The organism is Franzmannia qiaohouensis (genome assembly GCF_031451695.1).
Classification (GTDB): domain Bacteria; phylum Pseudomonadota; class Gammaproteobacteria; order Pseudomonadales; family Halomonadaceae; genus Franzmannia; species Franzmannia qiaohouensis.
Genome location: NZ_JARWAM010000001.1, coordinates 1 through 56,126, shown reverse-complemented (window position 1 = coordinate 56,126; position 56,126 = coordinate 1). Strand labels below are relative to the sequence as shown.

The 56,126-nt window shown below is 66.4% G+C and carries 51 protein-coding genes and 2 tRNA genes (1 of these 53 running past the window's edge); 33 read left to right on the top strand and 20 right to left on the bottom strand.

Features of this window, described 5'->3' with window-relative positions; genetic code table 11:
• Positions 1-212 carry the beginning of an SsrA-binding protein SmpB gene (smpB, locus tag QC821_RS00265; RefSeq protein ID WP_095620742.1) on the bottom strand. It extends 271 nt beyond the left edge of the window, so only the first 212 of its 483 coding nucleotides appear in the window; the start codon lies at positions 210-212; its stop codon lies beyond the left edge, outside the window.
• A gap of 128 nt (positions 213-340) precedes the next feature.
• On the opposite strand from smpB, the gene QC821_RS00260 reads away from it, so the two are divergent.
• Positions 341-775: a type II toxin-antitoxin system RatA family toxin gene (locus QC821_RS00260; RefSeq protein ID WP_309715368.1), complete on the top strand. Its 435-nt coding sequence runs from the start codon at positions 341-343 to the stop codon at positions 773-775.
• A 30-nt stretch (positions 776-805) separates the two neighbouring features.
• Positions 806-1,108 (top strand): RnfH family protein, encoded by a 303-nt coding sequence (locus tag QC821_RS00255; RefSeq protein ID WP_309715365.1) that lies wholly within the window; start codon positions 806-808, stop codon positions 1,106-1,108.
• Between the two features lie 18 nt (positions 1,109-1,126).
• Here the strand turns inward: QC821_RS00255 and bamE are convergent, their stop codons facing one another.
• A complete protein-coding gene (gene bamE / locus QC821_RS00250; protein WP_309715362.1) occupies positions 1,127-1,669 on the bottom strand; it encodes an outer membrane protein assembly factor BamE domain-containing protein in 543 nt (180 codons plus the stop codon).
• Positions 1,670-1,741: 72 nt separating this feature from the next.
• On the opposite strand from bamE, the gene fur reads away from it, so the two are divergent.
• Positions 1,742-2,188: a ferric iron uptake transcriptional regulator gene (gene fur / locus QC821_RS00245; protein ID WP_163501630.1), complete on the top strand. Its 447-nt coding sequence runs from the start codon at positions 1,742-1,744 to the stop codon at positions 2,186-2,188.
• Positions 2,189-2,266: 78 nt separating this feature from the next.
• Here fur and recN read toward each other — a convergent pair whose 3' ends face one another.
• Complete coding sequence (gene recN, locus QC821_RS00240; RefSeq protein WP_309715353.1) at positions 2,267-3,940, bottom strand: DNA repair protein RecN; 1,674 nt, start codon at positions 3,938-3,940, stop codon at positions 2,267-2,269.
• Positions 3,941-4,161: 221 nt separating this feature from the next.
• On the opposite strand from recN, the gene grpE reads away from it, so the two are divergent.
• The 10 genes from grpE (at position 4,162) to greA (ending at position 17,190) form a co-directional block, all read left to right on the top strand.
• Positions 4,162-4,797: a nucleotide exchange factor GrpE gene (gene grpE / locus QC821_RS00235; protein ID WP_309715350.1), complete on the top strand. Its 636-nt coding sequence runs from the start codon at positions 4,162-4,164 to the stop codon at positions 4,795-4,797.
• Positions 4,798-4,918: 121 nt separating this feature from the next.
• Positions 4,919-6,850 carry a molecular chaperone DnaK gene (gene dnaK / locus QC821_RS00230; RefSeq protein ID WP_309715348.1) on the top strand — a complete coding sequence of 644 codons (1,932 nt, stop codon included), beginning with the start codon at positions 4,919-4,921 and terminating at the stop codon, positions 6,848-6,850.
• Positions 6,851-6,941: 91 nt separating this feature from the next.
• A complete protein-coding gene (dnaJ, locus tag QC821_RS00225) occupies positions 6,942-8,093 on the top strand; it encodes a molecular chaperone DnaJ (protein WP_309715345.1) in 1,152 nt (383 codons plus the stop codon).
• A 207-nt stretch (positions 8,094-8,300) separates the two neighbouring features.
• The gene (locus QC821_RS00220) at positions 8,301-9,548 is read left to right on the top strand and encodes an NAD(P)/FAD-dependent oxidoreductase (RefSeq protein ID WP_309715342.1); all 1,248 of its coding nucleotides are present in this window, start codon (positions 8,301-8,303) and stop codon (positions 9,546-9,548) included.
• 51 nt (positions 9,549-9,599) lie between these two features.
• The gene (locus QC821_RS00215) at positions 9,600-9,878 is read left to right on the top strand and encodes a DUF2218 domain-containing protein (protein WP_309715340.1); all 279 of its coding nucleotides are present in this window, start codon (positions 9,600-9,602) and stop codon (positions 9,876-9,878) included.
• 11 nt (positions 9,879-9,889) lie between these two features.
• Positions 9,890-10,780 (top strand): DMT family transporter, encoded by an 891-nt coding sequence (locus QC821_RS00210; protein WP_309715337.1) that lies wholly within the window; start codon positions 9,890-9,892, stop codon positions 10,778-10,780.
• A gap of 50 nt (positions 10,781-10,830) precedes the next feature.
• Complete coding sequence (dapB, locus tag QC821_RS00205; RefSeq protein WP_309715335.1) at positions 10,831-11,634, top strand: 4-hydroxy-tetrahydrodipicolinate reductase; 804 nt, start codon at positions 10,831-10,833, stop codon at positions 11,632-11,634.
• A 517-nt stretch (positions 11,635-12,151) separates the two neighbouring features.
• Entirely contained in the window at positions 12,152-13,297 is a 1,146-nt protein-coding gene (gene carA / locus QC821_RS00200; protein WP_309715332.1) for a glutamine-hydrolyzing carbamoyl-phosphate synthase small subunit, read from the top strand.
• A gap of 189 nt (positions 13,298-13,486) precedes the next feature.
• The gene (gene carB / locus QC821_RS00195; protein ID WP_309715329.1) at positions 13,487-16,717 is read left to right on the top strand and encodes a carbamoyl-phosphate synthase large subunit; all 3,231 of its coding nucleotides are present in this window, start codon (positions 13,487-13,489) and stop codon (positions 16,715-16,717) included.
• Positions 16,714-17,190 (top strand): transcription elongation factor GreA, encoded by a 477-nt coding sequence (greA, locus tag QC821_RS00190; RefSeq protein WP_095620757.1) that lies wholly within the window; start codon positions 16,714-16,716, stop codon positions 17,188-17,190. Before carB ends, greA begins: the two co-directional genes overlap by 4 nt.
• 114 nt (positions 17,191-17,304) lie before the next feature.
• Here the strand turns inward: greA and yhbY are convergent, their stop codons facing one another.
• Positions 17,305-17,631 carry a ribosome assembly RNA-binding protein YhbY gene (gene yhbY, locus QC821_RS00185; RefSeq protein ID WP_309715324.1) on the bottom strand — a complete coding sequence of 109 codons (327 nt, stop codon included), beginning with the start codon at positions 17,629-17,631 and terminating at the stop codon, positions 17,305-17,307.
• A gap of 112 nt (positions 17,632-17,743) precedes the next feature.
• Between yhbY and rlmE the strand changes: the two genes are divergently transcribed.
• The 15 genes from rlmE (at position 17,744) to pnp (ending at position 33,290) form a co-directional block, all read left to right on the top strand.
• On the top strand, positions 17,744-18,418 hold the full coding sequence (gene rlmE, locus QC821_RS00180; RefSeq protein ID WP_309715321.1) for a 23S rRNA (uridine(2552)-2'-O)-methyltransferase RlmE: 675 nt from the start codon (positions 17,744-17,746) through the stop codon (positions 18,416-18,418).
• Positions 18,419-18,577: 159 nt separating this feature from the next.
• Positions 18,578-20,569, top strand: a complete 1,992-nt coding sequence (ftsH, locus tag QC821_RS00175) for an ATP-dependent zinc metalloprotease FtsH (protein ID WP_309715318.1) — start codon at positions 18,578-18,580, stop codon at positions 20,567-20,569.
• A 152-nt stretch (positions 20,570-20,721) separates the two neighbouring features.
• Entirely contained in the window at positions 20,722-21,579 is an 858-nt protein-coding gene (gene folP / locus QC821_RS00170; RefSeq protein WP_309715315.1) for a dihydropteroate synthase, read from the top strand.
• Positions 21,576-22,922, top strand: coding sequence for a phosphoglucosamine mutase (glmM, locus tag QC821_RS00165; protein WP_309715313.1), 1,347 nt, complete (start codon positions 21,576-21,578; stop codon positions 22,920-22,922). Before folP ends, glmM begins: the two co-directional genes overlap by 4 nt.
• An 84-nt stretch (positions 22,923-23,006) precedes the next feature.
• Positions 23,007-23,756 (top strand): triose-phosphate isomerase, encoded by a 750-nt coding sequence (gene tpiA / locus QC821_RS00160; RefSeq protein WP_309715310.1) that lies wholly within the window; start codon positions 23,007-23,009, stop codon positions 23,754-23,756.
• Between the two features lie 4 nt (positions 23,757-23,760).
• The gene (gene secG / locus QC821_RS00155) at positions 23,761-24,120 is read left to right on the top strand and encodes a preprotein translocase subunit SecG (RefSeq protein WP_095620764.1); all 360 of its coding nucleotides are present in this window, start codon (positions 23,761-23,763) and stop codon (positions 24,118-24,120) included.
• A 30-nt stretch (positions 24,121-24,150) separates the two neighbouring features.
• Positions 24,151-24,237 (top strand) — tRNA-Leu (locus tag QC821_RS00150).
• 134 nt (positions 24,238-24,371) lie between these two features.
• A tRNA-Met gene (locus QC821_RS00145) sits at positions 24,372-24,448 on the top strand.
• 208 nt (positions 24,449-24,656) lie between these two features.
• Positions 24,657-25,118, top strand: a complete 462-nt coding sequence (gene rimP / locus QC821_RS00140; RefSeq protein WP_095620765.1) for a ribosome maturation factor RimP — start codon at positions 24,657-24,659, stop codon at positions 25,116-25,118.
• Positions 25,119-25,164: 46 nt separating this feature from the next.
• Positions 25,165-26,658 (top strand): transcription termination factor NusA, encoded by a 1,494-nt coding sequence (nusA, locus tag QC821_RS00135; RefSeq protein ID WP_309715301.1) that lies wholly within the window; start codon positions 25,165-25,167, stop codon positions 26,656-26,658.
• A gap of 27 nt (positions 26,659-26,685) precedes the next feature.
• Positions 26,686-29,223, top strand: a complete 2,538-nt coding sequence (gene infB / locus QC821_RS00130; protein ID WP_309715298.1) for a translation initiation factor IF-2 — start codon at positions 26,686-26,688, stop codon at positions 29,221-29,223.
• Positions 29,224-29,240: 17 nt separating this feature from the next.
• The gene (rbfA, locus tag QC821_RS00125; protein WP_095620768.1) at positions 29,241-29,633 is read left to right on the top strand and encodes a 30S ribosome-binding factor RbfA; all 393 of its coding nucleotides are present in this window, start codon (positions 29,241-29,243) and stop codon (positions 29,631-29,633) included.
• Positions 29,633-30,571, top strand: a complete 939-nt coding sequence (truB, locus tag QC821_RS00120) for a tRNA pseudouridine(55) synthase TruB (protein WP_309715293.1) — start codon at positions 29,633-29,635, stop codon at positions 30,569-30,571. The genes rbfA and truB overlap by 1 nt, the downstream gene beginning before the upstream one ends.
• A gap of 108 nt (positions 30,572-30,679) precedes the next feature.
• Positions 30,680-30,949 (top strand): 30S ribosomal protein S15, encoded by a 270-nt coding sequence (gene rpsO / locus QC821_RS00115; RefSeq protein ID WP_095620770.1) that lies wholly within the window; start codon positions 30,680-30,682, stop codon positions 30,947-30,949.
• A 208-nt stretch (positions 30,950-31,157) separates the two neighbouring features.
• Positions 31,158-33,290, top strand: coding sequence for a polyribonucleotide nucleotidyltransferase (gene pnp / locus QC821_RS00110; RefSeq protein WP_309715287.1), 2,133 nt, complete (start codon positions 31,158-31,160; stop codon positions 33,288-33,290).
• A gap of 227 nt (positions 33,291-33,517) precedes the next feature.
• Here the strand turns inward: pnp and QC821_RS00105 are convergent, their stop codons facing one another.
• The 10 genes from QC821_RS00105 to dksA all read right to left on the bottom strand — a co-directional run bounded on the left by QC821_RS00105 (position 33,518) and on the right by dksA (position 45,265).
• The gene (locus QC821_RS00105; protein WP_309715284.1) at positions 33,518-34,696 is read right to left on the bottom strand and encodes an acetyl-CoA C-acetyltransferase; all 1,179 of its coding nucleotides are present in this window, start codon (positions 34,694-34,696) and stop codon (positions 33,518-33,520) included.
• A 151-nt stretch (positions 34,697-34,847) separates the two neighbouring features.
• On the bottom strand, positions 34,848-35,696 hold the full coding sequence (gene panC, locus QC821_RS00100) for a pantoate--beta-alanine ligase (protein ID WP_309715281.1): 849 nt from the start codon (positions 35,694-35,696) through the stop codon (positions 34,848-34,850).
• On the bottom strand, positions 35,696-36,487 hold the full coding sequence (panB, locus tag QC821_RS00095) for a 3-methyl-2-oxobutanoate hydroxymethyltransferase (protein ID WP_309715278.1): 792 nt from the start codon (positions 36,485-36,487) through the stop codon (positions 35,696-35,698). Before panB ends, panC begins: the two co-directional genes overlap by 1 nt.
• A 120-nt stretch (positions 36,488-36,607) precedes the next feature.
• On the bottom strand, positions 36,608-37,105 hold the full coding sequence (folK, locus tag QC821_RS00090; protein WP_309715275.1) for a 2-amino-4-hydroxy-6-hydroxymethyldihydropteridine diphosphokinase: 498 nt from the start codon (positions 37,103-37,105) through the stop codon (positions 36,608-36,610).
• Positions 37,098-38,504: a polynucleotide adenylyltransferase PcnB gene (gene pcnB, locus QC821_RS00085; protein WP_309715272.1), complete on the bottom strand. Its 1,407-nt coding sequence runs from the start codon at positions 38,502-38,504 to the stop codon at positions 37,098-37,100. Before pcnB ends, folK begins: the two co-directional genes overlap by 8 nt.
• An 835-nt stretch (positions 38,505-39,339) precedes the next feature.
• Positions 39,340-40,728 (bottom strand): sigma-54-dependent transcriptional regulator, encoded by a 1,389-nt coding sequence (locus QC821_RS00080; RefSeq protein ID WP_309715269.1) that lies wholly within the window; start codon positions 40,726-40,728, stop codon positions 39,340-39,342.
• Positions 40,706-43,663: an ATP-binding protein gene (locus QC821_RS00075; protein ID WP_309715266.1), complete on the bottom strand. Its 2,958-nt coding sequence runs from the start codon at positions 43,661-43,663 to the stop codon at positions 40,706-40,708. The genes QC821_RS00080 and QC821_RS00075 overlap by 23 nt, the downstream gene beginning before the upstream one ends.
• The gene (locus tag QC821_RS00070; RefSeq protein WP_163501664.1) at positions 43,653-43,829 is read right to left on the bottom strand and encodes a hypothetical protein; all 177 of its coding nucleotides are present in this window, start codon (positions 43,827-43,829) and stop codon (positions 43,653-43,655) included. Before QC821_RS00070 ends, QC821_RS00075 begins: the two co-directional genes overlap by 11 nt.
• A gap of 35 nt (positions 43,830-43,864) precedes the next feature.
• On the bottom strand, positions 43,865-44,752 hold the full coding sequence (gene gluQRS, locus QC821_RS00065; RefSeq protein WP_309715261.1) for a tRNA glutamyl-Q(34) synthetase GluQRS: 888 nt from the start codon (positions 44,750-44,752) through the stop codon (positions 43,865-43,867).
• A gap of 75 nt (positions 44,753-44,827) precedes the next feature.
• Positions 44,828-45,265 (bottom strand): RNA polymerase-binding protein DksA, encoded by a 438-nt coding sequence (gene dksA / locus QC821_RS00060; RefSeq protein ID WP_076746118.1) that lies wholly within the window; start codon positions 45,263-45,265, stop codon positions 44,828-44,830.
• A 246-nt stretch (positions 45,266-45,511) separates the two neighbouring features.
• Between dksA and QC821_RS00055 the strand changes: the two genes are divergently transcribed.
• Both QC821_RS00055 and sfsA read left to right on the top strand, forming a co-directional pair.
• Entirely contained in the window at positions 45,512-46,678 is a 1,167-nt protein-coding gene (locus QC821_RS00055; protein ID WP_309715253.1) for an aminotransferase class I/II-fold pyridoxal phosphate-dependent enzyme, read from the top strand.
• Positions 46,678-47,439 carry a DNA/RNA nuclease SfsA gene (sfsA, locus tag QC821_RS00050; protein ID WP_309715250.1) on the top strand — a complete coding sequence of 254 codons (762 nt, stop codon included), beginning with the start codon at positions 46,678-46,680 and terminating at the stop codon, positions 47,437-47,439. Before QC821_RS00055 ends, sfsA begins: the two co-directional genes overlap by 1 nt.
• On the opposite strand, the gene QC821_RS00045 is transcribed toward sfsA, so the two are convergent.
• From QC821_RS00045 to QC821_RS00025, 5 genes are read right to left on the bottom strand one after another with little or no spacing between them, the layout of a single operon-like run.
• Positions 47,424-47,873, bottom strand: coding sequence for a DUF4426 domain-containing protein (locus QC821_RS00045; protein WP_309715247.1), 450 nt, complete (start codon positions 47,871-47,873; stop codon positions 47,424-47,426). The genes sfsA and QC821_RS00045 overlap by 16 nt on opposite strands.
• Before the next feature lie 16 nt (positions 47,874-47,889).
• A complete protein-coding gene (gene metW, locus QC821_RS00040; RefSeq protein WP_095620785.1) occupies positions 47,890-48,489 on the bottom strand; it encodes a methionine biosynthesis protein MetW in 600 nt (199 codons plus the stop codon).
• On the bottom strand, positions 48,489-49,643 hold the full coding sequence (gene metX / locus QC821_RS00035; RefSeq protein ID WP_309715241.1) for a homoserine O-succinyltransferase MetX: 1,155 nt from the start codon (positions 49,641-49,643) through the stop codon (positions 48,489-48,491). The genes metW and metX overlap by 1 nt, the downstream gene beginning before the upstream one ends.
• A 23-nt stretch (positions 49,644-49,666) precedes the next feature.
• Positions 49,667-50,257, bottom strand: coding sequence for a YggT family protein (locus tag QC821_RS00030; protein ID WP_309715238.1), 591 nt, complete (start codon positions 50,255-50,257; stop codon positions 49,667-49,669).
• A gap of 48 nt (positions 50,258-50,305) precedes the next feature.
• Positions 50,306-51,013, bottom strand: coding sequence for a YggS family pyridoxal phosphate-dependent enzyme (locus QC821_RS00025; RefSeq protein WP_309715235.1), 708 nt, complete (start codon positions 51,011-51,013; stop codon positions 50,306-50,308).
• 35 nt (positions 51,014-51,048) lie between these two features.
• On the opposite strand from QC821_RS00025, the gene QC821_RS00020 reads away from it, so the two are divergent.
• Together QC821_RS00020 and QC821_RS00015 are read left to right on the top strand one after the other, a co-directional pair.
• A complete protein-coding gene (locus tag QC821_RS00020) occupies positions 51,049-52,083 on the top strand; it encodes a type IV pilus twitching motility protein PilT (RefSeq protein WP_309715232.1) in 1,035 nt (344 codons plus the stop codon).
• Positions 52,084-52,119: 36 nt separating this feature from the next.
• Positions 52,120-53,256 carry a PilT/PilU family type 4a pilus ATPase gene (locus QC821_RS00015; RefSeq protein WP_309715229.1) on the top strand — a complete coding sequence of 379 codons (1,137 nt, stop codon included), beginning with the start codon at positions 52,120-52,122 and terminating at the stop codon, positions 53,254-53,256.
• Here the strand turns inward: QC821_RS00015 and QC821_RS00010 are convergent.
• Entirely contained in the window at positions 53,253-54,383 is a 1,131-nt protein-coding gene (locus QC821_RS00010) for an anhydro-N-acetylmuramic acid kinase (protein WP_309715226.1), read from the bottom strand. The two genes, QC821_RS00015 and QC821_RS00010, sit on opposite strands and share 4 nt — an antisense overlap.
• 121 nt (positions 54,384-54,504) lie before the next feature.
• On the opposite strand from QC821_RS00010, the gene tyrS reads away from it, so the two are divergent.
• Positions 54,505-55,704, top strand: coding sequence for a tyrosine--tRNA ligase (gene tyrS, locus QC821_RS00005; RefSeq protein WP_309715223.1), 1,200 nt, complete (start codon positions 54,505-54,507; stop codon positions 55,702-55,704).
• Positions 55,705-56,126: the final 422 nt, after the last annotated feature.

Below are 56,126 nucleotides of genomic sequence, written 5' to 3'. Positions count from 1 at the left end.
TGACTCCCCAGCAGCCAGGCCTCGCTGTTCTTGATCAGGATATAGGTGTCGGTGAGCTGGGCCTTGCCGGCACGCAGGCTCTTGACCTCCCACCCGGCCAGCGCGAGGCCCGCTTCGAAGGTCTCGTCGATGTGGTACTCGAAGCGCGCCTTCTTGTTCTGGGCGATGACGGAACTGGACGGGCCTTTGCCCTTGCCTTTCTTGTTGGCCATGGAACCTCGTGTGTCGATATGCCTTGGCAGCCCCGTTCGAGATGGGGGGAAGCGTGATAAGATTCAAGGCTTGACGAAATAGCCGACCATGATACGCGTACGGCCCAGCAAAGTCAGCGGAGAGGTAAATGCCTACGGTCAATCGGTCCGCCCTGGTGCGGCACACCCCCCAGGCGATGTTCGACCTGGTCAATGATTTCGAGCGCTATCCGGAGTTTCTGCCGGGCTGCCGGCGGGCACGCCTGGTCGAGCGCGACGACGAGCACCTGATCGGCGAGATGACCCTGGGCAGGGCGGGTATCGAGCACAGCATCATGACCCGCAACGACCTGGTCGAGCCGGAGCGCATCGAGCTGTCACTGGTGAAGGGGCCTTTCAAGCGCCTGCGCGGGCGCTGGCTGTTCACGCCGATGGGCGAGGATTCCTGCAAGGTGAGCCTGGAGATGGAGTTCGAATTCGCCAACCGGTTGCTGGGCATGGCCTTCGGCAAGCTGTTTCAACAGGTTGCCGGGCAGCTGGTGGAGTCGTTTACCCGACGCGCAGACGACCTCTATGGTCGCTGAGCGCGGTAAACGCGCGCCGGGAGCCGGGTGATGAGCGATACGATCGAAGTCGAAGTGGCCTTCGCGCTACCCGAGCGCCAGCGGCTGGTGGCGCTGGCGGTGCCGCCGGGCACCACCGCCCGCCAAGCGGTGCTGCAGGCTGGGCTGGCAGCGGCGTTTCCCGAGCAGGGCGAGGCATTCTTCCGCGAAGCGCCGCTGGGGATCTTCGGCACGCCGCTCAAGCGCGACGACCAGCCGCTCAGCGAGAGCGACCGGGTCGAGGTCTACCGCCCGCTGCAGATCGATCCCAAGCAGGCGCGCAAGCGGCGCGCCGAGCAGGGCAAGGCGCGCTGATCGATAGCCAGGTCGCGGTTAGAGGGACGGATCCTGCTGGATCGGTTCCTGTTCGCTTGGCTCCGGCTGGCTGGGCTCCGGCGCGCGCTCGGCGGGTGCGCCGCCGGCCGGGGCGGTGCCGCCGCCCTGCTGAGGCTCGGGTTGCGCCTCGGGCTGCGGGCTCATGCCGTCGTCCGGACCGACGCCCTCCGGGGCCGGGCCGGGGCCATCCTCGGGCATCAGGTCGATGTCGCGGGACAGGTCGCCGTCGCGGCTGATGTCGACCAGGCGGTCGCCGTCGAAGGTCAGGGTGACGCGGCGCTGGTCAACGCCGCCGTAGGCTTCGTCGAGGCGGAACAGGTAGTCCCACTGGCTGGCGTCGAACGGGCCCTCGAGCAGCGGGGTGCCCATTACACCGCGTACCTGGTCGCGGCTCATACCCGGCTGCAGCTGGCCGACCATGTCCTGGGTCACCAGGTTGCCCTGGGCCAGGTCGCGCTTGTAGACGCCTAAGTAGCTGCAGCCGCTGACCAGCGTGGTGAGGGCAACGGAAAGGGTGACGGTTTTGATCAGCTTTTGCATTTGAGCCTGTTCTTCACTATCGTTGAGTCGGTCGATCATACCCGACCCTACACGTTACTGCGAAGAGCGACCATGGCCGATCAGAACCATGAATTACGCAAGGCGGGTCTGAAGGTGACCCTGCCCCGCGTCAAGATCCTGCAGATCCTGGAGAATGCCCCGGGTCAGCACCACTTGAGTGCCGAAGATGTCTACAAGGCACTGCTGGATGCCGGCGAAGACGTGGGCCTGGCCACCGTCTATCGCGTGCTTACTCAATTCGAGTCTGCCGGCCTGGTGATACGTCACAACTTCGACGGCGGGCACGCGCTGTTCGAGCTGTCTCAGGACGAACACCACGACCATATGGTGTGCCTCGAGAGCGGTGAGATCATCGAGTTCTTCGATGAGACCATTGAGCGTCGTCAACAGGAGATCGCCGAGGAGCATGGCTTCGAACTGGTGGATCACGCCCTGGTGCTGTACGTGCGCCCCAAGGGCTCCAAGGCGACCCGCCAGGAAGGCATTCAGAAGAAGTAAGCACGACTGGCTGCGTCACATCTCTCGGCCCCGATCCATGATCGGGGCCGAGTGCGTGTGGGGCCGCGGCGCCAGGCGCTAGTGATGGGCGTGCTGGCTGGCGTCGAGCATCTCGCGAGCGTGCGCCAGGGTGCGCTCGGAGAGCTTGACCCCACCGAGCATGCGCGCCAGCTCGCGTACCCGCCCGGCGCCGTCGAGCAGCATCATCTGGGTCAGGGTGGTGTCGGCCTCGGCCTGCTTCTCGATGTGCAGGTGCTGGTGGGCCTGGGCGGCGACCTGGGGCAGGTGGGTCACGGTCATCACCTGACCGTTGGCCCCCAGGCGCTTGAGCAGCTGGCCGACGATCTCCGCGGTGGCCCCGGAGATACCCACGTCGACCTCGTCGAACACCAGGCTCGGGATCGTCGAGTGGCTGGCCGCCACTACCTGGATCGCCAGGCTGATGCGCGACAGTTCGCCGCCCGAGGCGACCTTGGTCAGCGGCCGTGGCGGCTGGCCGGGGTTGGCGCTGATCAGGAAGCGTACCGTGTCCATGCCGTCAGCGGCGGCGGTCTCGCGGGGCTCGACCTGCACCGCGAAGCTCGCCTTGCCCATGGCCAGGAAACCCAGCTGCGCCTGTACCTCGTCGGCGAAGCGCGTCGCCGCTGTTTGGCGCGCCGCGCTGATCGCCTTGGCCTGCTGGCGCCAGGCGTCGCGCAGTTGCTCGACCTCCTGGCTGAGCGCTTCGAGGTCGTTCTCACCGCCGTCGAGCTCGGCCAGCTCATGCTGCAGGCGCTGATGCAGCGCGACCAGTTCGTCCGGCAGCACATGATGCTTGCGGGCAATGCGATGCACCGCGCCGAGCCGCTCTTCGACTTCGGCCAGGCGCGCCGGGTCGAGCTCGGTGGTGTCGACGAAGCGCTGCAGCTCGCGGCCGGCTTCCTCGACCTGAATGCGCGCCTCCTCAAGCATGCCGAGGGTCTCGGCGAGGCTGCCGCGGTTGCTGCCGGGCAGCGCGCCCAGGCGGCTGATCGCCTGGGCCAGCAGCGATTGGGCGCCGCCGTCGTCGTGGTCGCAGCAGTCGGCGGCAAACTGCGCCTCGCGCAGGGTCTCCTCGGCGTGGGCGAGGCGTGTCTGCTCCTCCTCCAGGGCGTCCAGCTCGCCCTCGGCCAGCGCCAGCTGGTCGAGCTCCTCGACCTGATAGCGCAGCAGCTGGCGGCGCGCCGCCAGTTCGTCGCCATCTTCGCTCAGCCGCTTGAGATTGCGCCGCGCCTGCTGCCAGCGGCGATGGGTCTCGCCCAGGGCGGCGACCGCCTCGCGCTGGCCGGCGTAGTCGTCGAGCAGGCGCAGGTGGGTGTCTTCGCGGAGTAGCGCCTGATGGGCGTGCTGGCCGTGAATCTCGATCAGGTGCTCGCCCAGCGCCTTGAGGTCGGCGATGGTCGCCGGCTGGCCGTTGATCCACGCCTTGGAGCGCCCGGCCGCGGTGATCACCCGGCGCAGCAGGCAGTCGTCGACGGGCAGTTCACGCTGCTCCAGCCAGGCCCGCGCCTCGGGCAGGGCGGCAATATCGAAGCGTGCCGAGAGGTCGGCGCGCTCGCGGCCGTGGCGTACGCTGCCGGCGTCGGCGCGCTCGCCCAGGCACAACCCCAGGGCGCCGAGCAGGATCGACTTGCCGGCCCCGGTTTCGCCGGTGATGGCGGTCATGCCGCCGTGAAGCTCCAGATCGAGGCTGTCGACGATGGCGTAATCACGAATTGCGAGCTGTACCAGCATGGCCGCCTATCTCCTTGCAGTGTGGATCACTCCTCTGTGCGTTTATACAGTAGCTGATGTGGGCCGACAATGCTCGTGCTCTCGCCGTATGCCGGTATGCCTTGAGATTGACGCCAGCATCCCCATATAGGCAGCAATTCGATGTAATCAGCCTTGCAGATACTGCATGTCGTGAAATGTTCAGGCGGCCGCGTGCCGTCTTTCGATGTCAGGAGACACTCATGGCCAAACAGCCGCAGACGCCGCTAGACGAAGAGCTGGAGCGTGCCGAGCAGGACGCCGAGCCGCAGAAGACGCCGCTGGATGGCGACCTAGAAGAGGCCATCGAGGCCGCCGCCGACCAGGGTGAGAGCGAGCCGGTTGACGAACCGGTCGCCAGCGACGCCGATGTCGATGCACTCAACGCGCGCATCGAGGAGCTCGAGCAGAGCGCCGCCGATGCCAAGGACCAGGCGCTGCGCGCCGCCGCCGAAGCGCAGAACGTGCGTCGTCGCGCCGAACAGGAAGCCGACAAGGCCCGCAAGTTCGCGCTCGAGAAGTTCGTCAAGGAGCTGCTGCCGGTGGTCGACAGCCTGGAGAAGGCGCTGGAGGCCATGGAAGACGGCGCCAGCGACGCGCACCGCGAGGGCGTATCGATGACCCTCAAGCTGCAGCTCGACGTGTTCGCCAAGTTCGGCGTCGAGGCGGTGGAGCCCCACGGCGAGCCGTTCGACCCTCAGTACCACGAGGCCATGGCGATGGTGCCCAACCCCGAGCTCGAGCCCAACACCGTGATGGATGTGATGCAGAAGGGCTACCTGCTCAACGGGCGCCTGGTACGCCCGGCCATGGTGGTGGTCAGCCAGGCCGCGAACTGAGCAATGTCAAGGCGATTGGGGGCGCGGGTCTTGAAAAGCGCCAGGCGGCCCCCAGATAGACGACAACCCCGCGGCGAAGGCCGCGATGTACGAATCAAGTGACAACTTTCGAGGATTTCCTATGGGACGCATCATCGGTATTGACCTGGGGACGACCAACTCCTGTGTCGCCGTTCTCGACGGCGACAGCGCCAAAGTCATCGAGAACGCCGAAGGTGGCCGCACCACGCCGTCCATCATCGCTTATACCGATGATGGCGAGACGCTGGTCGGCCAGGCCGCCAAGCGCCAGGCGGTCACCAACCCGCACAACACCTTGTACGCCATCAAGCGCCTGATCGGTCGTCGCTTCAAGGACGACGTGGTGCAGAAGGACATCAAGATGGTGCCCTACGCCATCACCGAGGCCGACAACGGTGACGCCTGGGTCGAAGTGAAGGGCAAGAAGCTGGCCCCGCCGCAGGTCAGCGCCGAAGTGCTCAAGAAGATGAAGAAGACCGCCGAGGACTACCTGGGCGAAGAAGTGACCGAGGCGGTGATCACCGTGCCGGCCTACTTCAACGACAGCCAGCGCCAGGCCACCAAGGACGCCGGGCGTATCGCCGGCCTCGAGGTCAAGCGCATCATCAACGAGCCCACAGCGGCAGCGCTTGCCTACGGCATGGATAAGGCGCGCGGCGACAAGACCATCGCGGTCTACGACCTGGGCGGCGGCACCTTCGATATCTCGATCATCGAAGTGGCCGACGTCGACGGCGAGACCCAGTTCGAGGTGCTGGCCACCAACGGCGACACCTTCCTGGGTGGCGAAGACTTCGACATGCACCTGATCAACTACCTGGTCGATCAGTTCAAGTCCGACTCCGGCATCGATCTGTCCGGCGACAACCTGGCCATGCAGCGCCTCAAGGAAGCCGCCGAGAAGGCTAAGATCGAGCTCTCCGCGGCACAGCAGACCGATGTCAATCTGCCCTACATCACCGCCGACAACACCGGGCCCAAGCACCTCAACGTCAAGGTCACCCGTGCCAAGCTCGAGTCGCTGGTGGAAGACCTGGTGCAGCGCTCGCTGGCGCCGTGCAAGACCGCCCTGGCCGATGCCGGCCTGTCGGCCTCGGAGATCGACGACGTGATCCTGGTCGGCGGCCAGACGCGCATGCCGATGGTGCAGAAGAAGGTCGCCGAGTTCTTCGGCAAGGACGCCCGCAAGGACGTCAACCCGGACGAAGCCGTGGCCGTGGGTGCGGCGATCCAGGGCGGCGTGCTGGGCGGTGACGTCAAGGACGTGCTGCTGCTCGACGTCACCCCGCTGACCCTGGGCATCGAGACCCTGGGTGGCGTGATGACGCCGCTGATCGAGAAGAACACCACCATCCCGACCAAGAAGACCCAGACCTTCTCGACTGCGGATGACAACCAGACTGCCGTGACCATCCACGTGCTGCAGGGCGAGCGCAAGCAGTCCAGCGGTAACAAGTCGCTGGGCCGCTTCGACCTGGCCGACATCCCGCCGGCACCGCGCGGCGTGCCGCAGATCGAGGTCGCCTTCGATCTCGACGCCAACGGCATCCTGCACGTGTCGGCCAAGGACAAGGCCACCAACAAGGAGCAGTCGATCGTCATCAAGGCCTCCAGCGGCCTGTCCGACGACGAGATCGATCAGATGGTGCGCGACGCCGAGGCGCATGCCGACGAGGATAAGAAGTTCGAGGAGCTGGTAGCGCTGCGCAACCAGGCCGACGGCATGATCCACGCCACCCGCAAGACCCTCGAAGAGGCCGGCGACAAGGCCAGCGACGAGGAGAAGCAGGCCATCGAGAGCGCCATCAGCGAGCTCGAGGAAGCGGTCAAGGGCGACGACAAGGACGACATCGAGCAGAAACTCAGCGCCCTCACCGAGGCCTCCGGCAACCTGGCCCAGAAGATGTACGCCGAGCAGGCCGAGGCCGCTCAGGGTGAAGCCGGCGGCGAGCAGGACGGTGGCGCCAAGCCGGAAGATGACGTGGTCGACGCCGAGTACGAAGAAGTCAACGACGACCAGAAAAAGCAGTAACCACGACATCTGAGCTTCGGATGACGCCAGCGCGGGGGCCTGACTCCCGCGTTGGTGTTTCCGCAGTGTCGCTACGGAGGCGGACAGACCCATGTCCAAACGTGACTATTACGAGGTGCTCGGCGTCGAGCGCGGGGCCGATCAGAAAGAGATCAAGAAGGCCTACCGGCGCCTGGCCCAGAAATTCCATCCGGACCGCAATCCGGACGACGACAGCGCGGCGGAGAAATTCCGCGAGGTCTCCGAGGCCTATGAGGTCCTGACCGACGGCGAGAAGCGCGCCGCCTACGACCAGTTCGGCCATGCCGGCGTCGACGGCCAGGGCGGTGGCTTCGGTGGCGGTGGTGGCTTCGGCGGCGGCGCGGGGGCCGGCGGCTTCAGCGATATCTTCGGCGACGTGTTCGGCGATATCTTCGGCGGTGGCGGTGGCCGCCGTCATCCCAACGCCCCGCAGCGCGGCAGCGACCTGCGCTACAACCTCGAGCTCGACCTCGAGGATGCGGTGGCCGGCACCAGCGTCGATATCCGCGTGCCGCGCCACGTCGACTGCGAGCGCTGCGACGGCGAGGGCGCCGAGCCCGGCTCCACCAAGGAGACCTGCCCGACCTGTAACGGCATGGGGCAGGTGCGCATGCAGCAGGGCTTCTTTGCCGTGCAGCAGACCTGCCCCACCTGCCACGGCAGCGGTCAGCACATCAAGGTGCCGTGCCACAAGTGCAACGGCGAGGGCCGCGTGCGCGAGACCCGCACCCTGTCGGTGAAGATCCCCGCGGGGGTCGATACCGGCGACCGCATTCGCCTCAACGGCGAGGGCGAGACCGGCATCAACGGCGGCCCGCCGGGGGACCTCTACGTACAGGTGGCGATCAAGCCGCACCATATCTTCCAGCGCGATGGCCGCCACCTGCAGTGCGAGGTACCGATCAACTTCGTCGATGCTGCCCTCGGCGGCGAGCTCGAAGTGCCGACCCTGGACGGCCGGGTCAAGCTCAAGATCCCCGCCGAAACCCAGACCGGCAAGCTGTTCCGGCTCAAGGGCAAGGGCGTCAAGCCGGTGCGCGGCGGCCCCCCCGGCGACCTGCTGTGCAAGGTCGTGCTCGAGACCCCGATCAAGCTCAGCGAGCACCAGAAGGAGCTGCTGCGCGAGTTCCAGAACAGCCTCGGTGAGAGCAACAGCCACTCGCCCAAGAAGAGCGGCTTCTTCGACGGCGTGAAGAAGTTCTTCGAGGACATGAAGCCGTAAGGCTTCCGCGACGCGTGGCAACGACAAGGCCCTGGCATCCCGGATGCCGGGGCCTTGTGCGTCTGGGCAGGGCTCAGCATGCGCCAACCGAGGCCTGGGGTGGCGGAGGGTTAAAAACCACCTCGCCACGTGCGAAACGTCTCGCACTCTTGATAAGCTGCCGAGAGGGCAGAATGTGCTGCCTGGCCGTGAGCAAGGACGACCCACATGACCCGCGAGACCCTGGTGCTAGGTGCCGGCATGGTTGGCACTTCGATTGCGTACCACCTGGCGCGGCGCGGGCGCGCGGTGACGCTGCTCGACCGCCGCGGGCCGGGGGAGGAGACCTCCTTCGGCAATGCCGGGATCATCCAGCGCGAGGCGGTCAAGCCGTACCCCTTTCCCCGCGACCTGGCGACCCTGCTGCGGGTGCTGCCCAACCGCCAGATCGATATCCGTTACCGCCCCCGCGGGCTGTTCGCCGCGGCCGGGCCGCTGCTGCAGTACTGGCGGCACTCCACGCCGGCGCGCCACGCTGCGGCGGTGCCTGCCTACGCCTCGTTGACGGTGCGCTGCACCGAGGAGCACCAGGCGCTGATCGCCGCCGCCGGCGCCGAGGCGCTGGTCCACAAGCAGGGCTGGCTGGACGGCTTTCGTGAGCAGGCCTCTCTGGAGGCCCAGGTCGCCAACGCTGAGGCCATCGCCGCGGCGTACGGCGTCACCCATGAGGTGCTCGACGCCGCCGCGCTCAAGGCCCGCGAGCCCCACCTGCGCGGCGGCTTGCTGGGCGCGGTGCACTGGACCAACGGCTGGACGGTGCGCGACCCCGGGGCGCTGGTCAAGGCCTATGCCGCGGCCTTCGAGGCCGCCGGCGGGCGCGTCGAGCAGGCCGAGGCCCGGCGCCTGGAGCAGACCGCCAGCGGCTGGCGGCTGCATACCGCGGCCGGCATGCACGAGGCCGAGGAGCTGGTGCTGGCCACCGGGCCCTGGTCGTCGCGCTGGCTGGCCGAGCTTGGCTATCGCGTGCCGCTGTTTCCCAAGCGCGGCTACCATATGCACTATGCGATGCAGGACGATACCCGGCTCAACCACTGGCTGCGCGACGCCGATGCCGGCTACCTGCTGGCGCCGATGCGCGCCGGGGTGCGGCTGACCACCGGCGCCGAGTTGACCACCCTGGACGCCGCGCCGCGCTACGGCCAGCTCGACGCCGCCGAGCGCGCTGCCCGTGAGTTGCTGCCGCTAGCTGAGCGGCGCGATGTGACGCCGTGGATGGGTAGCCGCCCCTGCGTGGCCGACATGCTGCCGGTGATCGGTGCCGCGCCGCGACACGATGGGCTGTGGCTGGCCTTCGGCCACGGCCATCAGGGTTTTACGCTGGGCCCTGTCACCGGCCGCGTGCTCGCCGAGCAGATGTGTGGCGAGACGCCGGCGGTGGATCTCGCCCCCTTCCGCCTGGCGCGTTTCGCGTCGTAACGTTTTCTCGCCCTGCGTTGGGCGCTATGCCCGACGCCCAACGGAGGTTCCATGCCTATTTCGCGTACTGAGATCGCTACCGCCGACGGCAGCAAGCTGATCAACCGCCTGTGCAAGCACTGGGCCCACAAGCTCGAGGTCGAGCACGACGCCGAGCAGGGCCGGGTGGCGTTTGCCGATGGCACCTGCCTGATGCATGCCACGGCGGATCGCCTGACGGTGGCCATCGAGGCGCTGGATGAGCCGACCCTCGATCACCTCGAGGGCGTGGTGAGCAGCCACCTGGATCGCATGGCCGGCGAACCGCTCGATATCGTCTGGGAAAATTGAGCTTTGCCAGTGTGCGCCGTGCCCACCTGGGCATGCTGCTATGGGCGCTGCTGGTAGGGCTGTCGTTCCCCGCCGTGGGGGTGATGAGCGAGGGCCTGCCGCCACTGCAGCTGACCGCGCTGCGCTTTGCCATCGCCTCGCTGGCGCTGTGGCCGCTGGCGCGCCGCGCCGCCGACTGGTGGCCTGCGCGGCGCGGACTGCTGCTGTATGCGCTGATGGGGCTGTGCCTGGCGGGCTTCTTCGGCGCCATGTTCTGGGCCGCGCATCGCGCCACGGCGCTGTCGATGGCCACCCTCTACGTGGTGGTGCCGCTGCTGGCGTTCAGCTTCGGCGTAGTGGCAAGCGTCGAGCGGCTGGCCTGGCGGCTGCCGCTGATCTTGGCGCTGGGCGCCTGCGGCGCCCTGGGGTTGGCGTTTGCCGAGGCGCGCAACGGCGGTGGCGGGCTGCAGTTCGGCAGCGGCGAGCTGGTGTTCTTCGGCGGCTGTTTATCCACCGCGCTGTATCCGGTGCTCAGCAAGTGGGGGCTCAATCGCGGCTGGCTGTCGGGGTCGGCGGCGGCGCGCACCTTCTGGAGCCTGGCGCTGGGCGGCGCGCTGATCGGCCTGGCCGGCAGCCTGGTCGAGCCGCTTGCCGGCCTGGCGCGGATGACGGCATTCGACCTGCTGCTGGTGGTCTACCTGGGGCTGTGCTCCAGCGCCATGACCTTCTGGCTGATGCAGCGCGCCACCGCGGCACTGACCCCGGGAGCGGTCACCGCTTACAGCTACCTGGTGCCGTTCGTCTCGATGCTGCTGCTGTTCGCCAGCGACCTGGCGCAGATCGGCTGGGCCTGGCTGCCCGGCAGCGCGCTGATCGTGGTCGCCATGGTGTTGCTGCTGCGCGGCGATCGGGCCAGCGCCTAGGCGTCTTTGCTATACTTCGCCGCCACCTTCATTGAATTGCAGGAGTCCGCATGACCCGTATCGCTATCGTCGGTGTCGCCGGCCGCATGGGCCGCACCCTGGTCGCAGCCGTGGAGCAGGATGCCGAGGCTACCCTGGCGGGTGGCGTAGTCGAGCCGGGCAGCTCGCTTGCCGGTGCGGATATCGGCGAGCTGGCCGGGCTTGGCAAGTGTGGCGTCGCGGCGGCGGCGACGCTCGACGATATCGTCGACGACTTCGATGTGCTGATCGACTTCACCGCGCCGGAGGTGACGCTGGCCAACCTGGCGTTCTGCGCCGCGCACGGCAAGCGTATCGTGATCGGCACCACCGGCCTGGATGACGCCCAACTGGCGGAGCTCGACGGCTACCGCGACAAGCTGGCGATGGTCTTCGCGCCGAACATGAGCGTGGGGGTGAACCTCACGCTGAAGCTGCTCGAGACTGCCGCCAGGGCGCTGGGCGACGAGGGCTACGACATCGAGGTGATCGAGGCTCACCATCGGCATAAGGTCGACTCGCCTTCCGGCACGGCGCTGAAGATGGGCGAGGTGGTGGCCGATTCCCTGGGGCGCACGCTCAAGGAGCACGGCGTCTTCGAGCGGGTTGGCCAGTGCGGGCCGCGGGATGCCAAGGAGATCGGCTTTGCCACCGTGCGCGCCGGCGATATCGTCGGCGAGCACACCGTGATGTTCGCCACCGAGGGCGAGCGCATCGAGATCACCCACAAGGCCTCGAGCCGCATGACCTTCGCCAAGGGTGCGGTGCGTGCCGCGCGCTGGGTGGCCGAGCAGGGCAAGGGGCGGTATAGCATGCAGGATGTGCTGGGGCTATAGGCGCTCAAATGTCCCGGGTGGCGGGGCTGATCCGGGGGCAAACCTACGAGGTGGCGCTGTGAACCCATCCCTGGGCGCTATCTTGCGCCCTGCTACGCTCCCGCATCCTGCTCCGCTTGCAGGACCGGAGCTGGCCATCCATGGCCAGCTCGTTCGGAGCGGTGCTCCTCACCCATGGCGCAAACCACCTCTTCGGCTTGCCCCCGGCGCCCCTCGGTCGCGGCGTTAGCTGGTCTCTGCATGCGATCAGGGAGGGCTAGCCGTTGGGCGGAGATTCCTGTAACATTCCAAAAATTTTGGCCGGGCGCCGGATGCTGCATCCACCATAGCGCTTGTTGAGTCGGCCACGGGCACACCGAGCAATGACAACAAGCGGGATGAAACCGGTCTTTCAGGTTTCGTCCCGCTTTTTTACGGCTCGCCTGCCGCGTGACCCAGCCTGGCGCCCGCCCTTGAAACATCTGTCGGATGAGCGTGACTCGTCGGCGGTCTCTTAAGAGCATGGGAGGAAGTTGCGTTGAACAGACCCGCGATATTGGCCTTGGAAGATGGCAGCGTATTCCACGGCACCGCGATCGGCGCCGATGGGCAAACCAGCGGTGAGGTGGTGTTCAATACGGCCATGACCGGCTATCAGGAGATTCTCACCGACCCCTCCTATACACGACAGATCGTCACCCTCACCTATCCGCATATCGGCAACACCGGCGTCAACGCCGAGGACGTCGAGTCCGACGCTATCGCCGCCGCCGGCCTGGTGATCCGCGACCTGCCGCTGCTGGCCAGCAGTTTCCGCTCCGAGCAGTCGCTCTCCGACTACCTCAAGAGCCAGAACGTGCTGGGTATCGCCGACATCGACACCCGCCGGCTGACCCGCATCCTGCGCGACAAGGGCTCGCAGAACGGCGCGATCCTGGCCGGCGTTGATGCCGAAGGTGACGACGCCGTCGAGCGTGCCCTGGCCGCCGCCCGCGCCTTCCCCGGGCTCAAGGGCATGGACCTGGCCAAGGTGGTCTCCTGCCAGACGCCCTACGAGTGGAGCGAGGGCGAGTGGAGCCTCGGCGAAGGCTATGCCGATACCACGCAGGGCGAGCGCCCTTTCCACGTGGTCGCCTACGACTACGGCGTCAAGCGCAACATCCTGCGCATGCTCGCCTCGCGCGGCTGCCGCCTGACCGTGGTGCCGGCCCAGACCCCGGCCAGCGAGGTGCTGGCGATGAAGCCGGACGGCGTGTTCCTGGCCAACGGTCCCGGTGACCCCGAGCCCTGCGACTATGCGATCAAGGCCATCGGCGAGATCCTCGAGACCGAGCTGCCGGTGTTCGGCATCTGCCTCGGCCACCAGCTGCTGGCGCTGGCCAGCGGCGCCAAGACGCTGAAGATGAGCCACGGTCACCACGGCGCCAACCATCCGGTGCAGGACCTCGACAGCGGCCAGGTGATGATCACCAGCCAGAACCACGGCTTCGCCGCCGACGAGGCGAGCCTGCCGGCCAATCTGCGTGCCACGCACCGTTCGCTGTTCGACGGCACCCTGCAGGGGATCGAGCGTACCGACCGGCCGGCGTTCAGCTTCCAGGGCCACCCCGAGGCGAGCCCCGGGCCGCGCGATGTGTCGCCGCTGTTCGACCGCTTCGTCGAGATGATGAAGGCGCGCCGCTAAGGACTCCTTTGCAAACTTCCGGCGAGATGAGCGCCGGGGACAAGCCGAAGCGAGGGTCTTTTGCCATGGATGGCAAAAGTAGCGCCCAGGGAAGGGTTTACAGCGCCCTCGCGAAGGCTTGGCGCCGGAAAGCTCTCTCCCAGTCATCATCGAGTCTGTCTTTACACTGAATTAGCCGCGGGAACCGTCATGCCAAAACGTACCGACATCAACAGCATCCTGATCATTGGCGCAGGCCCCATCGTCATCGGCCAGGCCTGCGAATTCGACTACTCCGGCGCCCAGGCCTGCAAGGCGCTGCGCGAGGAGGGTTATCGGGTCATTCTGGTTAACTCCAACCCCGCCACCATCATGACCGATCCGGCCATGGCCGATGCCACCTACATCGAGCCGATCACCTGGCAGGCGGTGGAGAAGATCATCGAGGCCGAGCGCCCCGACGCCATCCTGCCCACCATGGGCGGCCAGACCGCGCTCAACTGTGCGCTGGAACTCGACAAGCACGGCGTGCTGGAGAAGTACGGCGTGGAGATGATCGGTGCCAACGCCGATGCCATCAACAAGGCCGAAGACCGCGACCTGTTCGACCAGGCCATGCGCCGCATCGGCCTCGAGTGCCCCAAGGCCGAGGTCGCCCACAGCATGGACGAGGCTTGGCGCATCCAGGCGTCGCTGGGTTTCCCGGTGATCATTCGTCCCTCCTACACCATGGGCGGCTCCGGCGGCGGCGTGGCCTACAACAAGGAGGAGTTCGAGGAGATCTGTACCCGCGGCTTCGAGCTCTCCAACAACCATGAGCTGCTGATCGACGAGTCGCTGCTGGGCTGGAAGGAGTACGAGATGGAGGTCGTGCGCGACAAGCACGACAACTGCATCATCGTCTGCGCCATCGAGAACTTCGACCCCATGGGCGTGCACACCGGCGACTCCATCACCGTGGCCCCGGCCCAGACGCTGACCGACAAGGAGTACCAGATCATGCGCGACGCATCGCTTGCGGTGCTGCGCGAGATCGGCGTCGAGACCGGCGGCTCCAACGTGCAGTTCGGCGTCGACCCCACCACCGGGCGCATGGTGGTGATCGAGATGAACCCGCGGGTGTCGCGCTCCTCGGCGCTGGCCTCCAAGGCCACCGGCTTCCCGATCGCCAAGATCGCCGCCAAGCTGGCGATCGGCTACAGCCTGGACGAGCTGCAGAACGACATCACCGGCGGGCGCACCCCGGCCTCGTTCGAGCCGTCCATCGACTACGTGGTCACCAAGATTCCGCGCTTCACCTTCGAGAAGTTTCCCCAGGCCAACGACCGCCTGACCACCCAGATGAAGTCGGTGGGCGAGGTGATGGCCATCGGGCGCACCTTCCAGGAGTCGCTGCAGAAAGCGCTGCGCGGCATGGAAACCGGCAACGACGGCCTCGACCCCATCGTCACCGACTTCACTCCCGAGGCCATGGCGCATATCAAGGGCGAGCTGCAGGCCGCCGGCGCCGAGCGCATCTTCTTCATCGCCGATGCCATGCGCGCCGGCATGAGCGTCGACGAGATCTTCACGCTGACCAACATCGACCGCTGGTTCCTGGTCCAGCTCGAGGACCTGATCAAGAGCGAGGCCGCGGTCGCCAAGCGCTCGCTCTCCGAGTTCTCGCCCCGCGAGCTGTTTGGCCTCAAGCGCAAGGGCTTCTCCGACGCGCGCCTGGCCAAGCTGCTGGGTGTCTCCGAGAAGGAGTTCCGCAAGACCCGCCAGAAGGCCGGCATTCGCCCGGTCTACAAGCGCGTCGACACCTGTGCCGCGGAGTTCGCCTCGGATACCGCCTACATGTACTCCACCTACGAGGAGGAGTGCGAGGCCGAGGTTTCCGAGCGCCAGAAGATCATGGTGCTGGGCGGCGGACCCAACCGCATCGGCCAGGGCATCGAGTTCGACTACTGCTGCGTCCACGCCGCCTTCGCCATGCGCGACGACGGCTATGAGACCATCATGGTCAACTGCAACCCGGAGACCGTCTCCACCGACTACGACACCAGCGACCGCCTCTACTTCGAGCCGGTGACCCTGGAGGACGTGCTGGAGATCGCCGACAAGGAGAAGCCGGTCGGGGTGATCGTGCAGTTCGGCGGCCAGACGCCGCTCAAGCTGGCCCGCGAGCTCGAGGCCGCCGGGGTGCCGATCATCGGCACCACCCCGGACGCCATCGACCGCGCCGAGGACCGCGAGCGCTTCCAGCAGATGATCGACAAGCTGGGCCTCAAGCAGCCGCCCAACGCCACCGCGCGCAGCTTCGAGGAGGCCTTCGCCAAGGCCGAGGCGATCGGCTACCCGCTGGTGGTGCGCCCCAGCTACGTGCTCGGCGGCCGCGCCATGGAGATCGTCTACGACGCCTCGGAGCTGGAGAACTACATGACCCATGCGGTCAAGGTCTCCAACGACTCGCCGGTGCTGCTCGACCACTTCCTCAACGCCGCCATCGAGATCGATATCGACGCGGTCAGCGACGGCCACGAGGTGGTGATCGGCGGCATCATGCAGCACATCGAGCAGGCCGGGGTGCACTCCGGCGACTCGGCCTGTGCGCTGCCGCCTTACTCGCTGCCCGCCGAGGTGCAGGACGAGATGCGCGAGCAGGTCAAGCGCATGGCGGTGGAGCTCGGCGTCAAGGGGCTGATGAACGTGCAGCTGGCCTGGCAGGATGGCGAGATCTACGTCATCGAGGTCAACCCGCGCGCCTCGCGCACCGTGCCCTTCGTCTCCAAGTGCATCGGCACCTCGCTGGCGCAGGTGGCGGCGCGCTGCATGGCCGGAACCACGCTGGCGGCCCAGGGCTTCACCCGCGAGATCGTGCCGCACTTCTACAGCGTCAAGGAGGCGGTATTCCCGTTCAACAAGTTCCCCGGCGTCGATCCGATCCTGTCGCCGGAGATGAAGTCCACCGGCGAAGTGATGGGCTCAGGCGATACCTTCGCCGAGGCCTTCTACAAGGCGCAGCTCGGCGCCGGCGAGGCGATCCCGGCGCTGAGCGGCGAGCGCAAGGCGTTTCTCTCGGTGCGCGAGCCTGACAAGGCCGACGTTATCGAGGTGGCCGAAACTCTGCTAGGATTGGGCTTTACTCTTTGCGCGACTCGCGGCACCGCTGCTGCCCTCGAGGCCGCCGGGCTCCCCGTCGAGGCCGTCAACAAGGTCTTCGAAGGTCGTCCGCATATCGTCGATATGCTCAAGAACGACGAAGTGGCCTATATCGTCAACACCACCGAAGGCCGTCAGGCCATCAACGACTCTTCGGTGATCCGCCGCACCGCTCTCGCCCGTAAGGTGCCCTACGCAACGACCCTGGCAGGTGCCAGGGCCGTGTGCATGGCATTGGAGTACGGCAACCAGATTACCGTGCGGCGGCTTCAGGAACTGCATGCAGGAGCACCACAATGAACAAGGTCCCGATGACCGTCGCAGGCGAGCAGCGCCTGCGTGAAGAGCTCGATCAGCTCAAGGGCGTCGAACGGCCCAAGGTGATCAATGCCATCGCCGAGGCGCGTGAGCACGGCGATCTCAAGGAGAACGCCGAGTACCATGCCGCTCGTGAGCAGCAGGGCTTTATCGAAGGGCGCATTCAGGAGATCGAAGGCAAGCTCGGGAGCGCCCAGGTGATTGACGTCACCAAGCTGCCCAAGACCGGCAAGGTGATCTTCGGCGTGACCGTGGCGCTGCTCAATCTGGATACCGACGACGAGGTGGTCTACCGCATCGTTGGTGAAGATGAGGCCGACATCAAGGCCGGCCGCATCTCGGTCACCTCACCCATCGCCCGCGCGCTGATCGGCAAGGAGGAGGGTGACGCAGTGGTGGTCAACACTCCTGGCGGCGAGGTCGAATACGAGATCCTCAGCGTCGAGCATCTGTAAGTCGGAAGCTAGAAGAGCGAAGATGTAACAGAGGCCGCCTGCTCCGGCGGCCTTGTTCGTTGGGCAAAGGGGGGCTTCCCTCTTATCCCTTCCTTCTTTCCTCTCTGCTCTGCGTCAGTGCCGCCCGTGGTGGCCCTCGAAGCGCTTGACGTTGGAGAGCTTGGGGTTGGCCTTGGGGTTGTGGCGGTAGAGCAGGGCGACCTTGCCGATGGTCTGGATGCGCTCGGCAGCGCTCTGGGCCACCAGCTCCTCGAGCATGGCGGCGCGGTCGTCGCGCTCCGGCAGGGCCAGCTTGATCTTGACCAGCTCGTGGTCGTTGAGCGCCCGCTCGAGCTCGGCGAGCACGCCCTCGGAGATGCCGTTCTCGGACACCGTGACCACCGGGTTGAGATGGTGGCCGATGCTGCGAAATGCTTTCTTTTGTGCCTGTGACAAGCTCATGGTATCTTGAGGGTCCAAAGTTGCGCTGAACCCGCCATGTTACGGCGAAAGCGGCGCGTGCGAAAGCCTCCCTCCGCTACTCTTCGAACCGACATCAGAATCAGGTGATGCCGTGGGCCGCTCTACCCGCTCCAGCAAGTCCTCTTCGCCCGCTGCGGCTGCTGCGCGCGGCGCCAGCAAGACCAGCAAAGGCTGGTTGAAAGAGCACTTCGACGATCAGTATGTGCAGCGCAGCTGGCAGGATGGCTACCGCAGCCGGGCCAGCTACAAGCTGCTCGAGCTGGACGCCAAGGACGCCTTGCTGCGTCCGGGCATGGCGGTGATCGACCTGGGCGCGGCGCCCGGCGGCTGGAGCCAGATCGCCGCGGAAAAGGTCGGCCCCGAGGGCGTGGTGATCGCGTCGGACATTCTCGAGATGGACGCCCTGGCCGGTGTCGACTTCATTCACGGCGATTTTACCGAGGACGCGGTGCTCGAGGCGATCCTTGCGGCACTCGATGGACGCCCGGTAGACCTTGTGATGTCCGACATGGCCCCCAATATGAGTGGTATGGCCGCCATCGATCAGCCCCAGGCGATGTATCTCGTCGAACTGGCGCTGGATCTGGCGCAGCAGACCCTGAGACCCGGCGGCCGATTCGTGGCCAAGGTCTTTCAGGGCGAAGGATTCGACGACTACCTCAAGGCGCTGCGCAGCAGCTTCGGCAAGGTGGTCACTCGCAAGCCGGACGCTTCCCGGGCGCGCTCCCGTGAGGTTTACCTGCTGGCGGAGCAATTTCGTGGTTGAGCGGATAGCGTCAGGCTACCGCCACGATAGACAGACACCCGCAGACAAGTGTGGCAATGTCGATCGACGAGCATGGATGTGGTTGAACGCCCGCATCTGCTGTAGTGTCGAAGACCTATGCCCGCTTGGCAGTCCGTTTTCAGCAATGAGGGTACTCCCTTGAATGATATGGCGAAAAACCTGATTCTGTGGTTGGTCATCGCGGCAGTGCTGCTGACGGTGTTCAACAACTTCAGCGTCGACAGCTCACCCCAGGCGATGAACTACTCGCAGTTCGTCCAGCAGGTGCAGAACCAGCAGATCCGTAGCGTCACCATCGATGGCTATACCATCAGCGGTGAGCGCACCGACGGTTCGCAGTTCCAGACCATCCGCCCGGCGGCAGAAGACCCGCAGCTGATCAACGATCTGCTCTCCAACGACGTTACCGTGGTGGGTCGTGAGCCCCAGGAGCAGAGCCTGTGGACGCGGCTGCTGATTGCCAGCTTCCCGATCCTGATTATCCTCGCCATCTTCCTGTTCTTCATGCGCCAGATGCAGGGCGGTGCCGGCGGCAAGGGTGGGCCGATGAGCTTCGGCAAGTCCAAGGCCAAGCTGCTCTCCCAGGACCAGATCAAGACCACCTTTGCCGATGTGGCGGGTTGCGACGAGGCCAAGGAAGAGGTCGAGGAGCTGGTCGACTTCCTGCGCGACCCCTCCAAGTTCCAGCGCCTGGGCGGCACCATCCCGCGCGGCGTGCTGATGGTGGGCCCGCCGGGTACCGGTAAGACGCTGCTCGCCAAGTCCATCGCCGGTGAGGCCAAGGTGCCGTTCTTCTCGATCTCCGGTTCCGACTTCGTCGAGATGTTCGTCGGCGTGGGCGCCTCGCGGGTGCGCGACATGTTCGAGCAGGCCAAGAAGCAGGCGCCGTGCATCATCTTCATCGATGAGATCGATGCCGTGGGCCGCTCGCGCGGCGCCGGCATGGGCGGCGGCAACGACGAGCGCGAGCAGACCCTCAACCAGCTGCTGGTCGAGATGGATGGCTTCGAGGCCAACGAGGGCATCATCGTGATTGCTGCCACCAACCGCCCCGATGTGCTCGATCCGGCGCTGATGCGTCCCGGCCGCTTCGACCGCCAGGTGGTGGTCGGCCTGCCCGATATCCGCGGTCGCGAGCATATCCTCGGTGTGCACCTGCGCAAGGTGCCGCTGGCAGACGACGTCAAGCCGGTGTTGATTGCCCGCGGTACCCCGGGCTTCTCCGGTGCCGACCTGGCCAACCTGGTCAATGAGGCGGCGCTGTTCGCCGCGCGGCGCAACAAGCGCCTGGTCAGCATGGAGGAGTTGGAGCTGGCCAAGGACAAGATCATGATGGGCGCCGAGCGCAAGTCGATGGTCATGACCGACAAGGAGAAGCTCAACACCGCCTATCACGAGTCGGGCCACGCCATCATCGGCCTGGTGATGCCGGAGCACGACCCTGTCTACAAGGTCACCATCATTCCCCGTGGGCGTGCTTTGGGCGTGACCATGTTCCTGCCCGAGCAGGACCGCTATAGCCTGTCGCGCCAGCAGATCATCAGTCAGATCTGTTCGCTGTTCGGCGGTCGTATTGCCGAAGAGATGACGCTTGGCCCCAACGGCGTTACCACGGGTGCCTCGAACGACATCAAGCGCGCCACCGAACTGGCCCACAACATGGTCGCCAAGTGGGGGCTCTCCGACGAGATGGGCCCGATCATGTACGACGAGGACGAGTCGCACCAGTTCCTCGGCGGCCCGGGCCAGGGCGGCAAGCTCAAGTCCGGCGAGACCACTTCGCGGCTCGACAAGGAAGTGCGCAAGATCATCGATGGCTGCTACGCCGAGGCCAAGCGTATTCTCGAGGAGAATCGCGACAAGCTCGATGCCATGGCCGAGGCGCTGATGCAGTATGAGACCATCGATGCCACCCAGCTCAAGGACATCATGGAAGGGCGCCCGCCGAAGCCGCCGGAAGGTTGGGAAGATCCCAGCAATCCCAGCGGCGGTGCGCCCGGCGCAGAAGCGCCGGCGGCCGAGGCCAGTCCCGAAGCGCCGGTCGATGATCTCGACGACGGCGACGAAGAGGACGACGACGAGCCGCGGCGTCGCCCCTCCGACCCGCTGGGCGGTCCGGCCGGCCACTGAGGATCCGCCAGCCATGTAGCGAGGCGCCGCAAGGCGCCTCGTTGCGTTGTGAGGCGACCCGCCACAGCGCGGCTTGCGCCTTGCCGAGGGGCTGATTAGAGTGAACGCCTTTGCCTGGCCGCGCGAGCCACGAACAGCATCAGGACCACTTCATGAGCGATAGCAGCGCTGTACTGCACTGCGGGCGGCACCGTCTCGACCTCTCCTATCCCCGTGTGATGGGGATTCTCAACGTCACCCCGGACTCGTTTTCCGACGGCGGCCGCCATATCGTCGTCGACGATGCGCTGCGCCACGCCGAGCGCATGCTCGCCGAGGGCGCAGCGATCATCGATGTCGGCGGCGAGTCGACGCGCCCCGGTTCACGCTCGATCCCCGCCCAGCAGGAGCTGGATCGCGTGGCGCCGGTGGTCGAACGGCTGGTGCGCGAACTCGATGCGCTGATCTCGGTAGACACCAGCAGTCCCGTGGTGATGCGCGAGACCGCAGCGCTCGGCGCCGGCATGCTCAACGACGTGCGCGCGCTGCGCCAGGAGGGCGCGCTGCAGGCGGCGGCACGCAGCGGTTTACCGGTCTGCGTCATGCACCTGCTGGGCGAGCCCAGCGACATGCAGCGCGCCCCGCACTATGCTGAGCCAATAGAAGAGGCGGTGGCGCAGTTTCTCGCCGAGCGCATCGACGCCTGCGAGGCGGCCGGGCTCAAGCGCGAGCGGCTGATCCTCGACCCGGGCTTCGGGTTCGGCAAGACCGTCGAACATAACCTGCGCCTGCTGCGGCGTATGCAGCACCTCGAGACGCTGGGGCTGCCGCTGCTGGTGGGCATGTCGCGCAAGAGCATGATCGGCAAGGTGCTCGAACGGCCGGTGGAGGAGCGCCTGCCCGGCGGGCTGGCGCTGGCCGCACTGGCCGTCGAGCGCGGCGCGCGCATACTGCGCGTTCACGATGTGGGGCCCAGCGTGGACGCCGTCAACATGACATGGGCTGTGCTACAGGAAGGCTTGGAACCATGAGCAAACGCTATTTCGGAACCGACGGGATTCGCGGCACGGTGGGGGAGTACCCCATCACCGCCGACTTCATGCTCAAGCTTGGCTGGGCGATGGGGCGGGTGCTGACCGAGCAGGGCAACGCCAAGGTGTTGATCGGCAAGGACACCCGCATCTCGGGCTATATGTTCGAGTCGGCCCTGGAGGCCGGGCTCTCGGCGGCGGGGGTGGACGTCTCGCTGCTGGGGCCGATGCCGACGCCGGGCATCGCCTACCTGACCCGTACCTTCCGCGCCGACGCCGGGATCGTCATTTCGGCCTCGCACAATGCCTTCGCCGATAACGGCATCAAGTTCTTCTCCGCCGAGGGCACCAAGCTGCCGGACGCGGTGGAGTCGCGCATCGAGGCGATGCTCGAGGAGCCGCTGACCACGGTGGATGCCGCCGAGCTTGGCAAGGCGGTGCGCATCAACGATGCGCCGGGGCGCTACATCGAGTTCTGCAAGTCGACCATTCCCGACCGGCTCAGCCTGCATGGCCTGAAGATCGTCCTCGACTGCGCCCACGGTGCCACCTATCACATCGCACCCAGCGTGTTCCGCGAGCTGGGTGCCGAGGTCAGCCTGATCGGTGCCAACCCCGACGGCCTGAATATCAACCAGGAGGTTGGCTCGACCTATCCGGCGGCGCTGCGTGCGGCGGTGATCCAGCAGGGCGCCGATCTGGGCATCGCCTTCGATGGCGACGGTGACCGGGTACTGCTGGTCGATGCCGACGGCCGCGAGATCGACGGCGACGACATCCTCTATCTGATCGCCCGCGATCGCCACAGCCGCGGCGAGCTGGGCGGCGGCGTGGTCGGCACGCTGATGTCCAATTTCGGGTTGGCCGCGGCGCTGGAGACGATGGGGGTGCCCTTCGAGCGCGCCAAGGTCGGCGACCGCTACGTGATCGAGAAGCTCAACGCCAACGGCTGGCAGCTGGGCGGCGAGTCCTCCGGGCATATCGTCTGCGGCCACGTGCAGACCACCGGCGACGGCATCGTCTCGGCGCTGCAGGTGGTGGCGATCATGATCCGCGAGGGCGTGCCGTTGGCGCGCCTGCTCACCGGGCTGGAAAAGGCGCCCCAGGCGCTGATCAACGTGCGCCTGACCCAGGGCACCAATGCCAAGGCAGTGATGGAGAAGCCGGCGCTGCAGGCGGCAGTAGTTGCGGTCGAGGAGGAGCTGGGCGACCAGGGCCGGGTGCTGCTGCGGCCGTCTGGCACCGAGCCGCTGATTCGGGTGATGGTCGAGGGGCGCCCGCATCTCGACGTAGAGGGACTGGCGCGCCGGCTGGCCGGCGACGTCGAGGGTCTGCTGGCCTGAATCACGGCTCGGGTTGTCAAGCCGCGGTTGTCATGCTAGGGCCGCTCCTATACCATTTCGCTCCATCTTGAGGGAGGACAGCTGATGCGTGCGCCGCTGATTGCCGGCAACTGGAAGATGAACGGCTCCACCGAGCTGGTCGAGGCCTTCGGCCGTGCCTTTTCCGAGGCGCGCTTGCCGAGTGGCGTCGAGGTGGTGATTCATCCGCCGTTCCCCTACCTCGAGGCGGCACGGCGGGCCTTCGCCTCAACGCCGCTGGGGCTCGGCGCGCAGACCCTCAATCCGCTGCATAGCGGTGCGCGCACCGGTGAGGTCAGCGGTGCCATGCTCAAGGAGTTCGGCGTCGGCTATGCGCTGGTCGGCCACTCCGAGCGTCGCCAGCTCTACCGCGAGAGTGACGACGACGTCTACGACCGTCTGATCGCCGCGCTGAGCGCCGATATCCGGCCCATTCTGTGCGTCGGCGAAACCCTCGAAGAGCGCGATGCCGGGCGCACCGAGGAAGTGGTGCTGCGCCAGGTCGGGCATGCCATGGCGCGGTTAGAGCCGGCCCAGCGGACGCGGCTGGTGATCGCCTATGAGCCGGTCTGGGCGATCGGTACCGGGCGCACCGCAACGCCGCAGCAGGCGCAGGACGTGATGGCCGCGATCCGCGCCTATCAGGCAGGCTATGACCGCGACCTCGCCGCGCGCCTGCCGCTGCTCTACGGCGGCAGCATGAATGCCAGTAACGCGGCTGAGCTATTGGCTCAGCCGGACATCGACGGCGGCCTGGTGGGCGGTGCTTCGCTCAAGGTCGACGATTTTCTAGCCATTTGTCAGTCAGCAGGTTGAACCCATGCAAGTAGCCATTCTCATGATTCACGTGGTGATCGCCATCACCCTGGTTGCGCTTATCCTGCTGCAGCAGGGCAAGGGCGCCGAAGCCGGCGCCGCCTTCGGCGGCGGTGCCTCTCAGACGGTGTTCGGTTCGCGCGGCTCTGGAAGCTTTCTCGCCAAGTTCACCGCGCTGCTTGCCGCTTCGTTTTTCGTGACCTCGATGGCGCTGGCCTACTTTGCCACCCAGGCCAGCCAGGCGCCGGAAGCGGGGATTCCCGATTCGCGGCTAATTGAGCAGCAGCAGGGCGTACCAACCCTTGACGATGAGGCCGCGGATATGGATAATACCGCGCCAGTGCTCGAGGAAAGCAGCGACTAACTGGCGCTGTCGATTCAGTACTCCCCTGTTGCCGAAGTGGTGGAATTGGTAGACACGCTATCTTGAGGGGGTAGTGACCTTACGGTCGTGCGGGTTCAAGTCCCGCCTTCGGCACCAAAACCTGAAGTACGCGCCAGGCGCGGGTTTCAGTAGCAAGAGTGGCATCGGCGATAGCGGCCGGCCCAGGGTGGTTTGCTCAATGAGCTTCCTTGACGCTGGATAGCCCGCTAGCTATACTCGCCGACCTGTGATGCGGGGTGGAGCAGTCTGGTAGCTCGTCGGGCTCATAACCCGAAGGTCATCGGTTCAAATCCGGTCCCCGCTACCATCTTGGATCTGATGCAATCAGGGGCCGAGTTGGTAAGAAAGGTTTCTTGTAAAAGGCCCCTTCCAGTGAAGGGGCTTTTTGTTAGCAGCTCATCTGTTGACCGTTCATTCGTTAACAGCCCGTGCTGATAGCACGCCAATCAGCCACCTAGCTGTCTCTTCATCTCCTGGCCAGGTGCCTGACGCAACGGCTGTAGGAGTCTTCGTCTGTGGCAATCAAGGACGCCGCGCTACACGCGCTAATCGAGCCGGTGGTGACCTCCATGGGTTTCGAGCTGTGGGGGATAGACTATCTTTCTCAGGGCAAGCACTCCCGGCTGGTGATCTATATCGATGGCCCCGAGGGGGTGACGGTCGAGAACTGTGCAGACATCAGCCGGCAGGTTAGCGCCGTGTTCGACGTCGAGGATCCGATCGCCGGGGAATATCGTCTCGAAGTGTCTTCTCCCGGCATGGATCGGCCGCTGTTCTCCCTCGATCATTTCGAGCGCTACGCCGGACACGTCGTGGCACTCAAGCTACGCGCCCCCTACGAGGGACGTCGCAAGTATCAGGGCTTGCTGGCCGGCATCGAAGGCGATGACGTGCTGCTACAGCTCGACGGTGAAGAGTACTGCTTTCCCATCGACGGCATCGATCAGGCACGCGTCGTGCCGCAGTTCGAGGAGTGAGGCCGGTGGCGATGAATAAGGACAGGTTTTCTGGCGAGGCAAAGGCATGAGCAAAGAGATTCTGACGGTCGTAGATGCGATCTCGAACGAAAAGGGCGTGCCCCGTGATGTGATTTTCGAGGCCGTGGAAGCGGCCCTGGCCAGCGCGTCGCGCAAGCGCTTCGAGCAGGAGGAGGCCACGGTGCGGGTCAAGATCGACCGCGCCACCGGTGACTACGATACTTACCGCTTCTGGACCGTGGTCGAGGACGACGAGTTCGAGACCCCGGATCATGAGATCAAGCAGAGCATCGCCGAGCAGCGCGATCCGCCGCTGGCGCTTGGCGACGTGGTCGAGGAGAAGATCGACAACGCCGTCTTCGGGCGCATCGCGGCACAGACCGCCAAGCAGGTCATCGTGCAGAAGGTGCGCGAGGCCGAGCGCGCCGAGGTGGTTCGCCAGTACACGGACCGTGAGGGCGAGCTGGTTGCCGGCATCGTCAAGAAGACCACCCGCGACGGTCTGATCATCGACCTGGGCGACAACGCCGAGGCGTTTCTGCCGCGCGGCGAGATGATTCCCGGCGAGCGCTACCGCATGAACGAGCGGGTGCGCGCCCTGCTGGTCAAGGTCGACGCCGAAGCGCGCGGTTCGCAGCTGATCCTGTCGCGTACCTGCCCTGAGCTGATCATCGAACTGTTCAAGATCGAGGTGCCGGAAATCGCCGAGCAGCTCATCGAGATCAAGGGTGCGGCGCGCGATCCGGGCTCGCGGGCCAAGATCGCGGTCAAGACCAACGACCGCCGCATCGATCCGGTCGGCGCCTGTGTCGGCATGCGCGGCTCGCGGGTGCAGGCCGTGTCTACCGAACTGCAGAACGAGCGGGTCGATATCATCTTGTGGGATGACAACCCCGCGCAACTGGTGATCAACGCCATGGCCCCGGCCGACGTTGGCTCGATTCTGGTCGACGAGGACAGCCACGCGATGGATGTCGCGGTGGCCGAAGACAACCTCGCTCAGGCCATCGGTCGCAGCGGTCAGAACGTGCGCCTGGCGTCCGAGCTGACCGGCTGGCGGCTCAATGTGATGACCGAAGAAGAAGCCGAGGGCAAGCGCGAACAGGAGATCGACAGCCTGGTCGAGCACTTTATCAACCACCTCGAAATCGACGACGAGCTGGCACGCATCCTGGTCGAGGAGGGCTTCACCTCGCTGGAGGAGATCGCCTATGTGCCGCTCGAGGAAATGCTCGAGATCGAGGAGTTCGACGAGGATCTCGTCGAAGAGCTGCGCGCACGCGCCAAGGACGAGCTGTTGAACCTGGCCATTGCCTCCGAAGAGGAGCTCGACGGCGCCCAGCCGGCCGAGGACCTTCTCGAGATGGACGGCATGGAGCGTCATCTGGCCTTTATTCTGGCCAGCCGGGGGATCGTCACGATGGAGGACCTTGCCGAGCAGTCCGTCGATGATCTCAAGGACATCGAGGGTGTGGACGAGGAGCGCGCCGCGGCACTGATAATGACTGCCCGTGCGCCTTGGTTCGAGAGCGAACAGTAATCAGGTCACGGGCTCAGGAGGGTCGTAATGTCAGAAATGACCGTTAAAGATTTCGCAGTCAAGGTGGGGCGCGACGTGCCTCGCCTGCTGGAACAGATGAAAGAAGCCGGGCTGCCGCACAAGTCCGAGGGCGACGCCGTGTCCGAAGAGGATAAGCAGCGCCTGCTCGACTACCTGACCAAGAGCCACGGCGGCAGCAGCGCCGGGGCGCGCAATCGCATCACCCTGACGCGGCAGACCAAGAGCCGTATCAGAAGCGGCGAGCGCGGCAAGACCATCGAGGTGCAGGTGCGCAAGAAGCGCACCTACGTCAAGCGCGAGGAGCCGGCGGCGGAAGAGCCCAAGGCCGAGGAAAGCGGTCCGCGCCAGCTGGTCGGCGACATGGCCGACTCGCGTCAGCAGGCCGAAGAGCAGGCCAAGGCCGCCGAGGCCGAGCAGGCGCGTCAGGCCGTTGCCGACGCCGAGCAAGCCACTGCAGCTGAACAGGCCAAGACGGCCGAGCAGGCCAAGGCGGCTGAACCGGTCAGCGAGCCGGCGGTCCCGGTCCCCGACCTCAGCGCCGCCGCCGGCGACGCCGAACAGCCGCCGGCACCGCCCAAGGAGGGCCGCGAGCAGCGCCGCGTGCCCAAGAAAGCCGCGGCCAAGAAGAGTGGCCGTGGTGGGCGCGACGATGACGACCGCGGTGATCGCGAAGAGCGCCGTCGCGGCGCTGGCGCCAAGAAGGTCAAGCGCGCCGAGCGGCGTGGTACGCGGCGCGGTGGTCGCGACAGCGGCGGCGGCAAGCACGGCTTCCAGAAGCCGACCCAGCCGATCGTGCGCGAGGTGTCGATCCCCGAGTCGATCAGCGTTGCCGACCTGGCCGACAAGATGTCGATCAAGGCCAACGAAGTGATCAAGGCGATGTTCACCATGGGTGCCGCGGTGACCATCAACCAGACCATCGACCAGGACACCGCGGCGATCGTCGTCGAGGAGATGGGCCACACGCCCAAGCTGGTCAAGGACGATGCGCTGGAGACCGAAGTCCTCGAGGGCATCTCCTACGAGGGCGAAGAGATCACCCGTGCCCCGGTAGTGACCGTGATGGGTCACGTCGACCACGGCAAGACCTCGCTGCTCGACCATATCCGCAAGGCCAAGGTTGCCACTGGCGAAGCTGGCGGCATCACCCAGCACATCGGCGCCTATCATGTCGAAGACAAGCACGGCGGCGTGACCTTCCTCGATACTCCGGGCCACGCGGCGTTTACCGCCATGCGTGCCCGCGGGGCCAAGGCCACCGACGTGGTCATCCTGGTGGTGGCCGCCGATGACGGCGTGATGCCCCAGACGGTCGAGGCGATCGAGCACTCCAAGGCGGCAGAAGTGCCGATCGTGGTAGCGGTCAACAAGATCGACAAGGAAGGCGCCGACTTCGACCGGATTCGCAACGAGCTCTCTCAGCACGGGGTGATTTCCGAGGAGTGGGGGGGCGACACTCAGTTCGTCCACGTCTCGGCCAAGACCGGCGAAGGCATCGATGCGCTGCTCGAGGCGGTACTGCTGGTCTCCGAAGTGCTCGAGCTCAAGGCGGTACCCGAGGCACCCGGCAAGGGTGTGGTGGTCGAGTCACGTCTCGACAAGGGCCGCGGCCCGGTGGCCACGGTGCTGGTCCAGAACGGTACCCTGAAGAAGGGCGATATCGTGCTGGCCGGCCTGCACTACGGCCGCGTGCGTGCGCTGACCAACGAGCTCGGCAAGCAGGTCGACAGCGTTGGCCCGGCCATGCCGGTGGAGATCCAGGGCCTCGACGGTACCCCGGATGCCGGTGATGACTTCATGGTCCTGGCCGACGAGAAGAAGGCCCGCGAGGTCGCCAACTTCCGTCAGGGCAAGTACCGCGAGGTGCGTCTGGCGCGCCAGCAGAAGGCCAAGCTGGAGAACATGTTCAGCCAGATGGGCCAGGACGAGGCGGCCAAGGTCAACATCGTGCTCAAGGCCGATGTGCAGGGCTCGCTGGAAGCCATCAAGGGCGCCCTGGAAGAGCTCTCCACCGACGAAGTGCAGGTGGCCGTGGTCTCCTCCGGTGTCGGCGGTATCACCGGCACCGACGCCAACCTGGCCCTGGCCAGTGACGCCATCGTGGTCGGCTTCAACGTGCGTGCCGACGCCTCGGCCCGCGAGATCATCGAGCGTGAAGGCCTGGATCTGCGCTACTACAGCGTCATCTACCAGCTGATCGACGAGGTCAAGCAGGCCATGAGTGGCATGCTGGCGCCGGAGTGGAAGGAAGAGATCGTCGGTATTGCCGAAGTTCGCGACGTCTTCCGCGCCCCCAAGATCGGCGCCGTGGCCGGCTGCATGGTGGTCGAGGGCAACGTGCACCGCAACAAGAAGATCCGCGTGCTGCGCGACAACGTGGTCATCTACGAGGGCGAGCTCGAATCGCTGCGCCGCTTCAAGGATGACGTCAACGAAGTTCGCCAGGGCATGGAGTGCGGTATCGGCGTCAAGAACTACAATGACGTCCAGACCGGCGACAAGATCGAGGTCTTCGATCAGGTCAAGGTCGAGCGCACCCTGTAACGGCGCCAGGAGTCAGCATGAGCGAGTTCAAGCGTACCGATCGGGTTGCTGACCAGCTGCAGCAGGAGCTGGCGGTACTCATCCAGCGCGAGGTCAAGGACCCGCGCCTGGGGATGGTCACCGTCAGCGGGGTCACGGTCAGCCGCGACCTCGGCTACGCCGACGTCTATATCACGCTGCTCGGCGATAACGACGCCGAGCGGGTCAAGGAGAACCTCAAGGTGCTCAAGCGCGCCGCGGGGTTCCTGCGCAGCCAGATCGCACGTCGTATCAAGCTGCGCCACGTGCCGGAGTTGCGCTTTCACTACGATGAGAGCGTGGTGCGCGGCCAGCGACTGTCGTCGCTGATCGACGAGGCGGTCGCCAGCGACCGCTCGCGGGATGGCGACGATGACGAGGGCCAGCGCTGATGGCGCGACGCCGTCGCGGCCTGCCGGTGGATGGGGTGCTGCTGTTCGACAAGCCCCAGGGCGCCTCGAGCAACCAGATCCTGCAGCGCGTCCGGCGCCTGTTTCAGGCCCAGAAGGCCGGCCATACCGGTACCCTGGACCCGATGGCCACCGGCCTGCTGCCGATCTGCTTCGGCGAGGCCACCAAGTTCTCCTCGCATCTGCTCGATGCCGACAAGGTCTACCGTACCCGGGTCAAGCTCGGCGAGGTGACCGACAGCGGCGACGCTGAGGGTGAGGTGGTCGAGCGCTGTGCGGTACCTGTGCTCACGGCCGACGACATCGAGCGGGTGCTCGAGGGCTTTCGCGGCGAGATCGAGCAGACGCCGCCTATGTATTCGGCGCTCAAGCATCAGGGCCGCAAGCTCTACGAACTGGCCCGTGAGGGCAAGACGGTGGCGCGTGCAGTGCGCCGCGTGACGGTGTATGATGCGCGCCTCCTGGCGCACGATGCCGAGGGCTTCGAGCTCGAGGTGCGGGTCAGCAAGGGTACCTATATTCGTACCCTGGCCGAGGACATCGGCCGCACGCTGGGCTGCGGAGCGCATATCACCGCGCTGCGGCGGCTCAAGACCGGCCCGTTCAGCGGCGACGCGATGCTCGACCTGGCGGCACTGGAAGCGCTGCAGGACCAGGCTGCCCGCGAGGCGCAGCTGATGCCGGTGGACGTGCTGGTGGAGCACCTGCCGGCGCTGGACGTCGACGCCGAACAGGCCGGGCGTCTGCTGCACGGCCAGCCGATCCACCGCGAGCGGCTGGCACTCGAGGCCGGCAGCCTGACAAGACTCTACCGTGACGAGACCTTTCTGGGCCTCGGCACGGTCAAGACGGCGGGGGAAATCGCCCCCCGGCGTCTGTTGAATACCGCGGCTGCCGTCATCAGCGACGGCCGCGCGTAAGCAACCCGCCAGGCGTTGCCCGAGGCAGCGCCAGGCAGGCGTGGAGACTGCAAATATGCGTGGTCTTCGACATTCATCACTTAGGCATATTGCTTACTGGAGAGACAGATGGCACTGACCGCTGAAAAGAAGGCCGAGATCGTCAACGAGTTCGGCCGTGGCGACAACGACACCGGTTCCCCTGAGGTTCAGGTGGCCCTGCTGAGCGCCAACATCGATGGCCTGCAGGATCACTTCAAGACCAACAAGCAGGATCACCACTCACGTCGTGGCCTGATCCGCATGGTCAACCAGCGCCGCAAGCTGCTTGACTACCTGAAGCGCAAGGATTTCGAGCGCTATCAGTCGCTGATTCAGCGCCTGGGCCTGCGTCGCTAAGCGAACGCACCGCCAAGCGTTACAGAAACGGGCAGCCTTCGGGCTGCCCGTTTCGCGTATGTGGGGCCGCCCTGCCGTCGAGCGGCGGGAGCGCGACGTTTCCGGTGCGGAAATGTCGCTAACCGGTGGCTCCGGCGCGCGTCAACCACTAAAATGGTCGGCGAGTCAAAACGACCTAAACGACACAGACAAGTTGAAGGATGCTACCGTGAATCCGGTAAAGAAAACATTTCAGTACGGGCGCAGCACCGTCACTCTCGAGACGGGCCGCGTTGCTCGCCAGGCCACGGGCGCCGTACAGGTCACCATGGACGATACCGTGGTGCTGTGCACCGTAGTGGCCAAGAAAGACGCCAACCCTGCACAGCCCTTTTTCCCGCTGGGCGTGTTCTATCAGGAAAAGACCTACGCCGTAGGCAAGATTCCGGGGGGCTTTTTCAAACGCGAAGGCCGCCCCACCGAAAAAGAAACCCTCACCTCGCGGCTGATCGACCGGCCGATTCGCCCGCTGTTCCCCAAAGGGTTCATGAACGAAGTGCAGGTGGTGTGTACCGTGCTGTCCACCGATCGTAACCACGATCCGGACATTGCCGCGATGCTCGGCACCTCGGCGGCGCTGTGCATTTCCGGCGTGCCGTTCAACGGCCCGATTGCCGCTGCACGAGTAGGCTTCGACGACGACAAGGGCTATTTCCTCAATCCCACCGTGGAAGAGCTCGCCGCCTCCGAGCTGGACATGGTCGTCGCGGGCACCGACAAGGCCGTGCTGATGGTCGAGTCGGAAGCCAAGGAGCTGCTCGAGGACGAGATGCTCGGCGCGGTGCTGTTTGCCCACCAGGAGATGCAGGTGGCGATCGGCGCCATCAACGAGCTGGTGGCGGAAGCCGGCAAGCCCAAGTGGGACTGGCAGCCGCCGGCCGAGAACACCGCCCTCAAGGACGCCGTCAAGGCCGGCTTCGAGGCCAAGATCGGCGACGCTTACCGCATTACCGACAAGATGCAGCGTCAGGATGCCCTGTCTGCGGCCAAGGCCGAGGCGGTCGAACAGCTGGCCGGTGACGAGGAGGGCAAGTTCGACGCCGACGAGGTCAAGGGTGCCTTTGCCAGCCTCGAGAAGAAAGTCGTGCGTGCCCGCGTGACCAGCGGTGAGCCGCGCATCGACGGCCGCGATAGCAAGACCGTGCGGCCGCTGAACATCGAAGTCGGCAACCTGCCCAAGACCCACGGCTCGGCGCTGTTCACCCGCGGCGAGACCCAGGCGATCGTCATCGCCACCCTGGGCACCCTGCGCGACGCACAGCTGATCGAGTCGCTGGAAGGCGAGCGTAAGGACCGCTTCCTGCTGCACTACAACTTCCCTCCCTACTGCGTGGGCGAGACCGGCTTCATGGGCGGTCCCAAGCGTCGCGAGATCGGTCACGGCCGTCTGGCGCGGCGCGGCGTTCAGGCCATGCTGCCCAACGAGGACGACTTCCCCTACACCATCCGCGTGGTCTCCGAGATCACCGAGTCCAACGGCTCGAGCTCGATGGCCTCGGTGTGCGGCACCTCGCTGGCGCTGATGGATGCCGGCGTGCCGCTCAAGGCACCGGTGGCGGGGATCGCCATGGGCCTGGTCAAGGACGACGACAAGTTTGCCGTGCTCACCGATATCCTTGGTGACGAAGATCACCTTGGCGATATGGACTTCAAGGTGGCCGGCTCCGCCGAGGGTGTCACCGCCCTGCAGATGGATATCAAGATCGAGGGCATCAACGAGGAGATCATGGAGCAGGCGCTGCAGCAGGCCCATGAGGCGCGCCTCAGCATCCTTGAGCAGATGAACGCGGTAATCGGCCAGAGCCGTAGCGAAGTCTCCGAGAACGCCCCGTCGATGGCCACCATCAAGATCGATCCGGACAAGATCCGCGACGTGATCGGCAAGGGCGGCGCCACCATCCGCAAGATCTGCGACGACACCGGCGCCTCCATCGACCTCGACGACGATGGCACCGTACGCATCTACGCCGAGGACAAGAAGGCCGCCAAGGCAGCCATCGACATCGTGCTGGGGATCACCGCCGAGGCCGAAATCGGCAAGCTGTACATGGGCAAGGTGGTGCGCATCGCCGACTTCGGCGCCTTCGTCAACATCATGCCGGGTACCGACGGCCTGGTGCACATCTCGCAGATCGTCCCGGAGCGAGTCAACGACGTGCGCGACTTCCTCAACGAGGGCGACGACGTGATCGTCAAGGTGCTCGACATCGACAACCGCAACCGCGTCAAGCTGTCGATCAAGGAGATCACCGAGGAAGAGAAGGCAGCCTTCCAGGCCGAGGCGGCCGCTATCGAAGTCTGAGGCGCAAGCGCCAAGGATCGAGATGAAACCAAAACCGCCCCCGCAGCTCAGCTGCGGGGGCGGTTTTTTTAGACTTGATGCAACTAAAGGGAGCGCTGATTCATGTCGCGAGCGATGCGAGGCTGATCGCTGCCGGCGCGCAGGAACCGGAATGTAGCCTGCTACATGAGGATTCCGAGCACCGCCAGCGGTCAGGATATCGAGCGCAGCAATAAATCAGTGTTTCCTCAGCGCTCGATGGCCAGCGCCACCCCTTGCCCGCCGCCGATACACAGCGTGGCCAGGCCCTTCTTGGCATCGCGGGCGATCATCTCGTGGACCAGGGTGACCAGGATGCGGCAGCCGGAGGCGCCGATGGGGTGGCCAATGGCGATGGCGCCGCCGTTGACGTTGACCTTGGCGGCATCCCAGCCGAGCTCCTTGTTGACCGATAGCGCCTGGGCGGCGAAGGCCTCGTTGGCCTCGACCAGGTCGAGGTCATCCAGCGACCAGCCGGCCTTCTCCAGGCAGCGGCGGGTGGCCGGTGCCGGGCCGATGCCCATGATGCTGGGGTCTACGCCGGCATTGCTGTAGGCCTTGATCCGCGCCAGCGGTTCGAGGCCGAGCTGCTTGGCCTTGTCGGCGGAGCACAGCATCACCATGGCGGCACCGTCGTTGATCGACGAGGCATTACCGGCGGTGATGGTGCCATCCTTCTTGAACGCCGGGCGCATGGCGCCGAGTTTCTCGGCGGTGGTGCCGCCGCGCGGCCCTTCGTCGGTGTCGAAGACGATCGGGTCGCCCTTGCGCTGGGGGATCTCCACCGGCACGATCTGGCCCTTGAACTTGCCGGCATCGATGGCGGCGGCGGCCTTCTGCTGGGAAGCCGCGGCGAATTCGTCCATCTGCTCGCGGGTGATGCCGTACTTCTCGGCCAGGTTCTCGGCGGTGATCCCCATGTGGTAGTCGTTGAAGGCATCCCACAGGCCGTCGTGGACCATCGAGTCGATGGCTTTCCAGTCGCCCATGCGCTGGCCGTTGCGCGAGTTGGGCAGCAGGTGCGGCGAGGCCGACATGTTCTCCTGGCCGCCGGCGATGATCAGCTCGGCGTCGCCGCAGCGGATCGCCTGGGTGGCGAGATGCAAGGTCTTGAGGCCGGAACCGCATACCTTGTTGATGGTCATGGCGGGGACCGCGTCGGGAAGGCCAGCCTTGATGGCGGCCTGGCGGGCCGGGTTCTGGCCGGTGCCGGCGGTCAATACCTGCCCCAGCAGGACTTCATCGACCTGGTCGCCGGCGACACCGGTCTGGGCGAGGATGTCCTTGATTACCAGGGCACCGAGGTCGCTGGCGGAAATGCCGGCCAGCGCACCGCCAAAGGTGCCGACGGCGGTGCGGCGTGCTGCGACGATCACCACGTCTTGCATGTGAGACTCCTTGGAATTGTGAGCGTTTACCCTCTCAGCATAGGGGAGTCTTGTGCGCTGCGACAATCACCAAAAAGGGCATACCGGTAATTCGGCATGCCCTTATTAGGTGCACATTGCCCCTCAGCCCCGGGTGGCGGGGCTGCTGCGGCTAGTCGCGAAGCCTCAAGGTCAGGTTGTCGATCAGTCGTGCCGGGCCTAGCTGGGCGGCTGCGAGGATCACCGCCTCGCGGCTATCGGGCCCCAGCGGGCTCAGGTCGGGGGCGCGCACTTCGAGGTAGTCCGGGGTGAAGCCGCGGTCGGCGAGGCGCAGCAGGGCGCTATCGATGGCCGCTGCACGGGGCTCGCCGGCCAGCAGCGCATCGCGCAGTTCGCACAGGGTGCGGTAGAGGCCCGGCGCCTGGGCGCGCTGCTCGGCGCTTAGATAGCCGTTGCGCGAGGAGAGCGCCAGGCCGTCGTCGGCGCGCACGATGGGGACTCCGACGATCTCGATCGGCAGGTGCAGGTCACTGACCAGGCGGCGAATCACCGCCAGCTGCTGATAGTCCTTCTCGCCGAAGCAGGCCACATCGGGCTGCACCAGGTTGAACAGGATGCTGACCACGGTGGCCACGCCGTCGAAGTGTCCCGGGCGCGAGCCGCCGCACAGCCCCTCGCTGACCTGGGGCACACGGATCCGGGTATGGGTCTCGAGGCCGCGGGGATAGAGCGTGGTGGTATCCGGGGTGAACAGCAGGTCGCAGCCGGCTCCGGCCAGCCCGGCCTGGTCGTCGGCCAGGGTGCGCGGGTAGGCGTCGAGGTCTTCTCCGGGCCCAAACTGCATGGGGTTGACGAAGATCGTCGCCACCACCAGTTCGGCGCGCTGTCGCGCCGCCTCGACCAGCGCCAGGTGGCCGGCGTGGAGATTGCCCATGGTCGGCACCAGGGCGATGCGACGGCCCTGGCGGCGCGGCGTGTCCAGTGCCGCACGCAGGGCGGCGATATCTGACAGGGTGTGCATCAGAAACTGTGCTCGTCGGCAGGAAAGCGGCGGGCCTTGACGTCCTCGTGGTAGCGACGGAAGGCGCCCTGGATATTGTCGGCCTCGGCCATGAAGTTCTTGACGAAGCGCGGCGTGCGGCCGTGGGTGACGCCAAGCACGTCATGCATCACCAGGATCTGGCCATCGACGTCGACGCCGGCGCCGATGCCGATCACCGGCACCTCGACCGCCTCGCGCACCGCGCGACCCAGGCTTGCCGGCACGCACTCGAGCAGGATCACCGAGGCGCCGGACGCGACCAGGGTGCGTGCGTCGTCGATGATCTGCTCGGCGCGCTCGCTGTCGCGGCCCTGTACCTTGTAGCCGCCGAGCTGGTAGACGGTCTGCGGGGTCAGACCGAGGTGGGCGCACACCGGCACGCCGCGGCGGGTCAGTTCGCGAATGCCGTCGGCCATCCACGCCTCGCCCTCGAGCTTGACCATCTCGGCGCCGGCGCGCATCAGCGCACCGGCGTCCTGCAGCAGCCGTTCGAGGCCGGTGTTGCTCATGAACGGCAAGTCGACCATCAACAGGCTGGCACCCTTGCCGCGCGCCGCGCAGCGGGTGTGATAGCAGATATCGTCGAGGGTCACCGGCAGAGTGCTGGCATGCCCCTGCAGCACCATGCCCAGCGAGTCGCCCACCAGCAGCACCTCGACGCCGGCCTCGGAGGCGGCGCGGGCGAAGGAGGCATCGTAGGCGGTCAGGCAGCTGAACGTTTCGCCGGCACGCTTGTAGGCCTGCAGCGTGCTCAAGGTGATCGTTTTCATGGTATCCGATCTCGTCATTATCGTGCTGGCGTGGTTCGGCTCGGGTGTTACGCCACCTGTTACCGCCGAGCCGGGCGTTCGTGCAAACAGGGGTGAAACAGTAACGTTAGTGCGGCAACTCTACCTGTGGGGTAACAGCGCACGCAAGCCATCGCCGGCGTGGTGGGCGGCCAGCGTGGCCACTTGGCGGCCGTCCGGCAGGCTCAGCGCGGGGGCGATATCGTTCAAGGGTAGCAGCACGAAGCCGCGGCTGGCCATGTGCGGGTGCGGCAGCGTGAGGCGCGGCGTGGCCAGGCAGACGTCGGCATAGAGCAGCAGGTCGAGATCGAGGGTGCGCGGCCCCCAGTGGCGCAGGCGCTGGCGTCGGTGGCGCTGCTCGAGTGCCTGTAGCTGGTCGAGCAGCGCCAGCGGCGAGAGGCAGGTCTCGACGGCGGCCACGGCGTTGATGAAGTCGGGTTGGTCCTGCGGGCCCACCGGGCGGCTGGCATAGCATGGCGACGCTGCCACTCGTCGGGTCAGCGGCAGGCGGCCGAGGGCGTCGAGGGCGCCCTGTACCTGCGCCAGGGGGTCGTCGAGGTTGCTGCCCAGGCCGATATAGGCAACCTGGTTATCAGCCATCGTTCTCGGAGGGCGACGAGGCGCGCCGCCGCCGTTTGCGAGGCTTGCGCTTGCGCGGCCCGGGCGTGCCGGCGGGGTCGGCATCGACCTTGCCCAGCAGGCGGCGCTGTTCGTGCTCGTCGGCGTCCTGGAAGGCGGTCCACCAGGCGCCGAGGCCGGGTTCGAGTTCGCCGGCCTCCTCGCGCAGCAGCAGGAAGTCATAGGCGGCGCGGAAGCGAGGATGCTCGCGGGTCTGGAAGGCGCGCTTGCCGCGGCGCTTGGGCAGCCGCTGCTGCAGGTCCCAGATATCGCGCATCGGCAGGCTGAAGCGCTTGGGGATCGAGATATGCTGTAGCTGACGCGATACCGCCTGCTGGGACGCTGCCTGCAGCGCCGGGATCGGCGGCATCCCGTCGTCGGCCAGGCGCGCCATGCGCTGGGTGACGCCGGGCCACAGCAGGGCGGCGAACAGGAATGCCGGGGTGACCGGGCGGCCCTCCTGAATGCGCGCATCGGTGTTGGCCAGGGCGCGCTCGATCAGCGCCTCGGCCCAGGGCAGCTCGGCGATGCTTTCGTCGGCCTCGGGGAACAGCATGGCGAACAGGCCGTACTCGCGGAGCAACCGGAAGGTCGCCAGCGCCTGGCCGGCCAGCATCAGCTTGAGGACTTCATCGAACAGCCGGGCGGGCGGGATCTGTAGCAGCAGCGGGGCCAGCTCGCGAATCGGTGCCTCGGTGGTCTCGGCGATGGCGAAGTCGAGCTTGGCGGCGAAGCGGATGGCGCGCAGCATGCGCACCGGGTCTTCGCGGTAGCGGGTCTCGGGGTCGCCGATCAGGCGCAGGGTGCGCGATTCGATATCGCGGATTCCGTTGGCCCAGTCATGAATCGAGAAGTCGGCGATATTGTAGTAGAGCGCATTGACGGTGAAGTCGCGGCGCAGCGCGTCCTCCTCGACGTCGCCCCAGACGTTGTCGCGCAGCAGCAGGCCATCTTCGGACTGCTGCGATAGGTGGGTGCCGTGGTCGTCGTTGGGGCGCCCGCGGAAGGTGGTGACCTCGATCACCTCGCGCCCGAATCGCACGTGGACGATACGAAAGCGCCGCCCGATGATGCGCGAGTTGCGGAACAGGTCGCGCAGCTGATCGGGGGTGGCGTCGGTGGCGACGTCGAAATCCTTGGGCGTCTGGCCGAGCAGCGAATCGCGTATGCAGCCGCCCACCAGATAGGCCTCGAAGCCAGCATTATGCAGGCGATACAACACCTTGAGCGCCGCTTCGCTGAATTGGCGGCGGGAGACCGGATGCTGGTCGCGGGGAATGATCTGGAGCCCGTGGCTGACAGCGGGGCCGTCCTGGCTTCCGAAAAGACTCTTCAAACGTTCACCGGGGCGTTGGAGAAAGCGGGTAAATCCTTTGAACATGCAGCGATATCGACTCGCTATGGGCGAAAACTCCAGTGTAGCCGACCACCGACACCTTGGAAACCATCGCGTGTCGTCGAAGCTGGTGCCAGCCGTGTCGTTTACCCTTGTTGCACACGCAGAAGGGGGAGACCGTAAGGCCTCCCCCGAAGCATGCGTTCAGCGGTCCGTGCTGATAATTTTTCTTCGTGATGGCGCATCGCCTTGAATACGCACCACAGTCAGCCAAGGGATCAGCAGGCAAGCAACGCTTCTTGTTGTTGTCGATCTTCCTGGTGGCGACCGTCTCGTATTCAAAACAATAATCCAACCACGACGGTAGCAAGCTACCTTCCTTCGGCGTTTTGTTGTTGTTGCCGAAGGTGCACCTGTGAGCCGCTTGTTCTTGTTGTTGCGTCTGCGCGGTGCGTCGCGTCCTGGTTCATCTTCCGGACTCTCGACCCTGTTGTCATTGTTGTGGTCGAGTCGCGGCGACGGTGTGTTGTTGTTATTGGGCTCGTAGAGCCTACCGAATGCTCGCGTGTCGTAGCTCGACGCAGGCTTGTTGTTGTTGTTACGTGGCAGGAGACAGCGTCCGGATGTTGTTTTTCTTGCCCTAAGATATAGCAGTGACCGTGCCACGATGCGTAATCATCTTTATTTACAGTGGGTTAGTCTACGTCGCATAAGCTTGCGGCGATGTGGGGGGCCGCTGTGTTACCCCCGGGGAGCCATGCTGGGGCAATTCCTGTGTGGGATGGTAACAACTGGTGCACGGACGCTGGCTGCCGAGCCAAAAACGCCTTCGCTGAGCAGGGCGAAGGCGCTTAGACCATGGTCGGGTTGTGCCGGCCGGTTAGCCGGCGGCGCGACTGCGGGCGCTCTTCTTGCGCGGAATACCGAGCCGCTGGCGACGCTCCCAGAGGCATTTGCGGCTGATGCCGAGCTTCTGGGCGAGCTCGGTCTCGCTCATCTGGTCCTGGTGCTCGAGCACGAAGTGCTGGAAGTAGTCCTCCAGCGACAGGTCTTCCTCGCTGGTGCCCTCGGCGGCCGCGCTGCCGGCGTGTGACGGCTGGCTGCTGGGCTGGGCCGGACGCGCCGCGGGGCTCGGGTGGAGGCCCAGGTCGTCGGGGTGTATCAGGTGGCCCTCGGCGAGGATCACGCCGCGCTCGAGGGCGTTCTCCAGCTCGCGGACGTTGCCTGGCCAGGGGTAGTCGCGAATCTCGCGACGTGCTGCCCGCGACAGCTTGAGCCCACACCGCCCGTGGCGCTTGCAGGCGCCGTCGAGCAGCACATCGGCGAGGGTCAGGATATCGTCGTCACGCTCGCGCAGCGGCGGCAGGTCGATCTGCATCACGTTGAGGCGGTAGTAGAGGTCGAGGCGGAACTCGCCGGTCTTCGACAGCGCGCGCAGATCGCGGTGCGTGGCGGCGATCAGGCGCACGTCGACATGGCGCGTTTCCACCGAGCCGATCTTGCGGATCTCGCCCTCCTGGAGTACCCGCAGCAGGCGCGCCTGGGCGTCGAGCGGCAGTTCGCCGATCTCATCGAGGAACAAGGTGCCGCTGTCGGCGGCTTCGACCAGGCCGGTACGCGCCGCGCTGGCGCCGGTGAAGGCGCCCTTCTCGTGGCCGAACAGCTCGGACTCGATCAGTGTCTCGGGGATCGCCGCACAGTTGACGCAGATCAGCGGCGCGCGGGCGCGCCGGCTCTGCTGGTGGATGGCCCTGGCCACCAGCTCCTTGCCGGTGCCCGACTCGCCCTGAATCAGTACCGTGACGTCTGCCGGGGCGGTCTTGCGAATACGTGTATACACCACCTGCATGGCGGCACAGTTGCCGATCATGGTCTGGGTGGAGGCTTGGCTGGCACTCGCCGCCGGCGGGGCGCTTTGGCTGGCACTCGACTCGAGTGCCTTGGCCACGGTCTCGAGCAGCTCATCGTGGTCGAAGGGCTTGGCGATATAGTCCAGGGCGCCCTGCTTGAGGGCGTCTACCGCCGAGCGCATGCTGGCGTAGCTGGTCATGATCAGCACCGGCACCGGGGCGGCGGCGTCGATCAGCGCGGTCCCCGGTTCGCCGGGCAGGCGCAGGTCGCTGATCACCAGGTCGAAGCGCTGCGGGTCGAGAGCCAGGGCGTCGTCCACCGAGCCGGCCTCGCTGACTTGGTAGTCGTGACGTTCGAGCAGGCGCTTCAAGGCGCTGCGAATGATGCTCTCGTCTTCAACGATCAGAATCCGGCTCATTGCCGTCCTCTCTGGTGATGGGCAGCCACAGGCGAATGCGGGTGCCGGCGTCGCGCCCGGGGGGCGGCGAGTCGATATGAATCTGGCCGTGATGCTCGGCGATGATGCTGTAGACCAGCGGCAGGCCGAGGCCGGTTCCTTCACCGGGCGCCTTGGTGGTGGTGAAGGGCTCGAACAGGTGGTCGCGGATCTCGGCAGCGATGCCCGGCCCCTGGTCGCTGACCGTCAGGCTGACGCCGTCGCCGTCGCGGTAGGCATCGATGGTCACTTCGCCTCCCGCAGGGCTGGCATCACGGGCATTATTGAGCAAGTTGACCAGCACCTGTACCAGCCGTTGGGCGTCGCCGTCGACCGTCAGCGCCGGCGGGCACAGGTTACGATACCCCACATCCTCGCCCGAGCGTGCGAGATGGATCAAGTGCAGCGCCTCGTCGCCGATCTCGGCCAGCACCACCGGCTGGAACACGGTGCCCTGGACGTGACGTCCGCCGTGGGCGAAGCCGACCAGCGAGGAGACGATGCGCGAGACGCGGTCGGTGAGCTGCTGGATCTGCACCGCGGTCTCCAGCACCTCGGGGTCGTCGGTGTCGTAGCGCAGGTTCTGGGCCAGTGACGAGATGCCGGTGATGGGATTGCCGATCTCGTGGGCGACACCCGCCGACAGCTGGCCGATCGAGGCCAGCCGCGCGGCGTGAACCAGCTCATCCTCCAGCCACTTCATCTCGCTGTGGTCCTCGACCAGGATCACGCTGCCGCCGCGTTCGGCGTCGCCGGGCTGCAGCACCGCCTTGTGCAGGGTCAGGTAGCGGGTGCCCTGGGTCAAGCTGACCTGCTGCTTGTAGAGATGACTGTGCTGCTGCTCGAGGATGCGTCCGAGCAGCTCCCCCCAGGGGGACGGCAGGCTGTCGCGACGCGCGCCGATGACGCTGGCGCCACTGATGCCGGAGAGTTCGGCCAGGGCGTCGTTCCACATCAGCAGCTCACCGTCGTCGCCGAAGGCGCACAGGCCGATGGGTAGCTGGGTCAGGGTGCGGCGGTGGTAGCGGCGCAGGCCGTCGAGCTCGCGGGCCAGGCCGGTGAGGCGCGAACGGTAGGCCTCGAGGCGGCTTTCGACGAAGTGGATGTCGTCGGTCTCGGCCTGGCCGTTGCGCTGGTAGGGCAGGAAACGGTCAACGATGTCCTGGGCCACCGAGGGGCCCATCAGCCCCGACAGGTTGGCCTGGATGCGGTCGCGCAGCCGTCTCAGGGCGTAGGGGCGGCCGTCGTCGGCACTCATGCGCAGCGCGCCGAGGGCGCGGGTGACTTCGCGTTCGGCGACCTCCTCGCCCAGCGCCTGGGCCAGCTGGTGCTGAAACTCGGCGCCGTTGGCGGCACTCAGCGGCAGGCGCTTGGGGCGGATCACCGCATCCACCGAGCAGGCCTCGGCGGCGGCGCGCTCACCTGCGGAGGTGCGGGTGAGCAGCGACACCAGGATGAAGGTGATGATGTTGGCGGCCAGGGCCAGCAGCGTCACCACGTACCAGGCCGGCTCGCCCTCCAGCGCTTCGAGCCCCGGCGGGATGATCACCAGCCCTGGCTGGGCGGTGAGCAGCGGCAGCCACAGCCCGGCGAGCCAGATCGACACCCCCACCAGCAGCCCCGAGACCATGCCCTTGCGATTGGCCCCCGGCCAGTAGAGCACCGCCAGCATGCCGGGCAGGCACTGGGCCATGCCGACGAAAGCGGTAATGCCCAGCGCGGTGAGGTCGTGATGCACGCCGACCGTGCGATACAGCAGCCAGCCACCGAAGATCACCGCGGCGATCAGCGCGCGGCGCAGCCAGCGTAGCCAGCGATAGAGGTCGGGTTGGTAGGTCGGCGGGTGGGCGACCAGCACGATATGGTTGAGGATCATCCCCGACAGCGCCAGCGCGATGATGATCATGGTGCCGCTGGCCGCGGCCAGGCCGGCGATGAAGGCCAGCGCGTCGACCCACCAGACGTCGGCCAGGCCGAACGCCAGGTAGGCGTTGCCGAGCAGCGCGGGGTCGGCGCCGACGCGCTGGGCGCCCCACAGGATCAGCGGCACCGGCAGCGCCATCAGCAGCAGGTAGAGCGGCAGGCTCCAGCCGGCCTGCAGCAGCGCGCGCCGCGACAGCGTCTCGGCGAAGGTCATGTGGAACATGTGCGGCATCAGGAAGGCCGCGGCAAAGAACAGCAGCAGCAGGGTGCGCCAGTGGGCCGGGTCGAGGGGCGGGATGGCGGCCTGCTGGGCCAGGCCCGGCCCGTCGAGCCAGGCCTGCAGGTCGGCGGGGCCGTCGAAGATGCCGAACAGTGCCACGCCGCCCAGCGCCAGCATGGCGGCGAGCTTGACCAGCGACTCCACGGCGATGGTCGCCAGCAGGGTGTCGTGACGGGCGTGGAGCCGGGTGTGGCGGGCGCCGAAGAGGATCGCGAAGAGTGCGATCAGCGCACAGAACCCCAGCGCCAGCAGCGCCGGTGTGGCGCTGCCGGTCATCAGGTGAATGGCGCTGCCCAGAGTCTGCACCTGCAGGGCGAGGAGCGGCAGCACCGCCAGCAGGCTGACCAGGGTGATCAAGCTGCCGACCCAGCGCGAGCGAAAGCGGAAGGCGAACAGGTCGGCCAGCGACGACAGCTGATGGGTGCGGGTCATGCGCTGGATCGGCAGCAGCAGCACCGGGGCGAGCAGGAAGGCGCCGGCCACGCCGAGGTAGTAGGCGAGGTAGCCGTAGCCGGCGGCGCTGGCCAGCTCGAGGCTGCCGTAGATCGCCCAGGCGCTGGCGTAGACCCCCAGCGCCAGGGTATACACCGCCGGATGGCGGGCGATACGCGATGGCACCCAGCCACGCTCTACCGCCAGCGCGCAGAGAAACAGCAGCGCCAGATAGCCGCTGCCGAGCAGCAGCACGGCGGGAACGCTGAGGCTAGCGCTCATCGAGCTTCCTCTTCTGCTCCAGCCACACGGTCAGGGCGATCAGCCCGGCCCAGATCAGGAACGGGCGATACCAGGCGGTGTCGGGGCTGGCCCAGCCGCTCATCAGCAGTGGCGACAGCAGGTAGCCGCCGAACACCAGGAACAGCATGATGCGGTAGACGTACATGGGCGTCCTCGAACGATACCGATGCGCCGATGGTATCAGCTCGTGTCGCGCCGGTGGCGTTCGGCGGCGAGCCTGCGTGGATCCCAGTCGTGCACCGCCTGGGTCAATTGCTCGGCCACCGGCGCCTCGCCCGCGGCCGGGTCCGGGGCCTGGTCGAGGGCCAGCAGTGCCCGGTGCAGCAGGCGGCGCAACGCGGCACCGTCGTCGTCGGGCAGCGCTGGCGCCAGGTTCTGCTTGGAGAGCTTCTGGCCGTTGGCGGCGACGATTAGCGGCAGGTGCAGATAGCGCGGTTCGGGGTAGCCCAAGGCGACCTGCAGCTGGCACTGCCAGGGGGTATTGTCGAGCAGGTCGAGGCCGCGCACCACGTCGCTGATGCCCTGTTCGGCATCGTCGACCACCACCGCCAGCTGATAGGCCCACAGCGCGTCCTTGCGCTTGAGCACCACGTCGCCGAGCTCGGCGGGGTCGAAGCGCTGGTCGCCGAACAGCCGGTCCTGCCATGCCACCGGGCGTAGCCCGAGGTCGCTGCGCAGCCGCCAGGCCTGGGGCTTGTGGGGCTCGCGCACGCCGTGGCGGCACCAGCCGGGGTAGATGGCATAGTCGCGCCACTGCTTGCGCGAACAGCTGCACGGGTAAGCGAGGCCCGCGCTGATCAGCCGCTCGAGGGCGGCCTGGTAGGCGGCGTTGCGCTGGCTCTGGTAGTGCACGGGGCCGTCCCAGTGCAGGCCGAAGGCCTCCAGCTGGCGCAGGATGGTGTCGGCGGCGCCGGGCGGGCAGCGCGGCGGGTCGATGTCCTCGATGCGCAGCAGCCACGCCCCGCCGGCGTGGCGGGCATCCAGGTAGCTGCCGAGTGCCGCTACCAGCGAGCCGAAGTGCAGCGGGCCCGAGGGCGTCGGCGCAAAGCGGCCGCGGTAGACGCTCATGGCGCTACCCCAACAGCGCAACGGGCACCGCTTGGGTGCCCGTTGCCGTGATGGGTATGTGCCGGTCGCATGACGTTAGCCGCCCAGCTGCTTTTCCTTGAGTTCCGCTAGCGTCTTGCAGTCGACGCATAGCGTGGCGGTGGGGCGCGCCTCGAGGCGGCGGATGCCGATCTCGACGCCGCAGGCTTCACAGAAGCCGTAGTCGTCCTCGTCGATCTTGTCGATGGTCTCGTTGATCTTCTTGAGCAGCTTGCGCTCGCGGTCGCGAGTGCGCAGCTCGAGGCTGAAGCCCTCTTCCTGAGTGGCGCGATCCGCCGGGTCGGCGTAGTTGTTGGCCTCTTCCTGCAGGTGGCGCACGGTGCGATCGACCTCTTCCATGAGCTCCTGCTTCCAGCCCAGCAGGATCTGTCGGAAGTGCTCGAGCTGCTTCTCGTTCATGTACTCTTCACCCGCCGCCGGCTCGTAGGGGGTGAATTTCTTGGGCGCTTCCGTTTTCTTGGCTGCTACTGGCATGGGGCTGCCTCGTTACTTGTGTGACTGCTGAACAATACCCTGACCCAAGCTGAGAGACACTTGTGCCAAAGGTTTGCTTGTTTAGCGAAAAAACGCCGCCTTTGCAACCACTGCCTGTGACGTCATGGCCCTCTTTTTATACTTTCCATGACGCTGCGCAAGGCGGGTGAGTCCGCTTACACTAGGGATTCGACCACACGAGTGGCGCCAAGGTGCCGGAACAAGGCGTGACACAGGAGGATGGCAATGCGGTGGAGTGGCCGGCTGGCGAGTGTTCAGCCTTTTCGCGTGATGGGCCTGCTCGAGGCGGCCCAGGCCCTGGAGGCGAGAGGGGCCGACGTGATTCACCTGGAGGTCGGCGAGCCCGACTTTGCCACCCCGGCACCGGTGATGGCCGCCGGCCAGCAGGCGCTTGCCGAGGGGCGCACGCGCTACACGCCGGCGGCCGGGTTGCCGGCGCTGCGCGAAGCGATCAGCGGCCACTATCGCGAGCACTTCGACGCGGAGGTCGACCCGGCGCGGATCATCGTGACGCCCGGCGCCTCCGGTGCGCTGCTGCTGGCCAGCCAGCTGCTGGTGGAGCACGGCGACCGGGTGCTGATGGCCGACCCCAACTATCCCTGCAATCGTCACTTCATGAGCATGGCCGGCGCCGAGTTGGACTGCGTCTCGGTGGGCGACGACAGCGGCTGGCAGCTCGACGCGGCGCTGGTCGAGCGTCACTGGCGCGACGATACACGGCTGGCGATGCTGGCCTCGCCCTCCAACCCCACCGGGCACATGCTGGATGCCGCCCAGCTCACGGCGGTGGCCCAGGCGGTGGCGTCACGCGGCGGTGAGCTGCTGGTCGACGAGATCTACCAGGGGCTCAGCTATGACCTGGAGCCACTCTCGGCCACCGCGCTGGCGCCCGAGGCATTCGTGGTCAACAGCTTCTCCAAGTACTTCGGCATGACCGGCTGGCGGCTGGGCTGGCTGGTGGCGCCCGAGGCCGCGGTGGAGCCGCTCACGCGGCTGGCGCAGAATGTCTTCCTGGCGGCCCCGACACCGTCCCAGTACGCCGCGTTGGCGGCCTTCACCCCCGAGTGCCGGGAGATTCTCGAGGCCCAGCGCCGCGAGCTCGGCCGGCGCCGCGACGCGCTGCTGGCGGGGCTGGCGCGGCTCGGTCTGGCGCCGTCGCTGGCGCCCCAGGGCGCCTTCTATGTGTGGCTCGATATCGCCCGCTACAGCCACGACAGCCAGGCGTTCTGCCGGCGGCTGCTGGCCGAGGAGGGCGTGGCGATCACCCCGGGCATCGATTTCGCCGTGCGCGGCGGCGAGCACCACGTGCGCATTGCCTTCACCACTGACGTGGCCAGGCTCGGGGAAGCGCTGCAGCGCCTCGAGCGCTTCCTGGCCCGCCAGGGGGCGTGATGGAGTATCCAGCACTGGTGCCCGGCACCCTGCTGCGGCGCTACAAGCGTTTTCTTGCCGATATCGAGCTCGACGACGGACGGGTGGTGGTCGCCCACTGCCCCAACACCGGCTCGATGCGCGCGGTCAACGTGCCTGGCTGCCGGGTGTGGCTGTCGCCCAGCGACAACCCCAAGCGCAAGCTGGCCTGGACCTGGGAGCTGATCGAGCTGCCCCAGGCGGACGATGGCCTGGCCACGGCCTCGGTGCAGACCGGGCGCGCCAACGCCATCGTCGAGGAGGCGCTGCGCGACGGTGTCATCGCGCCGCTGGCCGGTTTCGAGACGCTCAGGCGCGAGGCGACAGTAGCGGAGAGCCGCCTCGATTTCCGTCTCGACGCGGCTGACGGTGGTGCGACCTATGTCGAGGTCAAGCAGGTCACCCTCAAGGAGAGCGACGGCCACGGCTATTTTCCCGATGCGGTGAGCGAGCGCGGCCGCAAGCACCTCACGGCGCTGGCGCGCCTCGCCGCCGAGGGGCAGCGGGCGGTGTTGCTGTTCTGCGTGGCCCACGAGGGCATCGACGCGGTGGCGCCGGCGGCGCACCTCGACCCGGCCTATGCGGCGACGCTGCGCGAGGTCGCCGAGCGAGGCGTCGAGGTGCTGGCCTACCGCTGCGCGGTCGAGCGCGAGGCGGGCGTACCCCGCGCGATTCGGCTGGCGCAGCGCCTGCCGGTGAGGCTGGCGCGCACGCTCGTGGCGCCGGATCAGCGCTCGATATAGAAGCGCTGAATGAAGCTGACCCGCTGCGGCTCGCGGTTGCGGTCGTAGGTCACATCGAGGTCGAAGCGCATCGGTTCGTCGTCGTGGATGCGAAAGGTGGCGATCTGGGCGCGGGTATCGTCGGCACCGCGCACGTTGCGAAACGCCAGCGCCGATTGGCTGCCCGAGAGTGGCCCGGCGCTGCCGCTGACCGCGACATTGACCGGACGGGTGCTGCCGTCGTCCTGCTCTTCCACCACGCTGACGTTGAGCAGTGCATGGGCGGGGCTGCGCTGGATGGCGTATTCCTCGGCGATCTCGTCGCTGAGGAAGCTGGTATTAACGGCGCTGTAGTGGACCTGGTAGTCGCCGACTTGTTCGAACTGCTGGGCGCCGGCCAGCGGGCTCAGCAGCCACGCGGCCAGGCCAAGACCGGCGAGAATCGCGCTACGCATGCTCCTCCTCCTTCGATCACGGGGTACGGCGACTGACCCGAAAGATCGCCGTTTCGCCAAACAGGTTGGGCCACAGGCGCGTGGTCCAGTTGCCTTCGCCGCCACCGTTGCCCACGGCGCGGTCGGTGATGATCAGACCCTTGTCGCGGCACAGGCGTTCAAAGTCGTTGAAGGTCGACAGGTGGATATTGGGGGTGTCGTACCAGGCGTGGGGCAGCGTCTTGGAGACCGGCATGTAGCCCTTGAAGCCGAGGTAGGCGCGGTGGCGCCAGAACGCGAAGTTGGGAAAGGTGATGATGCACTCCCCGGCAACGCGCAGCATCTCGTCGAGCATCAGGTCGGGGCGGCGCAGCGCCTGCAGCGCCTGGGTCATGACCACCAGGTCGCAGGCATCGTCGTCGAAGTTGGCCAGGCCGTCGTCGAGGTTCTGCTCGATGACATTGACGCCCTTGGCGACGCAGGCGGTGATGCCGTCGGGATCGATCTCCAGGCCGTAACCGGTGACGTTCTTGTCGCGGGCCAGGGCGTCGAGCAGGGTGCCGTCGCCGCAGCCCAGGTCGAGAATACGAGCGCCCTCGGGCACCCAGCGGTGAATCAGCGCAAGGTCGGCGCGCATCACTTGCCCTCCAGATCGAGATCGCGTGCCACGCGGGCCATGAAGCCGCCAAAGACCGCCTGATAGCGCGGCTCGGGCAGCAGGAAGGCGTCGTGGCCATGGGGCGAGTCGATATTGGCATAGCTGACCCGCTTGCCGGCGCGAATCAGCGCGTCGACCAGCTCCCGCGAGCGCGACGGCGTGAAGCGCCAGTCGGTGGAGAAGCTGACCACCAGGAACGGGCAGCTGGCCGGCGCCAGGGCGCGGGCCAGGTCGCCGCCGTGGCTGGCAGCGGGGTCGAAGTAGTCGAGCACCTTGGTCATCAACAGGTAGGTGTTGGCGTCGAACGAGGTCGAGAAGGTGTCGCCCTGATAGCGCAGATAGGACTCGACCTGGAACTCCACGTCGAAGCCGAAGTTGAGGTCGTCGCTGCGCAGGTCGCGGCCGAACTTGCTGCCCATGGCGTCTTCCGACAGGTAGGTGATATGCCCCACCATGCGCGCCAGCTTGAGGCCGCGCTTGGGCAACGTGGCGTGCTCGGCGTACCAGCCGTCAAAGAAGTCGGGGTCGGAGCGAATCGCCTGGCGCGCGACCTCGTTGAAGGCGATGTTCTGTGCCGACAGCTTGGGCGTGGCGGCGATCACCACGGCGTTGGCGATACGCTCGGGGTAGGCCAGCGTCCACTGCAGCACCTGCATGCCGCCAAGGCTGCCGCCAACCACCGCGGCAAAGCGCTGGATGCCCAGCCGGTCGGCCAGGCGCGCCTGGCTGTGCACCCAGTCCTCGACGGTAATCATCGGGAAGTCAGGGCCCCACTGGCGGCCGGTGTCGGGGTTGGCGCTGGTCGGGCCGGTGCTGCCGTGGCAGCCGCCGAGGTTGTTGAGCGAGATGACGAAGAAGCGCTCGGTGTCGATCGACTTGCCGGGGCCGATGTGCGCATCCCACCAGCCGGGCTTGCGTTCGTCGCTGCTGTGGTAGCCGGCGGCATGATGATGGCCGGACAGCGCATGGCAGATCAGCACCGCGTTGCTGCGCGCGGCATTGAGGGTGCCATAGGTCTCGTAGACCAGCTCGTAGCCGGGCAGTGTGCGTCCGCAGGCCAGCTCGAGCGGATCGTCGAAGCGCGCGGTCTGCGGCGTCACCAGGCCGACCGAATCGGGGGCGAACTCGGACATCGGACGTGTCGACTCCTTGGCTGTCACAGGCCGACCAGGGCGCCGGGTATGCCAGCAGCACGGGTCAGCGCGCCGACCACGATGCCGTCGATCAGGCTGATGCCGATGAATACCACGATCGGCGACAGGTCGATCATGCCTAGCGGCGGAATCACCTTGCGTACCGGGGCCATGATCGGCTCGACCAGCTGCATGATCAGCAGGGCCCCGGGATGGCTGGCATTGGGAGCCACCCAGCTGAGGATGATCATGGCGATCAGCGCGAAGAAGTAGATCTTGAGGATGGCGTTGGCCAGTGCCGCAACGCTGGCGATGGCGATCCCGGCGATGGGCGGCATGCCGAACCCGGCGATCTGCAGGATCACCACGATGCTCACCGCCTTGATCAGCAGGGCCGACGCCAGGGTGGCCAGGTCGAAGGGGCCCACCGGGCTCAGTAGCCCTTGGAAGGGGCGCACCGCCGGCTGGGTGATCTTGACCACCGACTGGCTGATGGGGTTGTAGTAGTCGGCGCGGGATGCCTGCAGCAGAAAGCGCAGCATCATCAGGAACAGGTAGATATTGACCAGGGTATTGACCAGTAGCAGTCCTGCGCTTCCCAGTTGATTGCCCATGCGGGGCTCCTTGCAGTTGGGTGTTGGTTGTTGGCGGCGGTTGCCGGGTCAGTCTCGTGGCGGGCGCTGGCCGAAGATCGCGGTGCCCAGGCGTACCTGGGTCGCGCCTTCGGCCACGGCCGCTTCCAGGTCGTCGCTCATGCCCATCGACAGGGTGTCCAGCGGCGCCTCGGGGTGACGCGCCTGGAGATCCTCGAGGGCGAGGCGCAGCCGGGCGAAGGGCTGGCGCTGGCGCTGCGGGTCGTCGCTTGGCGCAGGAATCGCCATCAGGCCGCGCAGCCGCAGGCGCGGCAGCGCCATGACGGCCTCTGCCAGCGCCGGCAGTGCGTCGAGGCTGACGCCGGCCTTGCTCTCCTCGGCGCTGATATTGACCTGCAGGCAGACGTTGAGTGGCGCAAGATCCGCGGGGCGCTGCTCGCTGAGCCGACGGGCAATCTTCTCCCGCTCGATGCTGTGCACCCAGGCGAAGTGCTCGGCGACCTGGCGGGTCTTGTTGGATTGCAGCGGGCCAATGAAATGCCACACGATGTCATCGAGGTCGGCCAGTGCCTGCTGCTTGTCCAGCGCTTCCTGCAGGTAGTTCTCGCCGAAGGCGCGCTGGCCGCATGCGTGGGCCGCGCGGATCAGGTCCGCCGGCTTGGTCTTGCTTACCGCCAGCAGCTCGGCGGCGTGGGGGGGACGTCCCGCTGCGTCCAGGGCGCGCGCCAGGCGCTGGCGCGCGGCCTCGAGTGTCTCGTCAATCGCAACCTCTGTCATACTGATAACGACCTTACTGGGAGCGGGGAAAGTCCATGGATATTACCGAATTGCTGGCGTTTTCGGCAAAGCAGAACGCCTCCGACCTGCATCTATCGGCCGGGCTGCCGCCGATGATCCGGGTCGATGGCGACATTCGCCGCCTCAACGTGGCGGCCATGGACGACCGTGAGGTGCGCAAGCTGATCTACGACATCATGGGAGATCGCCAGCGCCGCGACTACGAGGAGTTCCTCGAGACCGACTTCTCCTTCGAGGTGCCGGGGGTGGCGCGCTTCCGTGTCAACGCCTTCAATCACGGTCGCGGCGCCGGCGCGGTATTCCGCACCATCCCCTCCGAGGTGCTGACCATGGAGGATCTTGGCCTGGGCGATGTGTTTCGTCGCCTGGCCCTGCTGCCGCGCGGCCTGGTGCTGGTCACCGGCCCCACCGGTTCGGGCAAGAGTACCACGCTTGCGGCACTCATCGACTTCATCAACGACACCCGCTACGACCATATTCTGACCATCGAGGACCCGGTGGAATTCGTCCACCGCAGCAAGCGCTGCCTGATCAACCAGCGCGAGGTGCATCGCGATACCCACGGCTTTGCCCCGGCGCTGCGCAGTGCCCTGCGCGAGGACCCGGACGTGATCCTGGTCGGCGAGATGCGCGACCTGGAGACCATCCGCCTGGCGCTGACCGCCGCCGAGACCGGCCACCTGGTGTTCGGCACCCTGCATACCACCTCGGCGGCCAAGACCATCGACCGTATCATCGATGTGTTCCCCGGCGACGAGAAGTCCATGGTGCGCTCGATGCTCTCCGAGTCGCTGCAGGGCGTGGTGTCGCAGACCCTGCTCAAGCGCCAGGGCGGGGGGCGTATCGCCGCCCACGAGATCCTGGTGGCCACCTCGGCGGTGCGCAACCTGATCCGTGAAGACAAGGTGGCGCAGATCTACTCGGCGATCCAGACCGGCGGCAACCTGGGTATGCAGACCCTCGACGCTTCGCTGGCGAAGCTGATCGGCGAGGGGTCGGTGACCCGCGAAGAGGCCCAGGCCAAGGCCAAGGGCACGCTGGGTGCCTGACTCGTCCCACAATAACGCCATGCGCAAGGGGGCATCATGACCGCCAATGAGTGGTTGCAGCAGCTGCTGCAGATTATCGTCGAGCAGCAGGCGTCCGACCTGCTGATTTCCGTCGGCGCGCCGCCGACCCTGAAGGTGGCCGGCAAGCTCACCGCGCTGGGCGAGCAGGGCTTGTCCCAGGCCCAGGTCGCTGAGCTGGTCAAGGCCGCCATGCCTGACAACCAGCGCCAGCGCTTCGCCGCCGAACAGGAGGCTAACTTCGCCCTCAGCCTACCGGGCCAGGGGCGCTTCCGCGTCAGCGCCTTCCAGCAGCGCAACCAGCCGGCCATGGTGCTGCGTCGCATCGCCTTTGATATCCCGCATCTCGAGGAGCTGGCGCTGCCTCCGGCACTGGGTGAGCTGGTCAATGCCAAGCGCGGCCTGGTGTTCGTGGTCGGCGGCACCGGTACCGGCAAGTCGACCACCCTGGCGTCGATGATTCAGCAGCGCAACGAGACGCTGGGTGGACATATCATCACCATCGAGGATCCGATCGAATACATCCACCCGCACAAGAAGGCGATCATCAACCAGCGCGAGGTGGGGATCGACACCGAGTCCTTCGAGGTGGCGCTGAAGAACACCCTGCGCCAGGCGCCGGACGTGATTCTGATCGGCGAGGTGCGCACCCGCGAGACCATGGAGCACGCGCTGACCTTTGCCGAGACCGGTCACCTGTGCCTGGCCACGCTGCATGCCAACAATGCCAATCAGGCGCTGGATCGCATCATCAACTTCTTTCCCGCCGAGCGACACGACCAGATCTGGCTCGACCTGTCGCTCAACCTGCAGGCCATCGTCGCCCAGCAGCTGCTGCCGACTCGCGACGGCGGCCGCCGTGCGGCGATCGAGATCATGCTGCGCTCGCCGCTGGTCAGCGATCTGATCCGCAAAGGCGACGTGGGGGAAATCAAGAACATCATGGCGCGGTCACGCGACCTGGGCATGCAGACCTTCGACCAGGCCCTCTATGACCTCTACCGCGAAGGCGTGATCAGCCAGGAGGCGGCGCTGGTGCATGCCGACTCGGCCAACGACCTGCGCTTGATGATCAAATTCGGCGATAGTGGCGGCATCGAGCAGCTCAAGGAGGATGCCGGCCATCTGAAGTTGCGCGACGAAGACGACTTCTAAGGTGAGTAGAGGCCGCCCAGTACCCGCGCCCCGGCGGCGCCGGTCACCGAGGGCAGGTTGCCGGGTCGCCCGGCGAGGCGCTGCCAGGCCAGCCAGGCGAAGGCCGCGGCCTCGAGCCAGTCGGCCGGCCAGCCCCAGTCGCTGCTGGGCATCAGGGCGGTATCGGGTAGGCGGCGAGCCAGGCGGCCGAGCAGGTCATGGTTGTGGGCACCACCGCCGCAGGGGATAAGCGCTGAAGCCGGCGGCGCGGCGCTGAGCTCCCGCGCCATCTCGATACCCAGCACCACGCTGGTGGCGGTCAATTCTGCCAGGGTCGCCTGCACGTCAACCGGGCGCTCCTTGCCGGTCAGGTGGCTTTCGAGCCATGCGAGATGGAACACCTCGCGTCCGGTGCTGCGCGGCGGCGGGCGATGGAAGAACGGCTCGCCCAGCAGACGCTCGAGCAACGCTTCATCGACGCTTCCCGCCGCCGCCCAGGCGCCGTCGGCATCGAAGCTCCCGCCGCGGTGGCGCTGGTGCCAGGCATCCAGCAGGGCGTTGGCGGGCCCGCTATCGAAGCCGATAACCTGGGCCTCGCTGTCCAGCGGCGGCAGCAGGGTCAGGTTGGCAAAGCCGCCCAGGTTGAGCACCAGCCGCCATTCGCTGGGGTGGCGAAACACCGCCTCGTGAAAGGCCGGGGCCAGCGGGGCGGCCTGGCCGCCGGCGGCCAGGTCGCGGCGGCGGAAGTCGGCGACTACCGCGCAGCCGGTAAGCTCGGCCAGCAGGCTCGGGTTGTCGAGCTGCAGCGTATAGGCCGGGCCGCCGGCATGGCCGTAGGGGGCGTGCTCGACGGTCTGGCCGTGGCTGCCGATGGCCTCGATATCGCCTGGCGTGAGGCCGGCGCTATCGAGCAAGCGTGACGCGGCGCTGGCCTGGTGATGGCAGAAGGCGTCCTCGAGATAGGCCAGCTCGGCAAAGCTTACCGAGTCGGCCTGGCACAGCCTGAGCAGCCGCTGGCGCAGCGGCGGTGGCAGCGGTTCGGCGTGGGTCTGCTCGAGGCTCAGCCGGCCGCTGTCGTCGACGTGCAGCAGCGCCGCATCGATGGCGTCGAGGCTGGTGCCCGACATCAATCCCAGAAAACGTGGCATGTACGGCTCCCTGAGCGCGGCTCGGTATGGGCGGTGGGGCGTCACCGATAGTGGATAAGACATGCTACCATTGCGCATCATTTTGTGAGCGGATTCACCGCCTTGACGGGAGTAGGAGACGATGATCGATGTCGCGAGCGCCCTGGCGCTATTGCAACGTGGCAGCCACGAGATTCTGCTGGAAGACGAGCTGAAGAAGAAGCTCGCCTCCGGTCGCACGCTGCGTATCAAGGCGGGGTTCGACCCAACCGCGCCGGACCTGCACCTGGGCCACAGCGTACTGCTGACCAAAATGCGCCAGTTCCAGGATCTCGGGCATGAGGTCATCTTCCTGATTGGCGATTTCACCGGGCGCATCGGTGACCCGACGGGCAAGAACGTCACGCGCAAGCCGCTCACCGAGGCCGAGGTCAAGGCCAACGCCGATACCTACCGTCAGCAGGTGTTCAAGATCCTCGATCCCGACAAGACCGAGGTGCGCTTCAACGCCGAGTGGTTCGGTGAACTGTCGGCGGCCAAGATGATCGAGCTGGCGGCCCAGAGCACCGTGGCGCGCATGCTCGAGCGCGATGACTTCGACAAGCGCTACAAGTCGGGGCAACCAATTTCGATCCACGAATTCCTCTACCCACTGGTACAGGGCTACGACTCGGTGGCGCTCGAGGCAGATATCGAGCTGGGCGGTACCGACCAGAAGTTCAACCTGCTGATGGGCCGTGAGATACAGAAGCACTTCGGCATGGAGCCCCAGGTGGTGATCACCATGCCGCTGCTCGAGGGCCTCGACGGCGTGCAGAAGATGTCCAAGTCGCTGGGCAATTATGTCGGCGTCGACGAGGCCCCGGGCTCGATGTTCAACAAGCTGGTCTCCATGCCGGACAGCCTGATGTGGCGCTACTTCGAGCTGCTTTCGCTGAAGAGTAATGAGGAGATCGAGGCGCTCAAGCGCGATGCCGAGCAGGGCGCTAACCCGCGCGATATCAAGATGATCCTGGCCCGGGAACTGATCGCCCGCTATCACGGTGAAGACGCGGCGGCCAATGCCCACAAGTCGGCGGGCAATCAGCTCGCCGAGGGTGAGCTGCCTGAGGACCTGCCCGAGGTCGAGGTTGATTTCGAAGGTAGCCCCCAGGCGCCGATCGCCGCGGTGCTCAATCGTTCGGGGCTCGCCAACAACAGCGCCCAGGCCAAGGACATGCTGGGCAACGGCCGGGTCAAGGTCGACGGCGAGGTGGTGGCCAAAGAGCATATGCTCGATACCGGCAAGGCCTACGTCATTCAGGCCGGCAAGAAGCGCTATGCCCGGGTGACCCTCGTCTGACGCTGGCATGAGTTCGTCTTGAAACGCCCGCCCCGTGCGGGCGTTGTCGTCTGCATGGCCCGCCTGGCGGGCCGCTGTTCGCGGGCAGCTATCCACAGGTGCTCGCGGCTTGCGGGGTGTGGATAAGTTTTTCTTCGCCGAGGGCTTGCGGGCCTCAAGGTAAAGCCGTAAAGTACGCATCCGCTGCTGCCGACGGGCATACGTTGGTAGCGGTAGAGAGAGGTGCAAGCAGTTGGTTTTGTTGGGTTTTTTCTTGTCGGGTAGAAAGAGAAAGCGATTGACAGGCCCGCCGGAGACGGTAGAATGCGCACCACTCGGCAGCGCGTCGCAAGACGCCTGGCAGGACGAGACGAGATCGGTTCTATCGATATGACGCTCCCCGCCACGGCTTGACATGCCACGCTGCTTCTGTAGAATACGCC

What these genes read in the sequence shown, in the direction of transcription:
- yhbY (WP_309715324.1), bottom strand. Translation starts at nt 17,631, where the DNA reads ATGAGCTTGTCACAGGCACAAAAGAAAGCATTTCGCAGCATCGGCCAC.
- infB (WP_309715298.1), top strand. Translation starts at nt 26,686, where the DNA reads ATGTCAGAAATGACCGTTAAAGATTTCGCAGTCAAGGTGGGGCGCGAC.
- folK (WP_309715275.1), bottom strand. Translation starts at nt 37,105, where the DNA reads ATGGCTGATAACCAGGTTGCCTATATCGGCCTGGGCAGCAACCTCGAC.
- QC821_RS00075 (WP_309715266.1), bottom strand. Translation starts at nt 43,663, where the DNA reads ATGAGCGCTAGCCTCAGCGTTCCCGCCGTGCTGCTGCTCGGCAGCGGC.
- QC821_RS00215 (WP_309715340.1), top strand. Translation starts at nt 9,600, where the DNA reads ATGCCTATTTCGCGTACTGAGATCGCTACCGCCGACGGCAGCAAGCTG.
- secG (WP_095620764.1), top strand. Translation starts at nt 23,761, where the DNA reads ATGCAAGTAGCCATTCTCATGATTCACGTGGTGATCGCCATCACCCTG.
- QC821_RS00070 (WP_163501664.1), bottom strand. Translation starts at nt 43,829, where the DNA reads ATGTACGTCTACCGCATCATGCTGTTCCTGGTGTTCGGCGGCTACCTG.
- tpiA (WP_309715310.1), top strand. Translation starts at nt 23,007, where the DNA reads ATGCGTGCGCCGCTGATTGCCGGCAACTGGAAGATGAACGGCTCCACC.
- rbfA (WP_095620768.1), top strand. Translation starts at nt 29,241, where the DNA reads ATGAGCGAGTTCAAGCGTACCGATCGGGTTGCTGACCAGCTGCAGCAG.
- dnaK (WP_309715348.1), top strand. Translation starts at nt 4,919, where the DNA reads ATGGGACGCATCATCGGTATTGACCTGGGGACGACCAACTCCTGTGTC.
- metX (WP_309715241.1), bottom strand. Translation starts at nt 49,643, where the DNA reads ATGTCCGAGTTCGCCCCCGATTCGGTCGGCCTGGTGACGCCGCAGACC.
- rpsO (WP_095620770.1), top strand. Translation starts at nt 30,680, where the DNA reads ATGGCACTGACCGCTGAAAAGAAGGCCGAGATCGTCAACGAGTTCGGC.
- fur (WP_163501630.1), top strand. Translation starts at nt 1,742, where the DNA reads ATGGCCGATCAGAACCATGAATTACGCAAGGCGGGTCTGAAGGTGACC.
- panB (WP_309715278.1), bottom strand. Translation starts at nt 36,487, where the DNA reads ATGAAAACGATCACCTTGAGCACGCTGCAGGCCTACAAGCGTGCCGGC.
- QC821_RS00045 (WP_309715247.1), bottom strand. Translation starts at nt 47,873, where the DNA reads ATGCGTAGCGCGATTCTCGCCGGTCTTGGCCTGGCCGCGTGGCTGCTG.
- dapB (WP_309715335.1), top strand. Translation starts at nt 10,831, where the DNA reads ATGACCCGTATCGCTATCGTCGGTGTCGCCGGCCGCATGGGCCGCACC.
- greA (WP_095620757.1), top strand. Translation starts at nt 16,714, where the DNA reads ATGAACAAGGTCCCGATGACCGTCGCAGGCGAGCAGCGCCTGCGTGAA.
- sfsA (WP_309715250.1), top strand. Translation starts at nt 46,678, where the DNA reads ATGGAGTATCCAGCACTGGTGCCCGGCACCCTGCTGCGGCGCTACAAG.
- gluQRS (WP_309715261.1), bottom strand. Translation starts at nt 44,752, where the DNA reads ATGAGCGTCTACCGCGGCCGCTTTGCGCCGACGCCCTCGGGCCCGCTG.
- carB (WP_309715329.1), top strand. Translation starts at nt 13,487, where the DNA reads ATGCCAAAACGTACCGACATCAACAGCATCCTGATCATTGGCGCAGGC.
- grpE (WP_309715350.1), top strand. Translation starts at nt 4,162, where the DNA reads ATGGCCAAACAGCCGCAGACGCCGCTAGACGAAGAGCTGGAGCGTGCC.
- tyrS (WP_309715223.1), top strand. Translation starts at nt 54,505, where the DNA reads ATGATCGATGTCGCGAGCGCCCTGGCGCTATTGCAACGTGGCAGCCAC.
- panC (WP_309715281.1), bottom strand. Translation starts at nt 35,696, where the DNA reads ATGCACACCCTGTCAGATATCGCCGCCCTGCGTGCGGCACTGGACACG.
- QC821_RS00015 (WP_309715229.1), top strand. Translation starts at nt 52,120, where the DNA reads ATGACCGCCAATGAGTGGTTGCAGCAGCTGCTGCAGATTATCGTCGAG.
- QC821_RS00260 (WP_309715368.1), top strand. Translation starts at nt 341, where the DNA reads ATGCCTACGGTCAATCGGTCCGCCCTGGTGCGGCACACCCCCCAGGCG.
- QC821_RS00220 (WP_309715342.1), top strand. Translation starts at nt 8,301, where the DNA reads ATGACCCGCGAGACCCTGGTGCTAGGTGCCGGCATGGTTGGCACTTCG.
- QC821_RS00255 (WP_309715365.1), top strand. Translation starts at nt 806, where the DNA reads ATGAGCGATACGATCGAAGTCGAAGTGGCCTTCGCGCTACCCGAGCGC.
- dksA (WP_076746118.1), bottom strand. Translation starts at nt 45,265, where the DNA reads ATGCCAGTAGCAGCCAAGAAAACGGAAGCGCCCAAGAAATTCACCCCC.
- recN (WP_309715353.1), bottom strand. Translation starts at nt 3,940, where the DNA reads ATGCTGGTACAGCTCGCAATTCGTGATTACGCCATCGTCGACAGCCTC.
- nusA (WP_309715301.1), top strand. Translation starts at nt 25,165, where the DNA reads ATGAGCAAAGAGATTCTGACGGTCGTAGATGCGATCTCGAACGAAAAG.
- QC821_RS00055 (WP_309715253.1), top strand. Translation starts at nt 45,512, where the DNA reads ATGCGGTGGAGTGGCCGGCTGGCGAGTGTTCAGCCTTTTCGCGTGATG.
- QC821_RS00025 (WP_309715235.1), bottom strand. Translation starts at nt 51,013, where the DNA reads ATGACAGAGGTTGCGATTGACGAGACACTCGAGGCCGCGCGCCAGCGC.
- folP (WP_309715315.1), top strand. Translation starts at nt 20,722, where the DNA reads ATGAGCGATAGCAGCGCTGTACTGCACTGCGGGCGGCACCGTCTCGAC.
- QC821_RS00030 (WP_309715238.1), bottom strand. Translation starts at nt 50,257, where the DNA reads ATGGGCAATCAACTGGGAAGCGCAGGACTGCTACTGGTCAATACCCTG.
- QC821_RS00010 (WP_309715226.1), bottom strand. Translation starts at nt 54,383, where the DNA reads ATGCCACGTTTTCTGGGATTGATGTCGGGCACCAGCCTCGACGCCATC.
- truB (WP_309715293.1), top strand. Translation starts at nt 29,633, where the DNA reads ATGGCGCGACGCCGTCGCGGCCTGCCGGTGGATGGGGTGCTGCTGTTC.
- glmM (WP_309715313.1), top strand. Translation starts at nt 21,576, where the DNA reads ATGAGCAAACGCTATTTCGGAACCGACGGGATTCGCGGCACGGTGGGG.
- dnaJ (WP_309715345.1), top strand. Translation starts at nt 6,942, where the DNA reads ATGTCCAAACGTGACTATTACGAGGTGCTCGGCGTCGAGCGCGGGGCC.
- pcnB (WP_309715272.1), bottom strand. Translation starts at nt 38,504, where the DNA reads ATGTTCAAAGGATTTACCCGCTTTCTCCAACGCCCCGGTGAACGTTTG.
- QC821_RS00020 (WP_309715232.1), top strand. Translation starts at nt 51,049, where the DNA reads ATGGATATTACCGAATTGCTGGCGTTTTCGGCAAAGCAGAACGCCTCC.
- bamE (WP_309715362.1), bottom strand. Translation starts at nt 1,669, where the DNA reads ATGCAAAAGCTGATCAAAACCGTCACCCTTTCCGTTGCCCTCACCACG.
- QC821_RS00080 (WP_309715269.1), bottom strand. Translation starts at nt 40,728, where the DNA reads ATGAGCCGGATTCTGATCGTTGAAGACGAGAGCATCATTCGCAGCGCC.
- metW (WP_095620785.1), bottom strand. Translation starts at nt 48,489, where the DNA reads ATGCGCGCCGACCTTGCGCTGATTCACCGCTGGGTGCCCGAGGGCGCT.
- QC821_RS00105 (WP_309715284.1), bottom strand. Translation starts at nt 34,696, where the DNA reads ATGCAAGACGTGGTGATCGTCGCAGCACGCCGCACCGCCGTCGGCACC.